The 49,489-nt window shown below is 72.1% G+C and carries 39 protein-coding genes and 7 pseudogenes; 17 read left to right on the top strand and 29 right to left on the bottom strand.

Going from position 1 to position 49,489, the window contains the following annotated elements; translation table 11 throughout:
• Positions 1-32: 32 nt before the first annotated feature.
• On the top strand, positions 33-3,170 hold the full coding sequence (locus ACLIYP_RS00590; RefSeq protein WP_339122738.1) for a Tn3 family transposase: 3,138 nt from the start codon (positions 33-35) through the stop codon (positions 3,168-3,170).
• A 52-nt stretch (positions 3,171-3,222) separates the two neighbouring features.
• Here ACLIYP_RS00590 and ACLIYP_RS00595 read toward each other — a convergent pair whose 3' ends face one another.
• On the bottom strand, positions 3,223-3,945 hold the full coding sequence (locus tag ACLIYP_RS00595; RefSeq protein ID WP_013678689.1) for a cation transporter: 723 nt from the start codon (positions 3,943-3,945) through the stop codon (positions 3,223-3,225).
• A gap of 1 nt (position 3,946) precedes the next feature.
• Entirely contained in the window at positions 3,947-4,282 is a 336-nt protein-coding gene (locus ACLIYP_RS00600; protein WP_041763300.1) for an ArsR/SmtB family transcription factor, read from the bottom strand.
• A gap of 192 nt (positions 4,283-4,474) precedes the next feature.
• Here ACLIYP_RS00600 and ACLIYP_RS00605 point away from each other — a divergent pair, with 192 nt between their 5' ends.
• The 3 genes and pseudogenes from ACLIYP_RS00605 (at position 4,475) to ACLIYP_RS00615 (ending at position 5,805) form a co-directional block, all read left to right on the top strand.
• On the top strand, positions 4,475-5,143 hold the full coding sequence (locus ACLIYP_RS00605; protein WP_013678691.1) for a recombinase family protein: 669 nt from the start codon (positions 4,475-4,477) through the stop codon (positions 5,141-5,143).
• A 368-nt stretch (positions 5,144-5,511) separates the two neighbouring features.
• Positions 5,512-5,580 (top strand): annotated as a pseudogene (locus ACLIYP_RS00610) (heavy metal-responsive transcriptional regulator); the annotation flags it as partial.
• 3 nt (positions 5,581-5,583) lie between these two features.
• Entirely contained in the window at positions 5,584-5,805 is a 222-nt protein-coding gene (locus tag ACLIYP_RS00615; RefSeq protein WP_373408266.1) for a MerR family DNA-binding protein, read from the top strand.
• A gap of 10 nt (positions 5,806-5,815) precedes the next feature.
• On the opposite strand, the gene ACLIYP_RS00620 is transcribed toward ACLIYP_RS00615, so the two are convergent.
• From ACLIYP_RS00620 to ACLIYP_RS00650, 7 genes are all read right to left on the bottom strand, one after another.
• Complete coding sequence (locus ACLIYP_RS00620; protein ID WP_013678692.1) at positions 5,816-7,192, bottom strand: dihydrolipoyl dehydrogenase family protein; 1,377 nt, start codon at positions 7,190-7,192, stop codon at positions 5,816-5,818.
• Positions 7,193-7,239: 47 nt separating this feature from the next.
• On the bottom strand, positions 7,240-7,590 hold the full coding sequence (locus tag ACLIYP_RS00625; protein WP_013678693.1) for a hypothetical protein: 351 nt from the start codon (positions 7,588-7,590) through the stop codon (positions 7,240-7,242).
• 120 nt (positions 7,591-7,710) lie between these two features.
• The gene (locus ACLIYP_RS00630; RefSeq protein WP_359132959.1) at positions 7,711-8,346 is read right to left on the bottom strand and encodes a vitamin K epoxide reductase family protein; all 636 of its coding nucleotides are present in this window, start codon (positions 8,344-8,346) and stop codon (positions 7,711-7,713) included.
• A gap of 80 nt (positions 8,347-8,426) precedes the next feature.
• Positions 8,427-9,386 carry a cytochrome c biogenesis CcdA family protein gene (locus ACLIYP_RS00635; protein ID WP_359132961.1) on the bottom strand — a complete coding sequence of 320 codons (960 nt, stop codon included), beginning with the start codon at positions 9,384-9,386 and terminating at the stop codon, positions 8,427-8,429.
• Complete coding sequence (locus tag ACLIYP_RS00640; protein WP_359132963.1) at positions 9,386-9,952, bottom strand: TlpA family protein disulfide reductase; 567 nt, start codon at positions 9,950-9,952, stop codon at positions 9,386-9,388. The genes ACLIYP_RS00635 and ACLIYP_RS00640 overlap by 1 nt, the downstream gene beginning before the upstream one ends.
• 122 nt (positions 9,953-10,074) lie before the next feature.
• Positions 10,075-10,374: a mercury transporter gene (locus tag ACLIYP_RS00645; protein WP_085575620.1), complete on the bottom strand. Its 300-nt coding sequence runs from the start codon at positions 10,372-10,374 to the stop codon at positions 10,075-10,077.
• Entirely contained in the window at positions 10,371-10,748 is a 378-nt protein-coding gene (locus ACLIYP_RS00650) for an ArsR/SmtB family transcription factor (RefSeq protein ID WP_412711161.1), read from the bottom strand. Before ACLIYP_RS00650 ends, ACLIYP_RS00645 begins: the two co-directional genes overlap by 4 nt.
• Before the next feature lie 126 nt (positions 10,749-10,874).
• On the opposite strand from ACLIYP_RS00650, the gene merA reads away from it, so the two are divergent.
• Together merA and merB are read left to right on the top strand one after the other, a co-directional pair.
• Positions 10,875-12,299 carry a mercury(II) reductase gene (merA, locus tag ACLIYP_RS00655; protein WP_013678699.1) on the top strand — a complete coding sequence of 475 codons (1,425 nt, stop codon included), beginning with the start codon at positions 10,875-10,877 and terminating at the stop codon, positions 12,297-12,299.
• A 35-nt stretch (positions 12,300-12,334) separates the two neighbouring features.
• Complete coding sequence (gene merB / locus ACLIYP_RS00660; RefSeq protein ID WP_085575621.1) at positions 12,335-12,982, top strand: organomercurial lyase MerB; 648 nt, start codon at positions 12,335-12,337, stop codon at positions 12,980-12,982.
• Positions 12,983-13,136: 154 nt separating this feature from the next.
• Here the strand turns inward: merB and ACLIYP_RS00665 are convergent, their stop codons facing one another.
• Positions 13,137-13,373 (bottom strand): hypothetical protein, encoded by a 237-nt coding sequence (locus ACLIYP_RS00665; protein ID WP_049803811.1) that lies wholly within the window; start codon positions 13,371-13,373, stop codon positions 13,137-13,139.
• A 577-nt stretch (positions 13,374-13,950) separates the two neighbouring features.
• Between ACLIYP_RS00665 and ACLIYP_RS00670 the strand changes: the two are divergent.
• Positions 13,951-14,229, top strand: a pseudogene (locus ACLIYP_RS00670) (sigma factor-like helix-turn-helix DNA-binding protein); the annotation flags it as partial.
• A gap of 72 nt (positions 14,230-14,301) precedes the next feature.
• Here the strand turns inward: ACLIYP_RS00670 and ACLIYP_RS00675 are convergent.
• From ACLIYP_RS00675 to ACLIYP_RS00690, 4 genes and pseudogenes are all read right to left on the bottom strand, one after another.
• On the bottom strand, positions 14,302-14,706 hold the full coding sequence (locus tag ACLIYP_RS00675) for a type II toxin-antitoxin system PemK/MazF family toxin (RefSeq protein WP_412711162.1): 405 nt from the start codon (positions 14,704-14,706) through the stop codon (positions 14,302-14,304).
• A 223-nt stretch (positions 14,707-14,929) separates the two neighbouring features.
• A complete protein-coding gene (locus tag ACLIYP_RS00680; RefSeq protein WP_412711163.1) occupies positions 14,930-15,070 on the bottom strand; it encodes a hypothetical protein in 141 nt (46 codons plus the stop codon).
• A 335-nt stretch (positions 15,071-15,405) separates the two neighbouring features.
• Positions 15,406-15,801 (bottom strand): annotated as a pseudogene (locus ACLIYP_RS00685) (helix-turn-helix domain-containing protein); the annotation flags it as partial.
• Between the two features lie 288 nt (positions 15,802-16,089).
• On the bottom strand, positions 16,090-17,523 hold the full coding sequence (locus tag ACLIYP_RS00690) for an endo-1,4-beta-xylanase (RefSeq protein ID WP_412711164.1): 1,434 nt from the start codon (positions 17,521-17,523) through the stop codon (positions 16,090-16,092).
• A 721-nt stretch (positions 17,524-18,244) separates the two neighbouring features.
• Between ACLIYP_RS00690 and ACLIYP_RS00695 the strand changes: the two genes are divergently transcribed.
• The 7 genes and pseudogenes from ACLIYP_RS00695 to ACLIYP_RS00725 all read left to right on the top strand — a co-directional run bounded on the left by ACLIYP_RS00695 (position 18,245) and on the right by ACLIYP_RS00725 (position 26,927).
• Positions 18,245-19,711: a non-reducing end alpha-L-arabinofuranosidase family hydrolase gene (locus ACLIYP_RS00695; protein ID WP_412711165.1), complete on the top strand. Its 1,467-nt coding sequence runs from the start codon at positions 18,245-18,247 to the stop codon at positions 19,709-19,711.
• Positions 19,712-19,999: 288 nt separating this feature from the next.
• A complete protein-coding gene (locus tag ACLIYP_RS00700; RefSeq protein ID WP_412711166.1) occupies positions 20,000-20,335 on the top strand; it encodes a trypco2 family protein in 336 nt (111 codons plus the stop codon).
• Between the two features lie 39 nt (positions 20,336-20,374).
• Positions 20,375-23,731: a tetratricopeptide repeat protein gene (locus ACLIYP_RS00705; RefSeq protein WP_412711167.1), complete on the top strand. Its 3,357-nt coding sequence runs from the start codon at positions 20,375-20,377 to the stop codon at positions 23,729-23,731.
• A gap of 117 nt (positions 23,732-23,848) precedes the next feature.
• Positions 23,849-24,244 carry a MerR family transcriptional regulator gene (locus ACLIYP_RS00710; RefSeq protein ID WP_412711168.1) on the top strand — a complete coding sequence of 132 codons (396 nt, stop codon included), beginning with the start codon at positions 23,849-23,851 and terminating at the stop codon, positions 24,242-24,244.
• A gap of 106 nt (positions 24,245-24,350) precedes the next feature.
• Positions 24,351-25,274, top strand: coding sequence for an NADP-dependent oxidoreductase (locus ACLIYP_RS00715; RefSeq protein ID WP_412711169.1), 924 nt, complete (start codon positions 24,351-24,353; stop codon positions 25,272-25,274).
• A 156-nt stretch (positions 25,275-25,430) separates the two neighbouring features.
• Positions 25,431-25,918: pseudogene (locus tag ACLIYP_RS00720) on the top strand (transposase); the annotation flags it as partial.
• Between the two features lie 172 nt (positions 25,919-26,090).
• Positions 26,091-26,927: an alpha/beta fold hydrolase gene (locus ACLIYP_RS00725; protein WP_412711170.1), complete on the top strand. Its 837-nt coding sequence runs from the start codon at positions 26,091-26,093 to the stop codon at positions 26,925-26,927.
• A 1,003-nt stretch (positions 26,928-27,930) separates the two neighbouring features.
• On the opposite strand, the gene ACLIYP_RS00730 is transcribed toward ACLIYP_RS00725, so the two are convergent.
• The 5 genes and pseudogenes from ACLIYP_RS00730 to ACLIYP_RS00750 all read right to left on the bottom strand — a co-directional run.
• Positions 27,931-28,350, bottom strand: coding sequence for an SDR family NAD(P)-dependent oxidoreductase (locus tag ACLIYP_RS00730; RefSeq protein ID WP_412711171.1), 420 nt, complete (start codon positions 28,348-28,350; stop codon positions 27,931-27,933).
• 136 nt (positions 28,351-28,486) lie between these two features.
• Positions 28,487-29,278: an SDR family NAD(P)-dependent oxidoreductase gene (locus ACLIYP_RS00735; RefSeq protein WP_412711172.1), complete on the bottom strand. Its 792-nt coding sequence runs from the start codon at positions 29,276-29,278 to the stop codon at positions 28,487-28,489.
• Between the two features lie 137 nt (positions 29,279-29,415).
• A complete protein-coding gene (locus ACLIYP_RS00740) occupies positions 29,416-30,006 on the bottom strand; it encodes a TetR family transcriptional regulator (RefSeq protein WP_412711173.1) in 591 nt (196 codons plus the stop codon).
• Positions 30,007-30,497: 491 nt separating this feature from the next.
• Positions 30,498-31,478, bottom strand: a pseudogene (locus ACLIYP_RS00745) (phosphotransferase family protein); the annotation flags it as partial.
• Positions 31,479-31,746: 268 nt separating this feature from the next.
• Positions 31,747-32,422, bottom strand: a pseudogene (locus ACLIYP_RS00750) (transposase family protein); the annotation flags it as partial.
• 124 nt (positions 32,423-32,546) lie between these two features.
• Between ACLIYP_RS00750 and ACLIYP_RS00755 the strand changes: the two are divergent.
• The 3 genes and pseudogenes from ACLIYP_RS00755 to ACLIYP_RS31010 all read left to right on the top strand — a co-directional run.
• Complete coding sequence (locus ACLIYP_RS00755) at positions 32,547-32,936, top strand: hypothetical protein (protein ID WP_412711174.1); 390 nt, start codon at positions 32,547-32,549, stop codon at positions 32,934-32,936.
• Between the two features lie 892 nt (positions 32,937-33,828).
• The gene (locus ACLIYP_RS00760; protein ID WP_412711175.1) at positions 33,829-34,728 is read left to right on the top strand and encodes an N-acetyltransferase; all 900 of its coding nucleotides are present in this window, start codon (positions 33,829-33,831) and stop codon (positions 34,726-34,728) included.
• A gap of 121 nt (positions 34,729-34,849) precedes the next feature.
• Positions 34,850-35,053 (top strand): annotated as a pseudogene (locus ACLIYP_RS31010) (hypothetical protein); the annotation flags it as partial.
• Between the two features lie 564 nt (positions 35,054-35,617).
• On the opposite strand, the gene ACLIYP_RS00765 reads toward ACLIYP_RS31010, so the two are convergent.
• From ACLIYP_RS00765 to ACLIYP_RS00810, 10 genes are all read right to left on the bottom strand, one after another.
• The gene (locus tag ACLIYP_RS00765; protein WP_412711176.1) at positions 35,618-36,610 is read right to left on the bottom strand and encodes an ArsA family ATPase; all 993 of its coding nucleotides are present in this window, start codon (positions 36,608-36,610) and stop codon (positions 35,618-35,620) included.
• Positions 36,601-36,858 carry a cory-CC-star protein gene (locus ACLIYP_RS00770; protein WP_093662821.1) on the bottom strand — a complete coding sequence of 86 codons (258 nt, stop codon included), beginning with the start codon at positions 36,856-36,858 and terminating at the stop codon, positions 36,601-36,603. The genes ACLIYP_RS00765 and ACLIYP_RS00770 overlap by 10 nt, the downstream gene beginning before the upstream one ends.
• Positions 36,855-38,555: a carbon starvation CstA family protein gene (locus ACLIYP_RS00775; protein ID WP_412711177.1), complete on the bottom strand. Its 1,701-nt coding sequence runs from the start codon at positions 38,553-38,555 to the stop codon at positions 36,855-36,857. Before ACLIYP_RS00775 ends, ACLIYP_RS00770 begins: the two co-directional genes overlap by 4 nt.
• An 818-nt stretch (positions 38,556-39,373) precedes the next feature.
• Positions 39,374-40,210: a metallophosphoesterase family protein gene (locus tag ACLIYP_RS00780; RefSeq protein ID WP_412711178.1), complete on the bottom strand. Its 837-nt coding sequence runs from the start codon at positions 40,208-40,210 to the stop codon at positions 39,374-39,376.
• Positions 40,211-40,474: 264 nt separating this feature from the next.
• On the bottom strand, positions 40,475-43,000 hold the full coding sequence (locus tag ACLIYP_RS00785; protein ID WP_412711179.1) for a TOMM precursor leader peptide-binding protein: 2,526 nt from the start codon (positions 42,998-43,000) through the stop codon (positions 40,475-40,477).
• Positions 42,997-44,352 (bottom strand): SagB/ThcOx family dehydrogenase, encoded by a 1,356-nt coding sequence (locus ACLIYP_RS00790; RefSeq protein WP_412711180.1) that lies wholly within the window; start codon positions 44,350-44,352, stop codon positions 42,997-42,999. Before ACLIYP_RS00790 ends, ACLIYP_RS00785 begins: the two co-directional genes overlap by 4 nt.
• Complete coding sequence (locus tag ACLIYP_RS00795; protein WP_412711181.1) at positions 44,349-45,467, bottom strand: thiopeptide maturation pyridine synthase; 1,119 nt, start codon at positions 45,465-45,467, stop codon at positions 44,349-44,351. The genes ACLIYP_RS00790 and ACLIYP_RS00795 overlap by 4 nt, the downstream gene beginning before the upstream one ends.
• Positions 45,464-46,369 carry a lantibiotic dehydratase C-terminal domain-containing protein gene (locus ACLIYP_RS00800; protein WP_412711182.1) on the bottom strand — a complete coding sequence of 302 codons (906 nt, stop codon included), beginning with the start codon at positions 46,367-46,369 and terminating at the stop codon, positions 45,464-45,466. Before ACLIYP_RS00800 ends, ACLIYP_RS00795 begins: the two co-directional genes overlap by 4 nt.
• The gene (locus ACLIYP_RS00805) at positions 46,356-48,986 is read right to left on the bottom strand and encodes a hypothetical protein (RefSeq protein ID WP_412711183.1); all 2,631 of its coding nucleotides are present in this window, start codon (positions 48,984-48,986) and stop codon (positions 46,356-46,358) included. Before ACLIYP_RS00805 ends, ACLIYP_RS00800 begins: the two co-directional genes overlap by 14 nt.
• Positions 48,987-49,061: 75 nt before the next feature.
• Positions 49,062-49,235 carry a thiomuracin/GE37468 family thiazolyl RiPP peptide gene (locus ACLIYP_RS00810; protein WP_412711184.1) on the bottom strand — a complete coding sequence of 58 codons (174 nt, stop codon included), beginning with the start codon at positions 49,233-49,235 and terminating at the stop codon, positions 49,062-49,064.
• Between the last annotated feature and the right edge of the window lie 254 nt (positions 49,236-49,489).

Raw genomic sequence — 49,489 nt, forward strand, 5'->3', positions numbered from 1 at the left:
GGACGGGCGTCGGTGCTGGCTACGGTCCAGCCGTGCCGGTGGAGTTCTTAACTGATGAGCAGGCCGAGGCGTACGGGACGTTCACTGAGGTGCCCACGCGCCCGGAGCTGGAGCGGTTCTTCTTCCTCGACGATGACGACCGTGATCTGATCGCGCTGCGTCGTACGGACGCGCACCGGCTTGGGATGGCGGTGCAGATCTGCACGGTCCGCTACGTCGGCCGGTTCCTGGGCGAGGACCCGCTCGCAGTGCCGTGGGAGGCCGTGGAGTACCTCGCCGGGCAGCTCGGCATCGCGGACGCCTCGTGCGTGAAGCGGTACCGGGAGCGCCGGTCGACGGTCTACGAGCACGCGGCGGAGATCCAGGAGCGGTTCCAGTACCGGGACTTCACCGACCGGCGGTGGGGCCGGGAGTTCCGCGGTTTCCTGTACGGGCGGGCGTGGACGCACGCCGAGGGGCCGGTGGCCCTCTTCAACCACGCGGTGACGTGGCTGCGCAAGAACCGGGTGCTGCTGCCGGGCGCCTCGGTGCTGGCCCGGCAGGTGTCGGAGGCCCGCACGGTGGCCGAGCGGCGCCTGTACGAGGCGGTGACGCGGGCCGCGCACCGGGCCGATCCCGCGCTCTCTCCGACGCTGGCCGGGCTGCTGGTGGTGCCGGAGGGCAAGCGGGTCTCGGAGCTGGAGCGGCTGCGGACGCCGCCGGTGAAGTCGACGGGAACCGCGATGGTGCGGGCCATGGAGCGGGTGGGGGAGATCTCGGCGTTCGCGCTGGGCCGGGTGAACCTGTCGCGGGTGCCGGTGAACCGGCTGTCCACGCTGGCCCGGTACGGGCAGCTGAGCAAGGCGCAGACGATTGAGCGGGCGCCGGAGCCGCGGCGGACCGCACTGCTCACGGCGGTGGTGCGTCAGCTGGAGGCGCAGGCGGTCGATGACGCGCTGGACCTGTTCGCGGTGCTGATGGCGAACCGGCTGATCAGCCCCGCGCGGCGGGCCTCGGAGCGGGAGCGGTTGGCGATGCTGCCGCAGTTGGAGAAGGCGGCCCGCATCCTGGCGAAGGCGTCGAAGATCCTCACCCAGGAGCTGGACCTGGTCGCCGAGCACGACGCGGACCTGGACGTGGCCGCGCTGTGGGCGGCGGTGGAGGAGGCGGTGCCGCGTACGGCGGTGGCCGGGGCGGTCGCGACCGTCGAGGCCCTGGTACCGGAGGACGACGGGTCGGCTGAGGCGGCGATGCGGGAGAAGCTGGCTCTGCGCTACAACACTGTGCGCCCCTTCCTGGCGCTGCTGGGCGAGTCGGACGCGCTGGACGCGGCCCCGGCCGGGCGGCGCCTGCTGAAGGCGGTGCGCCGCCTGCCCGCGCTCTCGCGCCGGCGGGTCAAGGACCGGCCGCTGCTGCCCCGCGAGGTCGACGCCGAGCTGGTGCCCGCGATGTGGAAGCGGGCGGTGTTCTCGAACACCAAGCTGCCGCAGGGCGCGGTCGACCGGGACGCGTACGTGGTGTGCGTGCTGGAGCAGCTGCACCGCGCGCTGAACCGGCGCGACGTGTTCGCCGCCCCGTCGAACCGGTGGGCCGACCCGCGCGCGAGGCTGTTGGACGGTCCGCGGTGGGAGGCAATGCGCGGGGACGTGCTGGCGGGCCTGTCCCTGACCGAGGACGCGGGCGAACACCTGGCCCAGCTCACCCGGGGGCTGGATGCGGCGTGGCGGCAGATGGCCGACCGGCTGGCCGAGGCCGGCGACGACGCGAAGGTGGAGATCGTCGTCCCCGAGGGCGGGGGACGTGCCCGCCTGTCGGTGGACAAGCTCGGCGCGGTGGGCGAACCGGAGTCCCTGACCTGGCTGAAGGCCACCACGGAGGCGATGCTCCCCAGGATCGATCTGCCGGACCTGTTGTTCGAGGTCCACTCCTGGACCGGGTTCCTTGACTCCTTCAGGCACGTCTCCGACCGGCGCACCCGCATGGAGGGCCTGCTTGTCTCCCTGGTCGCCCTGCTGGTCTCGCAGAGCTGCAACATCGGCCTGACCCCGGTCATCGATCCGCAGAGCAAGGCGCTGACCCGCTCGCGCCTGTCCCACGTCGATCAGAACTATCTGCGAGCCGACACCATCGCCGCGGCGAACGCCGCGCTCATCACCGCCCAGTCCGCGATCGAGCTGGCCCAGATGTGGGGCGGCGGGCTGCTCGCCTCCGTCGACGGCCTGCGCTTCGTCGTCCCCGTCAAGAGCATCAACACCGGCCCCTCGCCGAAGTACTACGGCTACAAACGCGGCGTGACCTGGCTCAACGCTGTCAACGACCAGGTTGCGGGGATCGGTGCGATGGTCGTGCGCGGCACCCCGCGCGACAGCCTCTACACCCTGGACACCCTGCTGAACCTGGACGGCGGGGTGAAGCCGGAGATGGTGGCGACCGACAACGCCTCGTACAGCGACATGGCCTTCGGCCTGTACAAGATGCTCGGCTTCCGCTTCGCCCCGCGCTTCCGTGACCTCTCGGACCAGCGGTTCTGGCGGGCCGACCTACCCGACGGCGAGGGGCCGGCCGCCGGGTACGGGCCGCTGGAGGCCGTGGCCTGCAACAAGGTCAACCTCAAGCGGATCGCCACGCACTGGCCGGACATGCTCCGGGTGGCCGGGTCGCTCATCACCAACCAGGTCCGGGCCTACGACCTGCTGCGGATGTTCGGCCGTGAGGGCCACCCCACCCCGCTCGGTGCCGCGTTCGCCGAGTACGGGCGGATCGACAAGACCATGCACCTGCTCGCCTTGGTCGATCCCGTTGACGACACCTACCGGCGGCTGATGAACCGGCAGCTCACCGTGCAGGAGTCCCGCCACCGGCTCGCCCGCGCGATCTGCCACGGCGGCCGGGGCCAGATCCGCCAGGCGTACCGCGAGGGCCAGGAGGACCAACTCGCCGCTCTCGGCCTGGTCCTCAACGCCGTGGTCCTGTGGAACACCCGCTACCTGGACGCCGCCGTCGCACAGCTCCGCGCGGAGGGCCACGACATCAAGGATGAGGACGTCGCCCGGCTCTCCCCGCTCAAGGACCGGCACATCAACTTCCTGGGCCGCTACCTGTTCAACATCAAGGCCAGCGGCCCCGGCCGCGGACTGCGCCCCTTCCGCGACCCCGACGCCGCCGAAGACGGCGAGGACGAGGAAAGCTGAGGGCCCCGGCGTCGGTCGACGCCGGGGCCCTGTGTGAGTGCGGGCAGTCAGGTCAGTTGCAGCAGTCGCAGCCCGGCTGGCAGCCGCACGCGTCCTCCTTGGCGCCGGCGGACGGCACCACCGCAGCGCCGGTGGGTGCGCAGCATCCCTTGCCCTGCCAGGCGTCGCGGCCTTCCTTGAAGGCGATGGCGGCGATGACCAAGGCGGCGATCGGGTCGGCCCAGGACCAGCCGAGGGTGGCGTTCAGGACCAGGCCGAGCAGCAGCACGGCCGACAGGTAGGTACACAGGAGCGTCTGCTTGGAGTCCGCGACCGCGGAGGCGGAGCCGAGTTCCCGCCCGGCGCGGCGCTGGGCGGCGGACAGGAACGGCATGATCGCCAGCGACAGGGCGGCGATGACGATGCCGGGGATCGACCGCTCTGCCTCCCCGGTGCCGGTGAGCGCGCGGACGGCGTCGACGGAGACGTACGCGGCGAGCGCAAAGAAGGAGACAGCGATGATCCGCAGGGTGCGCTGCTCGCGGGCCTCGCGTACGGCGTGGTCGCGGGCGGAGAACTGCCAGGCGACCGCGGCGGCCGAGGAGACCTCGATGACCGAGTCGAGGCCGAAGCCGATCAGCGCGGTGGAGGAGGCGAGGGTGCCCGCTGTGATGGCGACGACCGCCTCGATGACGTTGTAGGTGATCGTGGCCGCGACCAGCAGGCGTATCCGCCGGGCGAGGACGTCGCGGCGGGCCGGGGAGGGCCCGAGGGATATCGATATCTCGGCGGCCATCTCAGCAGCAGCCCTTCTCGTCGGCGTCGACGCACGTCCGGTCGGTCTCGACGGCCACCACGGCGGTGCGCAGGTCGTCGAGTGCGTGGCCGAGGCGTTCGTCGGCCAGTTCGTAGCGGGTGCGGCGGCCGTCGGGGACGGTGACGGCCAGGCCGCAGTCGCGCAGGCACGCGAGGTGGTTGGACAGCCGGGTGCGGGAGACGCCGAGGGCGTCGGCGAGGTCGGCGGGGTAGGCAGGGGCGTCGCGCAGGGCGAGCAGGATGCGGCAGCGGATCGGGTCGGCGAGCGCGCGGCCGAACCGGGCCAGCACCTCGATGTCGGAAGCAACAGTCAGCACACCACGACAGTACATCTCATCCTGAATTCAGGAAACCTTGGATCGTTTCGACGGTGCCGATCTTCAAAAAACCTTCGTTTATTGACGATCATGAAACCAATCCGCACGGACCCCGGATCGCCTTCAAAAACTCCTTCAAAAACCTCGGTGCTTCAACAACCTCCGATCACCGTTTCTTGAGAAGATCCGGGGGTGAGCGCGCCCCTGAAACCCTCCGAACTCCTTCTCGCCGAACCCGCCGTACGCACCGACATCAAGATCGGTTACGCCCGGGTCTCCACCGGCGGGCAGAAACTCGACCGCCAGCTCGACGCGCTCAACGCGGCCGGCTGCCGCCGGATCTTCGCGGACAAAAAGTCCGGCAAGAACGACCTGCGCCCCGAGCTCAAGGCGTGCCACGCCTTCCTCGCGAGCGGGGACACCCTCGTCGTCCCCTCCCTCGACCGCTACGGCCGCTCCCTCAAAGACCTCGTGACGATGGTCGCTGAGCTGCGCGAGCAAGGGGTCGGCTTCACCTCGCTGCACGAGAACCTCGACACCACCACCCCGGGCGGGCGCCTGATCTTCCACGTCTTCGCCGCCCTGGCGGAGTTCATCCGCGAACTCATCGTCGCCGGCACCAACGAGGGCCTGGCCGCCGCCCGCGCCCGCGGCCGCACCGGCGGACGCCCCACCGTCATCACACCCGAGCTCATCCGCGCGGCCCGCGACATGCTGCCCAACCCGGAGAACAGCATCGAGTCCATCGCCAAGCTGCTGGGCGTCTCCGCCGGCACCCTCTACAACCACATCCCCGACCTGCGCGAACTCCGCACCTCCCGCGTCCCGCGTCAACTGGAAGGCAGCACCGGCCCCGCCTGACCGAGCCCGATCACCGGCGGGGAATGTCAGCAATCCAATTCGGCCGCGGCCTTGAGTACCTGCCGCAACTGCTCCGCCCCCGGCACACCTGCAAGGCCGTCCGGAGTGCGGTACACCCGGCAGATCAGTCCCGGGACGCGCCCCTGCTCTGCGAACGGTCGCGCCCGTCGACCAGGATGGTCGGCGAGCCGGTGAAGCCGATCCGCTCGGCCTCTTCCTGAGGGTCAGAGAGATTCGGCCGAAAGGGATAGTAGGGCTTCTTGAGCGTGTCGGTGGCGGGGGGCGAGGTACGCCCTGTGGTGCAGAGGTAGGTGCCGTCCGCCGGGGTGAGTACGTAGACGGTCCGGTTCTATGAGCACGTCGGGCTGCTGCCCGCGCCGCCGCGCACCTCGTCCGGTTACCGGGACTATCCGCGGCAGGCTGTGACTCGGCTGGCGTTCGTGCGGGCCGCGCAGAGTGCCGGGCTGTCGCTCGCCGAGATCAGTGAGGTCCTGGCCGTCGTGGACGGCAGCGCAGCCCGGCGCGGGCAGGCCGCTGTCATGCTGAACGAGCATCTGCGCCGGGCCGAGGAGCGCATCGAGGAGCTGGCCCGGCTGCGGGCGGCACTGCAGCAGCTCGCCGTCTCGGGCGAACTCGAAGCCCTGGGCGGCACCCCGTGTTGACGCGCGCGGGTCAGGTGCCGATCTCTCGGTGGACGCCGCCGGCGGCGGTGTTGACGCCTTCGGCGAGGGTGGGGTGGATGTGGATCGCTCGGGCGATGTCGGTGTAGGTGGCGCCGCAGGTCATGGCGATGACGGCTTCGTGGACGAGGTTCCCGCCGTCGGGGCCGGCGATGTGGCAGCCCAGGATGCGGTCGGTGGCGGCGTCGACGACGAATTTGATCAGGCCGCGGGTGTTGCCGATGGCGCGGGCCTTGACGACTCCGGTGAAGTCCTGGCGGCCGATGAGGACCTCGTATCCGGCGGCGCGGGCGGCGGGTTCGGTCAGGCCGACGGAGCCGACCTCGGGGTCGGTGAACACCGCGTGCGGCACGACGCGTTTGGCGGTGGTGCGGTCCTGGCCGCGGTAGGTGGTGCGGTAGGCGATGTCGGCGTCGTCGCGGGCGGTGTGGGTGAACATCGGCCCGCCGCGGATGTCGCCGAGTGCCCAGACGTCCGCGGCCTGGGTGCGCAGCAGGTCGTCGACGGGCAGGAACCCCTGCTTGTCGGGCTCGAGGCCGAGGTGTTCCAGGCCGAGGGTGTCGGTGTTGGGGGTGCGGCCGGTGGCGATGAGCAGGTGGCTGCCGGTGATCTCGCCGGTCTCGCCGCCCTGGCAGCCGGCCCGGATGTGTCCGGGACGGCCCTCGACGGCAGTGCAGGTGGTGCTGGTCAGGACGGTGATGTTGTCGGCGGTGAAGCCGTCGGTGACGGCGGCGGAGATGTCGGGGTCCTCGGCGGGCAGCAGCCGCTCGGCGCGCTGGATGAGGGTCACGCGGGAGCCGAAGCGGGCGAACATCTGGGCGAACTCGCAGCCGACGTAGCCGCCGCCCACGACGATCAGGTGCTCGGGTAGCTCGGTGAGGTCCAGCACGGTGCGCGAGGTGTAGTACGGGGTGGTCTCCAGGCCGTCGATCGGGGGGATGGCGGTGCGCAGACCGGTGACCAGGAAGATCTTGTCGGCCTCGATGTCGGTGTGGTCCACGCGCAGCCGCCTCGGTGCCACGAAGCGCCCCTCGGCGGGATAGAAGTCGAGTTGCTCGGCGCGGCCGACCGTCTTGTAGGAGCCGGAGCGGATCGTCTCGACGATGGCGTTCTTGCGGGCCACGACGGCGGCGAGATCGACGGTGGGGGCGGTGGTCGTCACGCCGAACTCGGCGGCGCGGCGCACCTGGTGGGCCACCGCGGCGGAGGCGATCATCGTCTTGGTGGGGATGCAGCCGCGGTTGAGGCAGGTGCCGCCGAGTTTCTCCTTCTCCACGAAGGCGACCCGGCCGTGCCGTGCGGCGCGCAGCGCCATGGGGAGTCCGGCCATGCCGCCGCCGATCACCAGAGTGTCGTACCGCTGAACCATCAGAAGGCTCCTTTCGTGCTTTCCGCCTGGCCGAATGGATTCGGGGCTTAGCTTGTGTGGTCTGGGGTGTGCGGGCGTGAGGCGGGGGTCTGTTCGGGTGATGTGCGGCAGCCGCGGCGGGTGGTGCGGCGGTGCAGGAGCCATGCGGCGGTGAAGAGTACGGCCGCGGCGGTGAAGAACGGCCACACGGCGGGACCGTGGGTGACGGCCCCGGCGGTTCCGGCGGCGGCTCCCGCACCGGCAGCGGTCAGGACCGGGGTGCCGCAGCACAGGCCGATCATCGCCAGCCCGGTGCCCAGGGCCGTGCCGAGGGCCCCGAGCGCGGCGAGGGCGGCCGTCAGCAGGTGGCCGAGCATCCGGCGGAGCCGGATGAGGGCATTGGGGGGCGCCGTGCGCATCGACCGGGCTCCAGGGCTGGGCGGACGGGGTGAGGGTGTGGCCGGCTACGGCTCGGGGGAATGCGGCAGCCGGCCACCCTCCCGGCCCGACGGGGGCGGGGCCGGGGTATCGGGGAGGGGTCAGGCCCACAGGGCGCTGCCCCACTTGGTGAGGATCAGGATCGCGATGATGCCGATCCACAGCACGGGCACCGTCCAGTGGAACTCGGCCACGGTGCGGCGCACCTGGTCGGGGGCGGGGATGAGCCCGTGTTGGATGTTGTGCACGGTGGTGTACCAGAAGATGAGGATCGTCACGGCCCATACGAGGGTGCACCACAGGCACAGCGCGCCGATGGCGTACAGCGAGGAGTACTGCAGCCAGGTGATGAAGCCGATGCCGAAGACGGTGCCGGCCTGCAGGCCCCACCAGTGCCAGCGCCGGTAGCGGGCGCCGGCCAGCAGTCCGGCGCCGATGGCGATGAGGGCGGGGAAGGCGACCCAGCCGATGAAGGGGTTGGGGAAGCCGAAGGTGGATGCCTGCCAGCTCTTCATGATGTTGTTGCAGGACAGCACCGGGTTGATGCTGCATGCCGAGACGTAGTTCGGGTTGGCGAGCAGCTTCATCTTGTCGTGGGTGAGCACGGCCGAGGCGAGCAGACCGAGCAAGCCGCCCAGGAGCAGCAGGAGCGCGAGGAACCGGTCGGCGCCGATCGGGGCGTGCGGGCTTCTCCGCTCGGCCGGAAAGGCCGTGTCGCGGGCTGCTGTCGTGGTCATGTGGGGTTCCGTTCCGGCAGTCGCCCGCGGCCGTGGGCTTGGTCTGTTCCCGGCCGCGGCGGGTCTGGGCGTGGGCGCGGTCAGCAGCAGTGGCCGTCGCTGTCGCGGTCGGTTGAGGCCGGTGTGGGGACGGGCCGGGGTGCGCAGCAGTCGTCCCCTGCGGCGGCGGAGGGGGCTGTCCCGGTGGGAGTGGAGTGGCGGGCCGGCTGCCGTGTGCGGTGACGGATGGCGGCGGCCGCCACGGCGAGGACGACCACCAGGGCGGTGACGGCGATGGCGGTGGTATGGGCCTGGATCCAGGCGGTGGCGGTGGCGGAGAAGGTGGCGAGGCCGCCGCCGGGGGCGGCAGTGGCAGCGCCGCCGGTGGCAGCGGGGTACCAGTACCAGGCCAGGTAGGCGCCGGTGAGGACGAGGACGGCGGCGGTGATGCGGGTGCCGTGCCGGGCCAGGGCGGTGATCTTGCGGGTGAGGGCGGCGCCCGCGGCGGCGGTGGTGACCGCGACGAGCAGCAGGACGGCGGCCGATCCGGCGGCGTAGGCGGCGAAGACCGCGAGGAGTCCGGCGAAGCTGGCGGTGGCCTGGGCCTGGGCGATGACGGCGAGCAGCACGCCGAAGGTGCACGACAGGGATGCGGCGGCGTAGCCGACGCCGAAGACCGCCATGCGCCGGGCGGTCGGCGGGCCCGCCGACCGGCGGGTTTTGGTGGCCAGGTGCAGCCGCAGGCTGGGTGTGCGGCCGGTGAGCATGACGGCGCCGAGGAGCAGCAGGAGGATGCCGGTGGCCAGGCCCAGCCAGGGGGCGGCTTGGATCAGGGCGCGGGCTCCGGCGCTGACGATGAGTCCGGCGGCTGCGAGGGTGCCGGCGAAGCCGAGGGTGAGGGCGGCGCCAGAGCGCAGGGCGCGGGTGAGGCGTACCGGCAACGGGGAGGCGTCGTTCTCGCCGAGGGCGGCGGTGATCCAGGCGGGCAGCAGGGCGAAGCCGCAGGGGTTGACCGGGGCGAGCATCCCGGCGGCGAAGGCGAGGGCGAGCAGGCCGTTCATCACGCGCCTGCCTTCTTCAGCGCGTTCTGGATCTGGTCGGCCGAGGGGTCGGTGGCCCGGTAGGTGACCTTGCCCTGCGGGTCGACGACGATCAGTGTGGACAGCGCGGCGACCTGGTAGCGCTGGGAGAGGGCGGCGCCCTTGTCGATGGTGGCGGGCAGAGTCGGGGCCTTGATGTAGTCGAGGAACTGCCTGATCGTCTGCTTCGACTCGCTCGGGTCCATGTCCACCGCGAGGAAGTTGGCCTTCTTCCCGGCCTTGTCGAACGCCTGGGCGGCCTTGTCCAGGTTCTTGGCGCCGCCGGCGCACTCGCCGCAGCCCACCGAGAAGAAGAACAGGGCGGAGGGCTTGTTCGCGGGCACCGCCAGCGTGGTGTCGTCAAGGAGGGTGACGGTGTCCGCCTTGGCAGAGGCATTGCCACTGCTGGCGCTCGTACCGGAGGTGTTCGCCTTGGTGTCGGTACCGCAGGCGGACAGGGTGAGCGCAGCGGTGGCAGCCGCAGCCAGAGCCAGGGTGGTACGGCGGCGCAGGCGGGTGCGGCGGGCGGTGGGGGGCGGTGAGGTCATGGGTGGTGCGGGCCTTCCTCGAAAGGCCGGGACTGGACGGGTGGTCCCGGTCGGCAGGGAGCGGATGGGGGAGCGCGGCGGTGGCCGGCAGAACGGGAGGCGGGGAGCCTGTGCCGACCGGGTCAGTGCTTGCGGAGCAGGTCGCCCTCGTGCGGGTCGGTGCGGGTGGCCGGGGGGCAGCAGGCATCGCCGTTGCCGGTGCGGCGGCGCAGCCACCAGGCGAGAGCGCCGGCCATCAGGACCGCGGCCGGGGCCAGCAGCCAGGGGCTGACCAGCACCCCGCCGAGTCCGGCCAGGGCGCCGCTGGCCAGCAGTACCGGCCCGGCGCAGCAGATGATCGGCAGCAGGGCGACGCCGACCACGGCGAGGGTGCCGAGCAGGCCGCCGCGGCGGTCACCGGGCTGGGTGGGCGGAGGCGTCATCGCTGCTCTCCCTCTCCGGGGATGCGGGTGCAGCAGTCCAGGGCGGCGGCGTTGTCGGCGGCCAGCGACCGGGCCAGCATGACCAGATCAGCGACGCGGGGGTCGCCGACGGAGTAGCGCAGTTTCTTGCCGTCCCGGCGGGCGCTGACGTAACCGCAGTCCACGAGACAGGACAGGTGGACCGACACCCGGGGCTGGGAGATCCCGGCGTGCTCGACGCACTCCGCGCTGGTGCGCTCGCCGCGCTGGATGAACTCCAGCAGCTTCAGCCGGGTGGGGTCCGCGAGCGCGCGGAAGAACCGGGCCGTGGTGTCCAGGTGTGTGCACGGCACCTCGGCCGTGGCCGGGGATCCGGCAAGGACAGGGTTATTCATGGGCAGGGCCTTTCCACCAGCAGCTATTTGCTTACCCGCATAGTAAGGTGGCCATCTGCAATACGGCAAGGCGCATAGGAATGGGTCCGGCGTGCGGCGCTGGACCCCACTGAGGGAGGTAGTGCTGTGCTCCAGGCACACACCGGTTACGACCTGGCGATCATCGGCTCGGGCGCCGGCGCGTTCGCCGCGGCCATCGCGGCCCGCAACAAGGGCAGGAGCGTGGTGATGGTCGAGCGCGGCATCACCGGCGGCACCTGCGTGAACGTCGGCTGCGTGCCGTCCAAGGCGCTGCTGGCCGCCGCCGAGGCCCGTCACGGCGCCCAGGCGGCGAGCCGGTTCCCCGGCATACAGGCCACCGAGCCCGCGCTGGACTTCCCCGCGCTGATCGGCGGCAAGGACACGCTGGTGGGACAGCTGCGGGCGGAGAAGTACACCGACCTGGCCGCCGAGTACGGCTGGCGGATCGTGCACGGCACCGCCACCTTCGCCGACGGCCCCGTCCTGCAGGTCGCGCTGAACGACGGCGGCACCACCACCATCGAGGCCGCCCACTACCTGATCGCCACCGGCTCCGCCCCCACCGCGCCGCCCATCGACGGCCTGGACCAGGTGGACCACCTGACCTCCACCACCGCCATGGAACTCCAGCAACTCCCCGAGCACCTGCTGGTCCTCGGCGGCGGCTACGTCGGCCTGGAGCAGGCCCAGCTCTTCGCCCGCCTCGGCAGCCGGGTCACCCTGGCCGTCCGCTCCCGTCTGGCCTCTTGGGAAGAGCCGGAGATCTCCGCCGGAATCGAGGACATCTTCCGCGAGGAGGGCATCACCGTCCACACCCGCACCCAGCTCCGTGCGGTCCGCCGCGACGGCGACGGAATCCTCGCCACCCTCACCGGCCCCGACGGTGAGCAGCAGGTGCGCGCCAGTCGCCTGCTGATCGCCACCGGACGACGGCCCGTCACCGACGGACTCGGCCTGGAGCGGGTCGGGGTGAAGACCGGCGAGAGCGGCGAGGTCGTGGTGGACGAGTACTTGCGCACCGGCAACCCGCGCATCTGGGCGGCCGGAGACGTCACCGGCCACCCGGACTTCGTGTACGTCGCCGCCGCGCACGGAACCCTGGTCGCCGACAACGCCCTGGACGGCGTCGAGCGCACCCTGGACTACACCGCGCTGCCGAAGGTCACCTTCACCAGCCCCGCCATCGCCTCGGTCGGGATGACCGAGGCCCAGCTGACCGAGGCCGGTATCGCCCACCAGACCCGCACCCTGCCGCTGGAGAACGTCCCCCGAGCCTTGGTCAACCGGGACACCCGCGGGCTGGTCAAGCTCATCGCCGAACGCGGCAGCGGGAAGCTGCTGGCCGCCCACGTCCTGGCCGACAGCGCCGGCGACATCATCACCGCCGCCACCTACGCCATCACCGCCGGGATGACCGTCGACCAGCTCGCCCACACCTGGCACCCCTACCTGACCATGGCCGAAGCGTTGAAGCTCGCCGCCCAGACCTTCACCTCCGACGTCGCCAAGCTCTCCTGCTGCGCCGGCTGACCCACCCCACCCACCACCGGAAAGGACCCGCGCCCATGGACTCCCAGGCCCAGCAGCTCGCCACCCGGCTGACCGCCGCGTTCAACGGCGGCGGAGCCGCCAGCGCCCGCCCCTGGCTGTGGCGCCCGCTCCTCCAACTTCTCGCCCAGGGCCGACCCGTGACCGTCGAGCAGATCGCCCAGGCCACCGGCCGCACCCCCGACCAGGTCCGCGGGGCCCTCGCCGCCAACCCCGACACCGAATACGACGAGAGCGGCCGGATCACCGGCAGCGGCCTCACCCAGAACCCCACCCCGCACCACTTCGAGGTCGACGGGCGCAAGCTCTACACCTGGTGCGCGCTGGACACCCTCATCTTCCCCGCCGTCCTCGGCCGCCCCGCCCGCGTCACCTCCCCCTGCCACGCCACCGGCACCCCCGTCCGCCTCACCGTCGAACCGGACCAGGTCACCAGCGTGGAGCCGACCACCGCCGTCGTCTCGATCGTCACCCCCGACGCCCCGGCCTCCATCCGCACCGCCTTCTGCAACCAGGTCCACTTCTTCGCCACCCCCGACGCGGGCAAGGACCGGCTCGATCAGCACCCTGGCGCCACCGTCCTGCCCGTGTTCGAGGCGTACCGGCTCGGCCGACCCCTCACCGAGGCGCTCCTCACCGGCGACACGCCGCCCGGCTGCTGCTGAATCCCGTCCCCGGACGGGCACCGGCCGTGTGACACAGAGCCCGAGCCGCCCCGGGCGACCTGCGGAGATCCACTCCGGCGGTTGGGGCGACTCGGCAACGTTCTGTGTCACATCGGTCCGCAGGGGCACCGATCACACACTCAAGATCGCGCTGCTATCCATTCCGGCCGTATCTCGGCTGACCCTCCGGTTCTGCGAACGGGTCGCGTCCGTCGACCAGGATGGTCGGCGAGCTGGTGAAGCCGATCCGCTCGGCCTCTTCCTGCCCCGTGACCACGCGGGTGGCGAACCCGATGTCGCGCAGACCAATATCGTCCAGCGCTCGCCGCAGCAGGTCGGCCGCGGGCTCCTCGCTCGGGCAGTCCGGCACGACCAAGACCTCGATGTTCATGCCCTCAGGACCGCGCTCATCGCGGCATTGTGGCTTTTGGCCTCACCTTGGCTGAACCCCAGGTAGGCGAACCCAAGCAAGATCAATCTCACCGGGATTTCCTGTACCTCAACTACTCACACCCGGGATGGCAGCGTTCACTGCGGCGCGGGACCGGAAACCGGAAGGGCTCCTCCTGGCGAGGGATCCGGGCAGGGCACTTCTTCACCTTAGGGCGGGCCCGGCCTGGGCATCCCGGTGCGCGGACGAGCCGGCATCGCACTGATGGCGGAGGAACCGCGCACCTGCCGTCGCCGTCGGCTCCGCCGACGTCATCACCGCCGCTGTCCTGGGCACCCCGGCCCTGCTGTTTGTCGCCCTGTTCGTCTACGGCGCGGGCACCGCCACCAACCTCCGGGCCCGCTACGCCGGAGCCGACCTCGCCTCACCCCGCCCTGGACGAACGCGACCGCATCCGCGCCGCGATGGACCGCATCCTGCACGGACGCCCCGAACGCTCCGACGGCCGCTGACCATCGTCGCCCTCGCCCTCGAAGCCGGCGTCCCACGCAACGCACTCACCCAGCGCCACACCGAGCGGTCGCGGAAGAACCGGGCCGTGCTGTCGTACGAGGACCGGCTGCCCGAGCTGGTGGTGACCGTGGACGACGGAGCGGCGCCCGAGGACAACGCGGTGCTCGCCGAATCGGTCGGGCTCGCCCTGCTGGTGGGCCGCGACACCCTCACCCCCACCGAGCGGCTGGCGTTCGTCCTGCACGACATGTTCGCGGTGCCCTTCGCCGAGATCGGCGAGATCATCGGCCGGTCCACCGACACGACCAAGATGCTCACGAGCCGGGCCCGCCGGAAGGTGCGGGGCGCACCGCTGCAGCGTTGACCATCTGGACGAGATCGTCCACACCGTCGGCGGCGTCCGTCCCTTGCCCGCTTATTCCAGTCCGCCGAGGCGGAGGGCATCCTTCATCTCGCTGAGCTTCGCGGCTGCCGTCTCGGTCCACTCCTGCGGCTGTCCAGCAACACGGAGGGCGTCCTCAATCTCGCTGAGCTTCACGGAGGACAGCACGCCTGCCCGCTCGATCAGGTCGTCCCGGGAGACGGTGGTCAGCCACGTGCACGGGGTGAAGCCTGGACGCGGGAACGCGAACCGCAGCACGCCTTCAAAGGGCAGTCCTTCCGTGGCGCCCACGGCCACTTCCACGCCCAGACCGCTGATGTCGACGCCCGCCGGAGCGACGACCTGCATCGCCCGGAGCCCGGACGCCTCGTCTCCCGGCAGCAGCACGACCGGCCGTCGCTCATCAAACTCGACCCACCAGACTTCGCCGTGTTGCATATGTCCTCCAGGCACGATCTGCGGTGAGGGCGCTGTGAAAACGGGTGCGGCCACCGTTGATCATCGGTGTGTGAAGACTGGAGATCATGCGGTGGCCGCAGGTCACAGCGTAGACCGTGCCCGCTGGCAGGAGTCGTTCGAGGGCCTGACGCAGCGGATCGCGGGCCGCTTCGCGTGGGTTGAACCCCGGTGCCGGGTGCGGGACTTGGCCCTTGGACTGAGGTCAGCTCGTGCTCAACACGGTGAGCTCGACAGAGAAGTCGTCGCTGACCGCGCCGCGCAGGGCGTCCGGGGACAGGACCTGCGAGGCGGGCCAGGTGGCGGCCGCGGCGCGGACACGGTCGATACGGCCGGAGGCGGTCATCGCGGCCGCCGTCACCAGGCGGCGCCGGCGGCGGCCAGCGCGAGGAGGGCCAGGGCGGTCAGGCTGCAGTCGACCGCCCAGCGCAGCCGGGCGGACTTGGCCATCGCGATGATGGACATCACCCGCACCTGGGCGGGGCGGGGGTCGCCGCCCGTGCAGGCGCGGACGGCAGCCTCGTCCAGCCCGGCCCGGCAGGGGAAGGAAGCGTGGTCGGCGCCGTTCAGGCAGGGCCGGACGACCAGGAGCAGCAGCACCGCGGCGATACCGAGCGCGAGAGCGGCCGCGCCGCCGAAGACCTTGGTCGCGGGTGGCAGGCCGGTGTCAGCGGCGGAGGCCGGGCCGGTGACGGCCTGGATGGTCACGCCGTGCCGCCGGGCCTTGCCGGAGTAGTCGCCTTCGCCGTCGCCGACCCGGTCGCACTCGGCGAGGGTGCCGCCCACCAGCACGTAGTCCGGCCCGGCCCGCCGCAGGGCGCGGGCGAGGGAGGGAGCCTTGTCCGCCGGCAGCGCGGTCCCGCTGTGTACGTAGGCGTGGGCGGTGGCTTCGCTGATGCCGAAGCCTGCGGCGATCTTGGCGAGGGTGGGGTGCTCGCGCAGGTGGACCGGGGCGGCCATGGCCCGCTGGTGGGGCGGGAGCTTGCAGCGGCGGTCGCCCTCGCGGGTGACGATGAGCACGGTGACCCACTCCGCGAGCGTGTGCGGCAGGCCGAGTGCGGCAGGGCAGGTCGGCAACAAGACTCCTTGGCTGGTGAGTTGAGACGTCAGACACCTCGACCAACCACCCAGGGGTCTCGCTCGTCACGCGGCCCTGCCCGTCACCCGTTCAGTGGCCACGCCGAAGAACCTCGCTGTCGCCGCCTCGGCGGGTGCCGGATTCACTCCGGCGAGCAAGCCGGTCACGAGGGTCGCCGCCGTCACGGCGGCGACCCTCGTGACCATCAGCGACGACCTCGTGGTGGGGTGGGGGAAGCAGCACCGTAGGCCGTCACCGATTCCCCCTTTCGTCGGTGGCGGGCCTTGTCAGGCGCGGGTCCAGCGCTGGTTGCTGCCGTTCGAGCAGGAGTAGAGCTGGATCAGGGTGCCGTTGGCGGTGCCGGCCCCGACGGCGTCGAGGCAGAGGCCGGACTGGACGCCGACGATGGATCCGTCGGAGTTCAGGCGCCACTTCTGGTTGTCGCCACCCCAGCAGCTGTAGATCTGGACCTTGGCACCGTTACCGGTGCCGGCGGCGTCCAGGCACTTGTCGCCGTAGACCCTGAGCTCGCCGGCATCGGTGTACGTCCACTGCTGGTTGGTGCCGTTGTGGCAGTCCCACAGATGGACCTGGGTGCCGTCGGTGGTGCTGGCGTTGGGCACGTCCAGGCAGCGGCCCGAACCGACGCCCTTGATCGTGTTGCCGTCCCCGGGCGGCGGAGTGGTGGAGCCGCCGTTGAGTGCGTCGAGGACGGCGGTGTACGCGGGCTTCTTGCTGCCGTTGTTGTAGAACAACAGCGGCGTGTGCTCCGAGCGCCACGAGTCGCTGTCGCGCACGCCCCAGACGGTGACACCGAGGCAACGGGAGACGGCCAGGCAGTCGTTGACCACGGCGGCGTAGGTCGAGGGCGAGGCTCCCTGGATGTCGAGTTCGGTGATGGCCACGTCAACGCCGAGGGCGGCGAACTCCTGCAGCGTGGTGCGGAAGTTGCTGTTGTAGGGGCTGCCGCTGTTGAAGTGCGACTGGAAGCCGACGCAGTCGATCGGCACGCCGCGCTGCTTGAAGTCCTTCACCATGCGGTACATGGCCTGGGTCTTGGCCCAGGTCCAGTTCTCGACGTTGTAGTCGTTGTAGCAGAGTTTGGCGGACGGGTCGGCGGCGCGCGCGGTGCGGAAGGCGACCTCGATCCAGTCGTTGCCGGTGCGCTGCAGGTTGGAGTCGCGCCGGGCTCCCGAACTGCCGTCGGCGAAGGCCTCGTTCACGACGTCCCACTGCGCGATCTTGCCCTTGTAGTGGCTCATCACGCCGTTGATGTGGTCGATCATCGCCTGGCGCAGTGCGCTGCCGCTGAGGTTCTGCATCCAGCCGGGCTGCTGGGAGTGCCAGGCCAGGGTGTGGCCGCGCACCTCCTTGCCGTTCTGCACCGCCCAGTTGTAGACGCGGTCGGCGGCGGTGAAGTTGAACTGGCCCCGCTGCGGCTGGGTGGCGTCGATCTTCATCTCGTTCTCGGCCGTCACCGAGTTGAACTCACGGGCCGCGATCGTCGCGTACGTCGAGTCGCTCAGCCTGTTCGCGGCGATGGCGACGCCGAAGTAGCGGCCGCTCTGCGCCGCGGCGGCGCCGAGCGTGCTCTCGGCTGCCTGAGCGGACGGTGGCGCGACCAGTGCGGCGACCACACCGAGGACGCCGGCGACCAGCGTCAGCAGCAGAGCGCGGAGCTTCCGCCGGACAACGGATCTGGGAAGGGCATGAGAGCCCATGGCTGTGCCTCCAAGGTAGAAATAACGGAACCACCGGACACCGCGGTCATGGGAGCCGGGAGGATCTCGACCGGCACGGACGGCGCCCGGCCGGCCGCCGAGTGACGTACGCCGGGCGGCAGCGGTCTTCCGACACAGGCACGGGGGCACTCCAACGCTGCTCAGCCGGGGGCGTCACGCGCCGTCGCGCACCTCTCCGCCTGCACGAGGCGTCAGGATGCGCCGGTGTGAGCCTCACCGGAACGAAGAACGGGGTGGCGCGGGTGTTTCGGTGTGTGGATCTGTCGTGCTGCTGTGCGCGGCTCTGCCGTACAGCGCAGTCCGCACAGGACCACGACGTTCGAAGTATCGAACCATGGTCGACCATCCAGACAAGATACTGAGGAATTGACAGCACCTCGTCAACCCTCGCGGCGCGAAAGATTTTCGCCCCGCACGCGAAACTTTCGAACCCTCGCGAGCCGGGCGGATCCCTGGACCGGCGAGCCGCACCATGAACCTGCGGAAGCCCAGTCGGCGTGACGGCTTGTCGCCTCCGAGGGGAAGGAAGTGTTTACGGACAGCTCGGCGACAGGCCTTGACCGGAAGGCCCCGCCTTCCTAGCTTGTGGCGTCACAGAACCGGGAAACCTCCGAAACTTTCGAACCCGCCCTTGCCTCCGGCACGGCCGTTCCACGGTTCATCGGCGTCATCTCACCCCCGCCCCCAAGGAGGCCCTCTGATGTGGCTTCGCCACCCGTCTCCGGTCCACCCAAGGCGCCTACTCGGCGTCTTTGTTTCCTTACTGCTGGCGGCCGCCTTCCTCGGTGCCCAGCCCGCCGAAGCCGCAACCGTAGACCCCAACGCCTCGTATGTGCTGGTCAACCGCAACAGCGGCAAAGCCCTGGATGTCTACAACCTGGCGACCGACGACGGCGCCCGCATCACCCAATGGACCAGGAACAACCAGAACCAGCAGCAGTGGCAGTTCGTCGATTCCGGCGACGGCTACTACCGCATCAAGTCCCGCCACTCGGGCAAGGTACTGGACGTCTACAACTGGTCCACCGCGAACGGCGGCTCGGTCGTCCAGTGGACCGACCTGAACGGCACCAACCAGCAGTGGCGGCTGGCCGACAGTTCGGACGGCTACGTGAGGCTCGTCTCGCGCCACAGCAACAAGGCCCTCGAAGTGCAAGGTGCCTCCACCGCCGACAACGCGAACATCGTCCAGTACGACGACTGGGGCGGCGCCAACCAGCAGTGGCGGCTCGTCAAGGTCGGCACCGAAACCCCCGGCTCGTGTGATCTTCCGTCGACCTACCGCTGGACATCGACGGGCGCGCTGGCGCAGCCCAAGCAGGGGTGGGTCTCGCTCAAGGACTTCACCGTCGCCCCCTACAACGGCAGACAACTCGTCTACGCGACCACGCACGACACGGGGACGAGGTGGGGTTCGATGAACTTCGGCCTGTTCACCAATTGGTCGGAGATGGCCTCGGCCAGCCAGAACACGATGTCCAATTCCACCGTCGCACCCACGCTCTTCTACTTCGCTCCGAAGAACGTCTGGGTGCTCGCCTACCAGTGGGGCAGGACCGCCTTCTCCTACCGGACGTCGAGCGACCCCACCAACCCGAACGGCTGGTCATCCGAGCAGGTGCTCTTCTCCGGAAGCATCTCCGACTCCGGAACAGGGCCCATCGACCAGACGCTCATCGGCGACGGCACGAACATGTACCTGTTCTTCGCCGGTGACAACGGCAAGATCTACCGGGCGAACATGCCGATCGGGAACTTCCCGGGCAACTTCGGCTCGGCTTCGACAGTAATCATGAGCGACACGACGAACAACCTGTTCGAAGCCCCACAGGTCTACAAGTTGCAGGGCCAGAACCGCTACCTCATGATCGTCGAGGCGATCGGCTCGCAGGGCCGGTACTTCCGCTCCTTCACGGCCACCAGCCTGAACGGCTCCTGGACACCCCAGGCCGCGACCGAAAACAATCCCTTCGCCGGCAAGGCCAACAGTGGCGCCACCTGGACCAACGACATCAGCCACGGCGAACTGATCCGCACCAGCCCCGATCAGACCATGACCGTCGATCCCTGCAATCTGCAGTTGCTCTACCAGGGACGCAGCCCCAACTCCGGCGGCGACTACGGCCTCCTGCCCTACCGCCCGGGTCTGCTGACACTGCAACGCTGACGGCATGACACGATTCCGGCTCCGCTAGGGAGCCGGCGTGGCGGGCTCGGCGGAAGGCCGAGCCCGCCACGCCGTAGTCCGAAAAGCCTAGGTCCCCCGCCCGCACAGTTCGGTTGTGGGCCTGCTGGCCTACTGGCCAGGGTGGGTTCGTCGGTTCGTGTGGCCGGGCCCCGCCACGCCGGCCCCGTTCACAGCGGCTTCACCGAAGACGGTGTGAACGGCACCACGTTCGGTTATCGTCCCCTTCCGTACCGGCGGAACTCGGCTGGTGGACGAGGGGGACTGGGGATGGGAAGCGGGAACGGGCACGGCGAGCAGGGACTGGACCTCGCGGACGCGATCACGCTGCTGCGTGACCAGATCGCCGAGGCTCAGGCCAGGATCGCCGGCCTCGACGGCACCGATGCCGGGCACAAGGGTGTGCTGTTCGGCCTGGGCGACATCACGCTGGAACTCGGCATGGAGCTGACCCGCACCCGGGGAGCCGACGGCGGGCTGCGCTTCAGTGTCGTCACTTTCGGCGCCAGGCGGGAAAGAGCGGACCGGACGACGCACACGGTCACAGTGCAGCTCAAACCGCACCGCCCCGACGGCGGTGACGTTCTCGTCGGCGCCTGGGAATAGCAGGCGGCACGCGAGCGCCGGGGGACGGGGGCGAGCATCGTGATCGAGTGGGACCGGCGCGTGCAGGTGCGCCGCTACCGGCCGGGGATGTTCCGACCCGGGGAGGAGGCGCCGGGGGACGGGACGACGCGCTTCGGATCCGGCTATCTGGTGGCACCACGTCTCGTGCTGACCGCTGCACACGTCCTGGGTGACGCGTCGGGGCCGGCCCCGGGCACCGTGACGGTGTGCCGGCCCGACGCAGGGTCGAGGCAGTTCACCGCACGGGTGCGCTGGTACCGCTGCACCGACACCGTCGACGCCGCCCTGGTCGAGGTCGGCAACGTACCGGACTGGGAGGCCCCCGGATCGCTCGCCGATCTGCGCAGCCAACCGCCCCAGCGGTGGGGCCACCTCATCGGCACCCGGCGGTACCCGGCCACCATGGTCGGCTTCCCCCAGCAGCAGCGCACCGCCGGCGGCACGCGCCTGGACGGGCAGGTGGACGGCGACATCCTGCCGGGCACCGGTTCGCTGGCCCAGCGCTACGAAATCCTCAGCAGGGATCCAACCCTCTCCGGCCCCTTGGCGGGCATGTCCGGCGCTGCCCTGCTGTGCGGACAAGGCGGCGACCTGGTGTGCGGAGTGGTCCGCGTGGACCGGCAGGCGACAGGCGGGAGCTGGCTGGTCGCCACACCGGCCGCCGAACTCCTGAAGTGCGATGACTTCCGCGCGGTGATCACGGAGCATTCCCTGGGCTGGGACCCCCTCCTGGAGCCGGCTGAACCGGCCGAGCTGCTGGAACCGGCAGCCCGCGAAGGGGACCTGCGCTCTCCCGCCATGCTGTTGCGGGCCGACGCCGAGGTCGTCACGTTCCACGGGCGGGAGAGGGAACTGCGCGAACTGAGGGACTGGTGCGAGCACGACCCTCAGACCTTCTCCGTCCGCGTCGTCACCGGGCCCGCCGGTCAGGGCAAGACCCGTCTCGCCCGGCGCCTGACTGACGAGCTCCGCGGGCAGGGCTGGGTCACCGGGCACCTGCGGACGTCGCTGCGCGACAGAGACGTACCCGCCGACAAGCTGTCGTCCTTGGACACCGCGCTTCCTTTGCTGCTGGTCATCGACTACGCGGACTCCCGGCCGAACCTCGTGCGCCGCGTCGTCGAGCACCTGCGCACCACCCGCCACCCGACGAGAGTCCTGCTCCTCGCCCGTGCCGACGGCAGCTGGCGGCAGGACGGTCTCGGCGCGGCGTACGCGGAAGAGATCCTCGCCCGCGCCCCCGTCACCGCGCTCGCCCCGCTGGCCCCCGCCACAGAATCGCAGGAGGCGCGGGCCGCGCTCTACACCGGTGCGGTGACCGACTTCGCCCGCCTGCTGGACCGGCTTCCGGACTTCCCCGGCCGTCCGAAGGCCGGGTGGGGCGTCCTCGCCCGTGCGTTGAGGCCCCCGCGCGACCTGGCGGACGAGGAGTACGCCTGCGCACTCACGCTGCTGACGAGAGCCCTGACGGCGCTGCTGCAACACGGGACCGCGCACGTCACGCGCTCCCCGGACGACTCTGCCGCCGTCCTCCTCCGCCACGAGCAGCGGTACTGGATGCGGTCCGCCCGCGACCACGCGGGGCGGCTCGACGGTGTACCACCGGACAGTTTGAACGAGACTCTGCACACCGCCGTGGCCGTCGCCACATTATGCGGGGCAGCCGACCAGGCCGAGGCCGTGGCCACGCTCCGCGGTGTCCTCGGTCTCCCCGTCCGCACCGTCGAGGGCGTCGCCGCCTGGCTCCGCTCCCTCTACCCACCGGAGCAGGACCGCTACTGGGGTGCCCTCCGGCCCGACCGCGTCGGCGAACACCACGTCTGCCGGGTCCTGTTCGATCCCGCCCTGTCCCTGCCCGTGGCCCCCCTGTTCGCCGACGGCTCCACCGACCAGCAGATCCAGCTGTTCACCGTGCTCGTACGCGCCGCGACAGCACATCACGAAGCCGGCCGGGTGGAACAGGCGCGGCACATCGAGCAGGAACTGCTCCGGTCAATCGACCGGGCGGAACTCGACCACGGGACCCTGGTGTACCTGAGTGTTCTCCTGCCGCACAGGGAGAGCTGCCTGGAGATGCTGGCGTTGCGGGTCGCGCAGGAGCGGGTGACGCTCGGCAAGCGCCGCGTACGGATTGAGGACTCTCCCGCCGCGGTGACGAGTCACGCTCTGTCGCTGGACAGCCTCAGCCGGCAACTGACGCGGGCGCAGCGCCACGAGGAAGCGCTGCAGCACCAGGAGAATGCGGTCGGGATCCTGCGCGACGTGGTGCAAGCCGACAGCGGACACCGCCTCCTGTACGTACACGTCCTCGTCAATCTGAGCGACTGCCTGCGGAGGGTGGGCCGGGACGGGGAGGCGCTCCCGGCCGTGGAGGAGGCGGTGGACCTGCTGTGCCGGCTCGCCCATGAGACCGACGCGGAGCCCCGTGAACAAAGCAGCGTCGCATTCCGGCTGACGAACCTGGAGCCGCAGTTCTGGGAAGCGGGGCGTCCTGACAAGGCGCTCCGGGTGCTCACACAAGCGGTGGACTTGTACGAGCGTGTGGCCGAACCGGGTTCGGGAGACGAGGTGTTGCTGACCGAATCCCTGATCAAACTCGGTGTTCGGCTGGTGCAGGCCGGACACCGGCAGGAGGCCCTCCACGTCACCGAGAAGGGCGTGGAACGCATGCGCCGTCTGGCTCGGACCGACCTGCGGTGGGAGCCCTCGCTGCTCTCCGCCCTGAACAACCAGAGCAATCTGCTCGAAGGGGTCGGCCGTGTCGTGGAGGCGATCGGCGTCCTGGAGCAGGCCGTCGCAATCGGACGGCACCGCATCCGGACAGGTCTGGCCGACGAGTCCCTGGAGCACCTCCTTCGCTCGACGCGGCTGGGCTGGCTTCAGATGGAGACCGGACGCTCTCAGGACGCGGTGGAGAATCTACGCAGTGCCGTTGGCGTGTGGCAGCGTCTGACCGGGGTTCCTCCGCAGGTGTACGCCTACATCGCCAAGTGCCTGCTCCACCTCGGCATGCTGCTGTTCGGGGCGGAACAGTACGAGGAGGCTGTGCAGGTCACCGAGGAGTCGGTGCAGATCCGGCGTCACCTGGCGGCGGCCGACGCGGAGGCCGGCGAGTCCGAGCTCGTCGACGCGCTGGCCGTCCTCGCGTCCCTGCGCTGTATGACGGGCGATCCGCCGGGCGCGCTGGTCGCAGCGGACGAGGCGGTGAGGATCTGCCGCGCTCTCGGTGGCACCACAACCAGCGTGCTCACCTCCCTGCACGGCGTGTTGGAGGCGGAGGCACACATGAGTGACCGTCTCGGGGACGAGCAGCGGGCCCGGCAAATCCGCCGCTGGCTCGCAGCGAACCCGCTCCTCCGCACGGGCAGCGGATGAGGAGGACGGTCTCGATCTCGTCCTCGAAGGACAACCCCGCGGCCGTGGGGGTGTCCGCGGGCGTCCATGACTCGACGGCGGTCCGAACCCGGAGCACGCGGGCGTAGGCTCTCAGGGATGCGGACAGGCGAGTTGTCCAAGCGCACGGGCGTGAGTCCGCGCTCACTGCGGTACTACGAAGAGCAGGGCCTGCTGACAAGCTCACGCTCCGACGCGGGGCAGCGTCACTATTCCGATGCCGCGGTCCAGCGCGTGTCACTCATCCGGCAGCTGTTCGACGCGGGTATGTCCAGCAGGGTGATCGCGACTGTGCTGCCGTGTGTGGACCTCCCGGGTGACCTGGGCGTCGCCGAGGAGACGTTCACGGCGATGATGCGCGAGCGCGACCGGATCGACGCCGACATCGCGCACCTGATCGAGACCCGGAATGCACTCGACGTGCTGATCAGGGCCAACAGCCGGCACCGGACGGAGCTGTCCACGGCCCCGGAACCGGTGGCGCGGTCGGTCTGACGCTGTGATCTGCGTCTCAGCCGGTTGCCCCTCACATCAATGTCAGAGGTGAGGATGGCGACAACGCCCGGAATCACCGGGCCGGTCGTACGAGAGGCCGCGGAAGATGGGGCAGGCGTGGGGTTTCGGCAGGTATGGCGGGCCCGAGGTGCGGGAGTTCTTCGATCGTCCCGACCCTGTCCCCGGTCGCGGCGAGGTGCTGGTCCAGGTCGACGTCGCCGGCGTGAATCCCCTGGACCACCTTCTGCGCTCGGGTCCGGTCGACGGGCTCGACGGCGGGCGTCCGTTTCCCCGTGTGCTGGGCATGGAGGCAGCCGGAACCGTCCTCGCCCGGGGCGAGGACGTCAACGGGCTCGAGGTGGGTGACGCGGTCTTCGGCTTCGCACTCACCGGTGGCGGCACCTACGCCGAGACGACGGTGCTGTCCGCGCCGAACACCGCGCGCATCCCGCAGGGCCTGTCCGCGACCGTGGCGGCAACGCTGCCGGTGGCCGGGACGACCGCGGTGGACGTGCTCGACCAGCTCGGCCTCCCGGCCGGTGCCACGGTCCTGGTCAACGGAGTCGGGGGCGGGGTCGGCCTCGCCGTCGCCCGGCCGGCCATCGGGCGCGAGCTGCGTGTGGTCGGCACCGGGAGTACCACCAAACGCGAGCATGCCGAGGCCATCGGGGTGCGGTTCGTCGACTACACCGCCGAGGACGTCGCCGCCGCGGCACGCGAGCTGGTTCCGGACGGCTTCGACGGGATCGTCGACCTGGCCGGAGGCACCTCGCTGCGGACGGTCGCTCCGCTGGCCCAGGATCCCCGCAACGTCATCGCTGTGGGTGATATGTCCGTGCCCGATCTCGGCGGGCGTTTCGTCGAGCGTCGCGTCGACCGCGAGAACCTGGAGCGGTCGGCCCGGCTGGCCCTCGACGGACTCCTCGCACCCGTGATCACCGCGGTCCATCCGCTCTCCGACGCCCCGGCCGCCCTCGCCACCGTCGAGAACGGTCACGCCTCGGGCAAGGTCGTCATCAAGGTGGCGTGAGAAGTGCCCGGCCGTCTGACGCTGTCGACCGTCCACCGCGGACTGACGAGAACCCGTGGTCGGCGCATCGTCAGCTGAGCACGTTCACCTGTACGGGGTTGAGCACGTTCAGACGTACGCCGACAGTGACTGCCGTGCTTCCGCTCGGACCGAGTGAACGGCCGGACGGTGCGGGATGTGCCGGTCGACGGCCGGCAGGTCGTGGTCCGGGTGAGGACACGACGGCCGGTCTGTCCGGTCCTGGGCTGCAGGCGGCAGGCGGCAGGCGGCAGGCCTTCCCAGAGCAGGTCCCCGGACTTCTGGAGCGCCATCAGTGCCGCACCACACGTCTGACCGGCCGGCTCTCCGAGCTGGTCAGGGAGTTGTGCGGCCGGGCGTCCGCCCGACCCGCCCGATCGCCGGCCGTGCCCGTGCCGTACGCCTCCGCCCCGCGGCTGCTGCGGCGGGTGCCCGTGCCGGCGGTGCGGATCCCGCGGGTGACCGGGGTCGACGACTTCGCCCTGGGGCGCCGGCAGAGCTACGCAACGATCGTCATCAACGCCGGGACCGGTGAGCGGATCGAGGTACCGCCCGGCCGCGAAGCCGCCACTGCGGAAGCCTGGCTGCGCGGACATCCGGGCATCGAGGCCTTGTACCGGGACGGACGGACCGGCCACCTGCGCCGAGGCGGTCCGCACTCTCGCCCCGGCGCCTGGCCCGCTACCTGGTACGCGGTGTACCGGTCGCCGGTTGAGAAGCTGTCCGCGGTGCGCACGGCACCGCTCCGGGGCCGTGCACACCACGGCCGGACACGCGCTCACGAAAGGAAAGGCCGCTTTGGCAGGCTGGCAGTTGCACCGGACCTACGACAGCCCGTCCGGAACCGTCCGCTGGGACCGGTTGGGACCGAAGGACGGGGAGCCGGTGGTCCTGATGCACGGCACACCGTTCTCCTCCTACGTCTGGCAGGAGATCGCCCGCGCCCTGGCGGCCCGGCGCTACCAGGTGTTCGTGTGGGACATGCCCGGCTACGGCGCGTCCGAGAAGTTCAGCGGCCAGGACGTGTCACTCGCGGCGCAGGGAGAGCTGTTCGGCGGACTCCTCCAACACTGGGGACTGTCCCGGCCCTCGGTGGTCGCACACGACTTCGGCGGGTGCGTGTCCCTGCGCGCCCATCTGCTGCACGGGGCCGAGTACCGCAGGCTGGCGCTGGTCGACCCCGTCGCACTCGCCCCCTGGGGTTCGCCCTTCTTCCGGCTGGTCGGGGAGAACACCGAGGTCTTCGAACAGCTCCCGCCGCCGCTGCACCGCGCGCTGGTAAGGGAGTACATCGCCTCGGCAAGTCACAGGGGGCTGCGCCCCGGCACGGCCGATGCTCTCCTGCTGCCCTGGTCCGACGAGACGGGGCAGGCGGCTTTCTACCGCCAGATCGCCCAGGCCGACCAGCGCTTCACCGACGAGATCCAGGGCCTGTATCCGCAGATCACCGTTCCCGTCACCGTGTGCTGGGGCGAGCAGGACACCTGGATCCCCGCCGCGAAGGCCCACGAACTGGCCGCTCTCATCCCCGGCGCACGGCTGCGCCTCATCCCCGACGCGGGCCATCTCGTTCCGCTGGACGCGCCCGCCCAGCTCCTGGCCGAGCTGCTCGGCTTCCTCACCACGACCGGATGAACCACCGGGCCGTGGTGGTGGTGCCCCCCACCACGGCCCTCCTCCGGCACGACGGCGGGACGGCCGCCGAACTCGAACGCGCGGGTCCCGGTGACCGGTGCCGCGCCCCGGCTGCTCCTTGCCCCTTCCTCGTGCGGTTCCCCCTCCCGGCGTACTGCCCGAGGCCCAGCGGCGTGCCGAGGCTGACGCCCGTGCGGTCCGCCCGGCGGCCCTGCGCCGCCGAACGCGGGCTCAGCCAGGCGGCACGGCCGGGCACCACACACCGAACCACCGCTCGGCGCCCCATTCCTGGACTGCTCCGCCTCGGTGAACCCCGGCCTCACCGCGAGCCGCACCGCGCGGGCGCTGGCGCTCCGGGAGGCCGGGAGGCCGACGGCTCGGTGATGTACCGGTAAGGCGGTGGCGATGCCGATTCCGCACCCTGCGGTGAGCTGAGTGTGGTTGTGGCCGCGCCCTCAGCCGGGCCGGCACCGGCAGAGCCTGCCGTCCGGTGGTCAGCCAGCGCCACGGCGCGCCCTGTTGGTGGCGATGTGCGGTCAGCTCACGGGTGAGGAGACGCGGGGCCGAGGTGGACAGATCGACGCCGACTGGGTAGCCGAGCACGCGGAAGCTCCCGGCGAACAGGCGGTCCTGGTCGTGGACCCGTCCACCAGAAACTTCTTCCCGTCCGGACACCGCCCTCCACTCACCACGACCACCCGCCCGGCCAGGCGGCTCGGGGACAGCTCAGTGTGCCGATCTTGGAGGCGCTTGCCGGACAAGGGTGGCCGCGCTGGTCACGGCGGACGGTGAGCGGATACCTGCGCAGTCCCGTCCATGGACCTGCGCCGCCGCCCTTGGGCCGGCAGTCCCGCAGGATCTTCCGGTTCTTCGTTAGGGCGAAGACGTGCTCGGTGCGAGCGCGGACCTGCCGGCGGGAGGCGTGGTGCTGCTCCCTCCGGTGCGGTGGACGATCCTGTCCGGCTCGCCGCGTACCGCAGCCGGTCCGGTGGCCGGCGGGAGCCTACCTCGTGGAGCGCGGCGGCGGGACGGGGTGACGGGTGACGCGTTCGGCGACCGCGGCCGTGGCCGAGTGGGACAGCAGACGGGGCAGCTGGGGCATGATCTTGTTGAGGCGGCCGGTGACCACGGTCGACCACCTGGTCCGCTCGATGTACTTCAGTGCTTCGGTGACCGTCTGCTGCGGGGTCTGGGGCTGCCCGCCGGAAGCCTGCGGCCCGGTGGCGTCGAAGAACTCGGCGGCGGCTCCGCGCCGCGCCAGGTCGGTGGGGCGGACCCGTACCGTGACTTCGTACGTGGCCCGCAGTTCCTCGGCCATGGCGTGCAGTCGCTCGGCGAGCCGGGCGACCAGGACGAGATCGGCGCCTCGGCGCGCCAGTGCTTCGGCGAACGCGGCGCCGATGCCGGCGGAGGCTCCGGTCACCAGGGCGGTACGGCCCTGATGGGTAGCGGTTGTCGTGAAAGGCGTTTCCGGCGGAGCAGCAGCGCCAAGGAGGTGGGCCGTGGCCGGGTGAGCGCGGTGGTGGCAGTCGTGCGCAGGAGCGACGGGGGCACGGTCCTCAGGCACGGGGGCGCATGGTGCGGTGGGCCAGGGCCAGTACGGCGCGGCGTGGAAGGACTCGGGGCAAAGCGGCCGCGGCGATCCGGTTGACCAGACCGGAGACGGCGCTGGGCCGACCGCGGTCCACCGCGCGGAAGGCGGTGGCGATGACCTGGTCCACCGTCTGCTTCGGACCGCGTTCGGCGCCGCTGGCGTGGTCGAAGAAGGCGGTGTCAGTGGCGCCGGGGCACAGGGCGAGCACGCGCACTCCGGAGGACGCCGTCTCGGCGTGCAGAGCCTCGGTGAAGGAGAGCACGAAGGACTTGGTGGCCGCGTAGAGCGCGAAGTAGGGCAGGGGCTGGAACGCGGTGTTGGAGGCGATGTTCACGATCAGTCCGCGGCGGCGGTCGACCATGCCGGGCAGCAGCCGCCCGGTGAGGTCGACCAGGGAGGCGATGTTGACCTGCACCATGTCGGCGTTGCGCGCGGTCTGCGAGTCGGCGAAGAGCCCGTAGGAGGCGAAGCCGGCATTGTTGACCAGGATGTCGGCACGGACGTTCCAGTCGGCGAGGGTGTCGGCGATCGTCTGGCCTGCGGTGGGAACGGCCAGGTCGGCCGGCAGAACGCGGGCTGTGATCCCGTGGCGCCGGCCCAGCTCCTCGGCCAGCTCCTTCAGGGCCGGTTCGGTGCGTGCGACCAGGATCAGGTCGGCGCCGCGTTCGGCCAGTTCGCGGGCGTAGGCGCGGCCTATTCCGGAGGAGGCACCGGTGACGACGGCCACCTGGCCGCAGTAGTCGTAAGGGTTGGCCATGGCAGGTCCTTTCGCAGGGGGAGGGCTGGTGCGGACGGGCGGGCAGAGCAGCACCGCAAACGAAACGGAAAGGGCCGGAACCCGGCGGCCGACGGGCCGGGCCGGCTACGCGGCTGCGCGTCGGTCCGGTGTGGCGGTCAGCGGCTGAGCAGGCTCCATACCGCTTCGCGGGCCTCGGTCCAGGCATCGGCGTCCAGAGCCGCCGAGCCTGCGCGGTGAGCCTTGCTCAGCTGCACGTAGACACCGAAGACCATGGTGGTCAGCAGGCGCGGATCCGTCTGGCGGAACAGCCCCAGACGCTGCCCGGCCCGGATCAGGTCGGCGCCCATCTGGTCGACCCGCTCAGCCAGCCGCCGGCTCTCCTCATCGAGATAGCCGGCGTGCTGCTGGTGCTCCACGAAGACCAGGGCGTCGGGCTGCTCGGCGGCGAAGGCGGTCAGGTTGTCCCACATGGCCTCGAACGCCTCGCGCAACTGCTCGGGGTCGGCTGGCGCCCGCCCCGCCGCGCCGCGGTGCAGGTACTCGGCGAAGAGTTCCTTGGCCTGCCGGTAGACCGCGTTGGCCAGAGCCTCTTTGCTGGGCCAGTGCCGGTACAGGGTGCCGACCGCCACTCCCGCGCGCTCGGAGATCGCCGGCACCGTCGTGCCGGCGACCGTGCGTTCGGAGAAGACCTGCAGCGCCGCGTCCAGGACCGCCGTACGCGTTCTGCTGATGGATGCCGAGCTCATGAATGAATGTTCATTCACTCTCGGGTGTCCTGTCAAGTCCCACCCGACAGGGCAGTGGGCAAGGGCTCTCAGGACCGCGTCACCGTCGCATGCGAGCGGAAGGAACCTGCGGCGAACGCCCACGTGACCGCTGGTTCGGTGGTCGGCGTCCTCCTGCGTGCGGCCCCTCGCGCCGGCGGACCGCGCCTACCGGGGCTCCGGCATCCTGCCTTCCACCGCTCTCCGGCCGTCGCACCGCAGCGGACACTGCACGGCGCGGCACCCGGCCCCGCCGGCCTCGACCAGCCCGGCACAGTGGTGGCCGGCTTCAATCATCGCGGGGAACAGCGATCGTCGACCGGCTCCGGAGCCGGTTGCCGGTCAGCCGGCTCGCGAATGCCGAAGAGAGATGACGGCACTGCCGGACGGGCGAAGGGAACGCGGGACGTCCGGCCGTCGAGGCAGGCGGCGACAGGAGCGGTACGCATGTGGCGGACGCGGTGCTGCCGGACCAGCAGAGCCAGTGCCTCCCTCGCATTGTGCTCGGCGACTTCCCGCATCACCGTGCGGTGCGGGAAGTCGCCGTCGAGGAGGCGAAGGGGACCGGCCACCAGGGAAAGACGCATCGCGAGCATGTAGAGGTCGAGCCGTGCTGGATCAAGCCCTGGGCGTGACACGGCTGGGTACTGGTCGCCGAAACGAAGCTGCAGGAACACGTGCTCCCACTCGACATCGAAGAACATCAGGCCCTCGATGTCGATGAGGACGGGGTGTCCGGACGCGTCGATGAGGACGTGGTCGGGCCCCAGTTCGCCGTGGATCAGTCCGTACCGGGTACGCGGAGCCACTCGTGCGGCCAGTTCCAGCAGACGATCGTGCAAAGAGGCCGCGGCCGATCCGATTCCGGGGTCACGTTCGGCCGCCTCGGCGAGATCCTCGACGGCCCGCTCGAGCACCAGTCGCTCGCATGAAGTGCCACTCGCCTCGTCGCCCCGTTCGAGCACGTCCACCCTGCCGTAGCGCTGACCATGCTGCCGGTGCATCACATCGAGCATCGCGGCCAGCCGGCTCAGGGCATTTGACGCGCGTGCGGGATCCGTCTTCAGGAGCGCTTCCAGCGTGCCGCCGGCAATGTCCTCGACAACCGCCACGTCCGCCGGGCAGTGGCGTCTGCTGTCGTCGGCCACAAGCACCTCCGGGACCCGGACCCCAAGGGCGTCCAGTCTTCGCTGAGCGGCCAGGAAGGGGACCAGCCCGGAGGCGGGAGCGAACGGGTGGGCCGGGTCCACGGCTTCCGCTTCCGGCCAGAAGTTCTCGGCCTCGGCCCAGCTGTAGACGATCGCACTCGCCGCACGTGCCCCGCTCGTGCGAACCCGGTAGACCCCTTTCTTGCTCCCGCCGCGCAACCGGTCCACTCCGACGACCTGGACTCCCGCCCCCAGCGCCTCGTGCACGATCCCTGACAGGGCTTCACCGCCCGTTAACTGGCGCATCCGCCGACCCTACCCCCCGGCCGGTGCGTCGGCCCGAGTCCGCCTTCCGGTGAATCAGCCGGCCACGGCAGGTCCTTCGGCCCGTGCCCGGGTGCCGGCGAGACGGACCGCCACGTCGCCGAAGCCGACTTCCGCCCCGTAACCGGGCTGTCGGATCTACGGGACGAGCCCTCCCAGGGGGGCCTTGTCGGCCCCGACCAGGATCTCCGGCCTCCGGACGGCAACGTGGTGGCGGACCACCCCCTGGATGATCTGTTCCAAGGGGTCGGTGACCGTGGGTGATCAGTGGGTGCAGGACGGTTCGTCCGGTGGCGTCGCTGTGCCAGATCGCGCCGGTCAGCGCGAGGATGCGTTGCATGACGCGGACTGTGACGCCTCCGGGTGTGCGCCCTCGGTGCCGTTCGAGGTCGAGCCGTCCCTTGAGAATCTCGTTGACCGATTCGATGACCTGCCGCAGCGGCTTGAACGGGGCTGCGCCGGGCCGTTCCCGTTCACCTTTACGGGCAGGCCCTCAGGGGTGCGCACCAGGTGCAGGCGCAGGCCCCAGAAGAAGCGGCTGTGGCCGGCGCAGTGGCCGCATCCGGCCCGGCCTGCCAGGTCGGAGCGTTCGGCGGTCTCGCGGGAGCGGCCGCATTCCACCGGGGTGGAGTCCACGACCCGTACGCCGCCGCTCCACACCGAGGCGGTGTGGCGGCCGGGATCCGGTTGACTCTTCGCATCGGACCGGCGGCCTCGCACGGCCGCTTGCTGCGGCCGGGCTACCGGGGCAGGCAGGGGAAGAGGTGGCGCAGGCGGGCACGGGCATGGCGGAGCCGTTCGGCCTCGGAGGTGTGGCCGAGCACGGCCCGCATCGTGGCGAGGGCGACCGGTTCGGCATCGCTCAGGCGGTGCGCAATGCCGACCGGCGGGCGCCACGGCGCCGGGTCGGGATGCTCCTTCAGCATGTCGCCGGTCGTCGCATAGGGTGCTGTCGCGAGGGTGTCCACGTCGTTCGCCGCGAAGCGATCTCGGACGCCCTCTTTCTCGTCCGCGCAGGCATCCCTTGGACCGCGCCACAAGGAGGAACCGGTGTCATCCCCGCACCTGCTCACCCCCGAGGAGAAGCTCGCCGACGCGAAGAAGCTGTTGGGCCTCCCGCGTATCGTCGCGATCTGCGGCTCCACCCGCTTCATGACCGAGATGACCGAGGCCGATCTGCGAGAGACCAAAGCCGGAAGGATCGTCGTCAAACCGGGCTGTGACATGAAGTCGCCGCACGAGTTGTGGTCCGATCCCGTCGAGGCCGAGGCGCTGAAGGCTCGACTCGACGATCTGCACCGGGCGAAGATCCGGCTCGCTGACGAGGTGCTCGTAGTCGGCGACTACATCGGGGACAGCACCCGAGCCGAAATCGCCTACGCCCGGTCGCTGGGCAGGCCCGTGCGGTTCACGCACCCCGAAGTCGACCCTGGCGCCTGACCGCCCGCTACCGCCTGGGCAACCAGGGCCGGCAGCCCGCCGACAGGTCATGCTCGACCAGGTCACGGCCCGGGTCGCGGGCCGGTTGGGGCGAGTTGAGTCCCGGGCCGCAGCCCGCCCCTACCTGCTCGGGCTGCTGTCGAGCGTCGAGGGGAAGAACCGCCGGCAACTGGCCGAGCAGGCGGGCCGTACACGGCCTGGGCCGATGCAGCGTCGAGCTGATCGAAGCCGTGCCGGACGCCGGGATCACCGCCTCCTGGATTACCGGCGACGAAGCCTACGGCCAGGATCCCCGGCTCCGCGCCGCCATCGAGGTGCGCGGCATCGGCTATGTCCTGGCCGTCGACTGCTCGATGCGGACAAGGATCAACCACGGCCGCACTCCCGCCCGCGCCGATACCGTCGCCGGCCGCCTGCCCGCCACGGCCCGGCACCGGCAGAGCGCCGGAATCGGCGCGAGAGGCCCGCGGTACTACGACTGGGCCTGGATCCACATCGGCACCGGCAGCCATCGGCACCTGCTCATCCGAGCAACGGGGCCACCGGCGGACTCGTCTCCTACCTGTGCCGGTCACCCACCGAAGTGCCCCTGCCCGAGCTGGTCCGCGTCGCCGGTGCCCGCCGGAGCGTCGGGGAGTGCTCCAGGCTGCTGCACCGGTCCGGCTGGCGCCGACAACACCGGGCAACAGCCCGACGCGGGCACTGCCGACGGCGAACCGTGGACGGAGCGGAGGAAGCTCACGTACCGTGTGGCTCCACGCCCTGAGATGGATGGAAGGAGGCGAGTGCCGTGCGGCTCACACCTTTCCAGCGCTCCCCTTTCCACTGTCCCGGCGTGGTTCATGAGTTCTGACCGGGAGCGCTCCACGCAGCCTGTATCCCGGAGGAATCCATGACCGACCCGGTCATCCACGCACTCTCCGCGAGCGACGCCCACCTCTTCGATGCTCTCCCCGACCCACTGGGCGCCCGTGAAAGCCATCGGCGTACCCGGTTCCGCCCCGACTGGAAGCGCGTCGCCCTGCGCGACGGCGAGGTCGTCGCACGCGGCGCGTGGTGGGGCGGCCCTGACGACTCGGAGCCCGTCAACATCAACTGGTTCGACGTGGCCGAGGGCGAGGAGGAGGCGGGGGCCGAACTCCTGCGCTCCGCCCCCTGGCAGGTCGAACTCGAGATCAACCTGCCCGGCGGCTGGCGGGACAAGCCCGACCTGCGCCCCGCCGCCGAGGCACGCTTCGCCGCCGCACGAGCCGCCGGGTACGAACTCCTGGTGGAACGCTTCCTGTACCGCTGGACCCCGGAGCGAGGTCTGCCCGAGCGGCCCGGACGCCTGCACTTCAGCGCCGAACCCGACGACAACGTGTTCTTCGGCGCATTGCGCCGCATCCACTCCGTCACCCTGGACGCCCACGCGCTCAAGGCCATCAAGAAGGGCGGCCTCGACCAGGCGGTGCAGGAGGAACTCGACTTCTTCCACTGGTGCCCCTCCCCGCGGGAGTGGTGGCAGATCGCGCACACGCCGGAGGGCGATCTGGCCGGTATCCACATCCCGGCTCACAACCCCTCCGGACCGACCATCGGTTTCATCGGAGTCGTCCCGGAACAGCGTGGTCACAGCTACGCCTACGACCTCCTCGCGGAATGCACCCGTTTCCTCGTCGAACAGGGCGCGGAGTTCGTCAGCGGAGCGACGGACCGGGGCAACTTCCCCATGGCCGCGAGCTTCGCCAAGGCCGGCTTCCCCGTCGTCAGTGAACGCGTCAACTTCCACCTGGCGGGTCAAGCTGCCTAGCGCGGAGTAGCGCGCGGTGAGCGGTCCGGACCGAGGACGGGTCCGGACCGCTTGTCATTGCCCGATGGCTTGCCTTCCGACAGTGTGATCGACAGCGGCAGATGGAGGCGGAGTTGGGTTTCCGGAGATCCGCCACCTACTCGCTGCCGTCTTCAACCCACCGGCCGTGACCGCGACCAGGCTGCTGCACCGGTCCGGCTGGCGCCGACAACACCGGGCAACAGCCCGACGCGGCCACTGCCGACGGCGAACCCGCTCGACAGGTCGCGAAACCGCACCGGAGCACTGGGAGACATCCACCCCGTACTCGTCGGCCAGGCGGTGAAAGACGCGGGTGACGGTGTGCCGCTGCTTGCGCGGAGCATCAGGACCAGCGCGGAGGATGCCATCAGTCACTGGCTCGTGCGGGTCCAGAGCGGTCGCCCGGGGCGGCAGCTTCTTCCGTGGCTCGGACCGGGCCGAACCCAGTGCCTTGCGAACCGTCCACCACATCACGTCGTGCTTGCGCTCGAGCCCCCGCATCGACATGCCACCGCGATGGTCACGCCGGATCGCCGCGTACAGCCCGGCCTTCGACGTCTACGGCATGACCAGCACCTTTCACCAGGAGCATCCCGACGCTGCCCCGGCAAGAGCCCCGGAGCCCCCCAGGCCCGTCGACACCACCCGTCCGTGGAACGGGGCGCCTCCCGAACTCGTCGGCAAACGACGTCACTACAGCTCGGCAAAGCCGCGTCCCCGAACAGATCACACCGATCCGCTCAGGTACCTGTCGGGTCTGTGCGAAGAGTCGGCCACTGCGGCACACACACGGCCGTCGGAAGGAAGACGACCGGTGGCGCAGGTGCCGACTCGGCGCGCGCCACCGGTCGGCGGGGAGTGCGGAATCTCAGGAAGGGGAGGGCCCGAGCCGGTCCGCCAGCGCGGCAAGGGCCTGTGCGCCCACCAGATCCCCCGGCAGCAGCGGCACGTCGAGCAGGGGGATGTCCGGGACCCGCTGCCGCAGCCGGGCGAGGTGCTCGTCCTCCAGCCTGCGGCGGCGGTCGAGCAGTTCACCGGCGTCCGCCGGAGAGCGGCGGTTGGCGACGAGTGCGGCCACGTCGACACCGAGGCCGGTGAGCTTCTCGTACACCTCCACGGTCTCGGCGATCGGGAGCACTTCGGCGGTCAGTACGAGCACGAATCCGGTCCGCGCCGGGTCCGTCACCACCTCGCGCAGCCGGGAGAAGCGGTCGCGCCGGCGCAGCAGGATGCGGCGCAGCTCGGCGTCGCGGTCACTCTCCCCGCCGCCGCCGAGACCGCGCACCGCGGCACCGAACCGCTCGGACCGGTCACGGTTGGCGAGCAGGGTCTCGGTCCAGGAGGTGAGCTGCTCGGGCAGCGCGAGCAGCCGCAGTGTGTGGCCGGACGGCGCGGTGTCGAAGACGACCAGGTCGTAGGCCTCCTCCCCGAGTTCCACCGCCTCGGCGATCCGCTCCAGCACCGCCGACTCGTGGGTGCCGGGCGCCTGCCGGGCCAGCCGGAGGTGCCGGGCGGCCGGTGCGTGCATCCGCTCGGGAAGCAGCCGCCGCATCGTCTCGGCGACCGCGGACAGGTGCTGCTCGACCGTGCGCTCCGGGTCGATCTCCAGCCCGTCGACATGGCCGGCCGTCCCCGCCCCGGGGACGAGGTCCCCGGGGCCGGCGAGGCGCACGGGCTCGTCGCCCACAGGGCGGCCCCAGAGGTGGCCGAGGTTGTGGGCGGGGTCGGTGGAGACCAGCAGCACGCGGGCGCCCGACCGGGCACGGCCGAGGGCGAGCGCCGCGGCGACGGACGTCTTGCCGACCCCGCCCTTGCCGCCGACGAAGACGACCCTGCGCGAGGTGACGAGGTCTAGCAGCACCCGACGTGCTCCAGTGGCGAGCGGTCCATGCCCATACGGCGGTGCCAGGCGTGGAAGTCCTCGTAGAGGGCGGGCATCAGTTCGGCGGTGTAGTACGCCGCCGGGTCCGGTACGCCCAGTGCCTCCGCGAGGACCACCATCCGGAACAGGTCGTCCTCCTCGCGCCGGGCGCGGGCGAGGGTACGCCGGTAGGGACCGGCGTAGAACTCCTCCAGCCCGGCCCGGAACGAGGCCCAGCGGGACGTCACTTGGTCAGCCCGGCCTTCTCCGTCACATCGGCGTCGAGAGCCTCCGGCGGCTCCCGGGACGCCCGCCGCATCGCGACGACCGCCTCGAAGGCGACCCACAGGGCGGCGACGATGATGACGAGGTCGATGATCAGCAGCAGCCAGTCCCGGGCTTCGTAGAAGTCGCCGAGCTGCACGACCGCGGCCCAGAACGCCATGACGAACACGACCGCGAGCGGGATCAGCGCAGGCGCCGGATTGCGCCGCTTGCGGATCAGCATGACGGCGACGATGGACAGCGTCAGGGAGGCCAGCAGCTGGTTGCTGGTTCCGAACAGCGGCCAGATGCGCAGGCCTCCCTCGCCCCCGGCGCCCTGGCTGAAGGTGAGTCCCGCACCGACGGCAAGCGTGATGAGGGTGCCGGCGACATTGCCGATCCTCACCTTCGCGACCTCGCCGGCCTCCTGGACGACGAAGCGCAGCAGACGCACGCCGGTGTCCATGGTGGTGGCGGCGAACAGGATCGCCATGGTGGCCAGGACCGTGGAGCTCAGCGATACGGGCAGGCCCAGGCCGCTGTTGAGGATCGCGCCGCCGCCCTCGACGAACGCCGCGACGCCGCCCTGGCCGAAGGCGCTGTAAACGGCCTCCCAGTCGGCCAGGGTGCGGTAGCCCGCGACGGCGGCGATGATCGCGCCGAGCGCGAGCAGGCCCTCGCCGACCGCGCCGAAGTAGCCGACGAAACGGGCGTCGGTCTCCTTGTCCAGCTGCTTGGAGCTGGTGCCGGAGGAGACCATGCCGTGGAAGCCGGAGATCGCGCCGCACGCGATGGTGACGAAGAGCAGCGGCACGAGACTCGGGGTGCCCGCGGGCACGGCGTCGTTGAAGGCCGGGGCGACGATCGTCGGGGCGCTCAGCAGCACCGAGACGAACAGGATGCCGAGCCCGACGAAGAGCTGGACGCCGTTGATGTAGTCACGGGGCTGGAGCAGCACCCACACCGGCAGCAGGGAGGCTATGCCGGCGTAGACGAAGAGGGCGACGATCCAGAACGTCGCCGGGGACATGCCCAGGATCGGGTCGGGCAGCTCCACCGGGACGGCGTCACCGAGGAGGATCAGGCCGTAGAGCGCCGCGACGCCGACCACGGTGACCAGGCCGAGGCTCATCCTGTAGCGGTAGACCGCCTGGCCGATCAGCAGCGCCACCGCGACCGCGCCCCAGGCGGGGATCACCGCCGAGGGCGTGGAGATCAGCAGGTTCTTGATCACCACCGCGAAGGCCGCGACCACCATCAGGAGCAGCAGGAAGATCACGACGAGGAAGAGGTTGGCGCCGCGGCCGCCGATGTAGCGGCCGGAGAGCGTGCCGATCGAGCGGCCCTTGTTGCGCGCCGAGGCCCACAGGGCGCCCAGGTCGTGCATGCCCGCGAAGAAGACCGTACCGAGGGTGACCCACAGGAACGCGGGCAGCCACCCCCAGATGACGGCGACCGCGGGGCCGACGATGGGTGCCGCGCCCGCGACCGAGGTGAAGTGGTGACCCCACAGCACGAACTTGTTGGTCGGGACATAGTCCACGCCGTCCTGCAGTTCGTGCGCGGGCGTCCGGAAGGACGCGTCGAGCTTGTAGACCCGGTTGCCCAGGAATCTCGAGTACAGGACGTATCCGCCCGCGAACATCGCGAGGCCGATCAGGAGCAGGGGAAGCGCATTCATACGAGAGGCCCTCTGAGGTCTGGGAGGCGGGATGCCGGTCCGCACGAGACGTGCGCCCGGCAGACAGACAGCGGAGACGGTGGAGCGTGGCCCTCCTCGGTCGGGGCAGGTCGGTGGCCAGGACGGGGGAGTCGGCTGCGTGCACCCCTTTCGCGCAGCTTGGCGGCGGTTCCGGGCGCGGTGCGCCGCGCCCGGACGGCGACTGTGCCGCAGCCCTCGGTGAGCAGCTCGCCGAGACGAGGCCCGGCCTCGGCCGCCTCGGGGGCACTGCTTCCGCCGTGCGCGTCGTGGCCGGTGTCGCCGCCGGCTCCGACCTCGATACCGGATCTACCGATCTTGACCGAAAACGCTCCCCTCATAGTCCGTTCATGCTAGGTGACCGATCAGACGATGAGGAGCCCCCGGAGGCCGGTGACGACCGGCAACACCGGGCGGACGCCGCGATGCCGCCGAACGCTCTCACCGAAGCGGGGAAGGCCTCCCCGGACACCTCTCTCCGGCCGGCCCGCACCGACCTCGCCGCCGGCAGCGGAGCCGCCGAGAGGGGCTCCCGCCCGCCGACCGTACGACGCCCCTGCGGCAGGATCGCACCGTGGTTGCTCTCGACCTTCACGCTCTTGATGTCCGGGTTGCGGACGGTCACCGCGTCGAGGCTGGTGCGTATCCGTTCCTGCTCGTCACCGCGGCTTCCCGAGGACGTCCCCGAAGCGACCGCGTACCGCACCGGGACGGCGATGCCGGCCAGCACGGGCCCGGTTCGTGTTCGCGGGAGAGCCGGCCGAGCTCGGTGTCGCTGTTCGCCATCTGCTCGGCCGCGGTCACCGCCGCTCCCCCGGGTCCGGGAGCACGCGGGAGAGCCCGGGGGGCGCGGTCCGCCGGCTGCGCCACTCGCGCGGGTAACCGAGCGACACCTCGCGGTGGGGCACCCCGTCGCACTCGATCGTGCGCGGGATGTGCAGATGCCCGTAGACGACGGCGGCCGCGCGGTACCGCACGTGCCAGTCGGCCGTGGCCTCGGTGCCGCACCACAGCGCGAACTCCGGACAGCGCAGGACGCGGGTGGGCTCGCGCACCAGCGGGAAGTGGTTGACGAGCACGGTGGGCAGTGCGGGGTCGATCCGGTCCAGCCGCGAGCGGGTGCAGGCCAGCCGCGCCCGGCACCACGCCTCGCGGCTGGGGTACGGATCGGGGTGCAGCAGGTACTCGTCGGTGGCGATCACGCCCGCCGCACGGGCGGCCTCGAGCGCCTCCTCCTTGCTGTACGTGCCTTGGGGCCGGAACGTGTAGTCGTACAGCACGAACAGCGGCGCGATCACGGCCGGCCCGCCGGCTCCCCGCCACACCGGGTAGGGGTCCTCGGGCGTGACCACTCCGAGGCCGCGCAGGGTCTGGACCAGGTGGAGGTAGCGTTCCTCGCCGCGCAACCGCACCGGGTCGTTCGGCGGGGTCCACAGTTCGTGGTTGCCGGGGGTCCACACGACCTTGGCGAAGCGCTCGTTGAGCGTTCCGAGCGTCCGGACGACGTCCTCGACGGTCTCCGCGACGTCTCCGGCGACCACCAGCCAGTCCTCGTCCGACTCCGGGCGCAGGCCTTCGACGATGTCGCGGTTCCCGGCATGGCGGACGTGAAGGTCGCTGATGGCGAGCAGGTTCATCTCAACGCCCCCTCGGCACCGTGACGGCCGCGCCGCTCGTCCCCGTGCACACCACTGCCCCGTCCGTCCTTCTCCGCGCCCACTGCCTCTGCGCGTGTCCTGCCCACGCGCGCGTCCCGTGATGCGCTCGCCCCCTGCCGGACCGGTGCGTCCCGCCCGCCTGCGGACCGGCCCGGCGCGGTGGGCGGTCCACGATCACGCGGGAGAGCCGGGCCGGGCATGCGGCCGGGCGGCGGCCGTGTTCTCCCGGCGGAGGGGTGCTCGTCACGGGAAGGGGTGGGGGTCGGGGTTGAGGTCCTGTCGGCGGGGCCGGGCACCGTGCTCCCCGCTCAGGGCGCTCGGCACCGTCAGCAGTCTCGGCAGGCCGTGGACGCGCCGGTTTCCGTGCCCGAAGGTCATGGGCACCGCTCCGGGGACCAGCACCCGCACGCAGCGCAGCCCGGCGGCCGCGTGCTCGGCGGTCGTCTGGTCCACCACCAGGACGTCCATGCCGCAGGAGGCGAAGCGGCCGACCATGTCGCGCACGTGCACGTCGAGGGTCTCTCCCGCCGGCGTCCGGCGGCCGGCGAACGCCGAGGCGAGGTCCACCGGGGCCGAGCCGTTGTCCACCAGGTGGGCGAGGCGGTCGAAAGCGTCCGTGTGCGCGTAGCGCAGCGCGTGGTCGGGCATCCGCCGCACCTGTTCGGGGTCGGCCGCCAGTTCCGCCGCCCGGCCGGGGTTGCGGGCGTGGACACCGCGCAGGTGGTCCAGGAGCGGGCCGGCCTCGCGCGCGGCCGAGTTCAGGGCCGCGACCGGGTCCGGGTGGGCCGCCGCGGAGCACAGCAGGGCCGGCCTGCCGTGCCCGCCGCCCGGGTCCTGTGCCACCACGCACGCGCAGGGCACCGCGTGGTCGACGGACAGGTCGAAGGCGCGCAGCCGGTAGCCGGTCGATGCGGTGATCCGCGCGGCCGTCCGGCGGAAGGAGGCGTCGGGCACGGTCTCCAGGTCGATCTCCACCGCGGGCAGGCGGGTGTAGTGGCGGAGCAGGAACGCGTCCCGCTCGGCCACCTCCAGCAAGCCGAAGAGGACGGCCTCCTCGATGCAGGAGCCGACCGCGCAGCCGCTGGAGGTGTCGTGGACGAATCCGGGGTCGTCGGGGCGCAGGGCGTGTGAGCGGTAGTAGGCCAGCGACTCCGGCACCAGGACCTGCCGGCCGGTGCCCATGTGGTGGGCCCACACCCAGGTGGTCTCGCGTCCGTCGTCCCACGGGGTGAACGGGAAGTCCGGTCGCGCGTAGCGGTGCGGGTCGTGTGTGCCGAAGCCGCGCGGGTCGACCGCCACCGGGCCGAGGTCGTCCCGGCTCGCCCGCACGGTGCTGCGCCGCCCGCCGGGGACCATGCCGCCGAGGCGTTCGAGCGCCTCCAGGACGGCGACGGTCTGCGCGGTCTCGGTGTCGGCCGCCCGGCCGTACCCCGCCTCGGGGCCGGGGCCCGCGCGGACCCCGAAGGGGGCGGTGGCCGTCGCCAGGCCGCCCTCGGTAGCGGTGCGGATCTCCGCGACCACCCCCACGACCGGGTCCACCACGGTCGACAGCAGCGCCCGGCGTACCTGCGGCAGCGTCCGGGCGCGCAGCCCGCCGCGGTCGGGTACCGCACGCAGGGTGACGCGGGCGTGTTCGGGGCTGTCGCCGGGCGGGTTTCCGCAGTCCGGGCACAGCGGGTCGGGTACGAGCGGGTGCCTGCTGACGGCCAGGTCCCGCAGGCCCACGGCGGCGACGGCACGGGTGAGGTCCACACCCCGCTGTCCGCGCGGCAGCGACTGCGCGGCGGCGATGTCGGCGGCGAGCCCGCACAGGAGGCCGTCGAGCCACGGGGCGAACGCCACCGGCCAGGGCAGGCGTTCCTCGAGCGGCCCGGACCGGCCCTGCCCGATCATGCGTTCGCGGAACCCGGCGCAGCGGACGCAGCCGGGCGCGGGCCGCCCGTCGTCGCCGAGTTCCTCCAGCGGGCCGATCACCAGTTGTCCCGGCCGGACGCGCAGGGGGAGCCACCGCGTGCCCAGCCGGCGTGCCAGGGCCCGTCCGTCGCCGATCGCCGACGGCTGCCACCGGTCGGGGGCGAGGAGCACCGGGCCGGTGGTACCGCCCACCGGAGCGGCTGCGGCGATGCGCCGGGCCAGATCGCCGCCGCCCAGCACCGCGAGGGTGCGGGGCGGGGCGGCGGGGCAGTTGTCCGCACCCTTGTGGCCGGCCGGGATGCCCTGCCCGTGCGGCGTCCGGTCGTCCGGCCGGTCGAGGCCGAGGAGACGGGCCTGGGCCGCCCGGACCAGCCGGGCCGCCGCGGCCGAGGGCACGGCCGGGAGGTGGACGCGGGGAAGCGGCGGGGGTCCGGTCGTGGTGCCCGGGGCGGTGCCGTACGGCGGGCCCGTCCTGGCCAGGGCGACACGGACCGCCTCGGCCGGCACCCCGGCGGCCGTGGGGCGCACCGGTGCACCGGCCAGGACCGCGGCGGCGCGGCCGGGGTCGTCGGTGAGGCAGTGGTACCACCGCGCAGGCCCGGGCGGGCGGGCTCCGCCCCGCAGCACACCGGCCGCCGCCAGCACGGTGAGGAGCCTGCGGGCGGCCGCTCGCCGGGCGGGGTCCAGGGGCCCGGTCAGCGCGTCGGCCTCGACGCCCCGTTCCAGCACGGGGGCCAGCCGCTCCAGCCACAGAGCAGCCGCCGGGGGGAGCGCCGTCCTGGTGTCCGCGGTCACCACGGCCGGCCCGTCGCCGTCGCGGGTCAGTACCGCGTCCGGTCTCAGCCGCACCGTCACGGCAGGCTTCCCAGACAGAACTCGCCCACGCTGGACTCCTCGACCGGGTCGCAGCCGGTGGCCCGGGCGAACAGGTCGATGTCGCCCGATCCCAGCGCGCACGGCGCCAGCCCCATCGCCGTGGCGACGCTGTACATCACCTGCTGCACGACGCCGACGTGTTTGAGCACCAGGGCGTATCCCATGGCCTCGTACTTCCACATCAGGCGTCCGAAGCGGGCGGCCAGCACGAGGAGCGCCTGGGGCCGCCCGGCCCCGCCCGTCGCGGCGTCCGCGTCCCGCAGCAGGCGGTCCACCGTGCGCGGCGGCGCCCCCGTGGCGACGAGCGCGTGGTCGTGGGGGTCGTAGTGGTAGAAGTCCCGGGGCACGCCGCGGACCTGTCCCGCCGCGACGTAGACCTCCATCTCGTACAGGCCGCCGCCGCAGGGGTAGGGGCGGCCGACCGGCGGTCCCTCGCCGTCCCGGCGGCGTGCCCGCGCGGTACGGAACAGGAACTCGCCGAGCCGGTCGCGGGTCAGCGGGTCGGCGGTGCCGTGCCGCCGGTGGGACCGCCGGTCCTCCAGCACCCGGGTCAGGCTGGGGTCCGTCCTGGCCGCCCGGTCCAGGTCGGCGGCCGGGAGGGCCAGGACGCGCCCCGGGTAGGGCGGACGCCGTTCCGGCAGCGGGGCGAAGCGGCCCTTGGCCCAGCGCGTGCCGCCGAAGCCCGTCCCGGCGGCGCGCGTACGGCGCCCTGCTCGGCTGCGGACGTGGAAGTCCAGCTCGTGCGGGGCCCACTGAAGGGCCGTGAAGTCCGCCTCCTCCGCCTCGCGGTCCACGAGGAAGCCCTCGGCTGCGAGCTCTCCGGCCACGGCGGCGGCCGCCGCGCCGGAGCGGGCGGCCGGTTCCGGGTCGTGGAGGACTCGCAGGACGTCGCCGTGGTGCACGACGATCCTGGAGTCTGCCAGCGGCGACTCCAGGATGATGTCGTCGCCGTCCCTGCGGACGCGGGCGAAGCGGGACAGCGCGCGGGGCCGGCCGGGTGCCGGGGCGGGGCCGTGCGGCCGGCGCGGGCCGAACGGCACGGTGGTGCACAGGTCGTGGCCGCCGGCGTGGAGTGTGCGGATCACCCAGCCGCGGTCCAGGGCCGTCAGCAGGGCCGCTCGCTCGGCGGGGTTGGTGGCGTCGGCGGCGAGTTCGTCCTCGGTCGTCTCCCGTCCGCCGAGCGCGCGCAGGGCGGTACGGGCCCCCGGGGACAGGGTTCCGAGCACGGCCGTGTCGGGCGGCGCGGCCAGTGCCAGCGTCCCGCGGGCGTCCCCCAGCTCGTACACGCCCGGACGCAGGCGCCGCCGCACCGTCACCGCCGGGGCGTTCACGGCGCCGCCGGGGCGGACCAGGCGATGCGGTCCTCGGCGCGGACGCCGAAGGCGTGCTCGACCGCGTCCGCCGCCAGGTGGCACAGCAGGAACCGCTCGTGGGCGTGGACACCGATCCGGGCGAGCTGGAGATAGGTGATGTTGAGCATCACGCGGTACAGCGCGAACGGCAGGCTGTCGCGGTGGACCTCGCGGAAGTACCTCTGCTGCAGCAGGGCGCGGTGGAACCGGCTGCGGGCCAGCAGGTACTCGGGGGCGTCCCGTACGCCGGGCCCGGCCAGGCTGCGGCCGACGGCGGGGAGGACCAGCGTGCCGTCGGTCAGCAGCCGCTCCGCCCGCTGCCGTACGGCGGTGGCGGCGCGCACCCATTCCGCCGGCAGACCGCCCGCCGCGGCGGTGCCGCCGCGGTCGCCGTCGTCGAGCGTGCGGACCAGCGTACGCACCCGGTGTGCGAGGGCTTCGCGGTCGCGGCGTGACCGCGCCGACCACACCGGCCGCAGCGCGGGGCCCTCCGGGGCCGTGCACAGGTAGGTCTCGGCGTGGGAGCGGAAGGACACGAACCCGTCGCGGACGTCCAGCCCGCTCAGGGCGTGGGCGGTGGTGACCATCAGGTCGAAGGCGGTGCGGGCCCGCTCGGGCGCGGTCTGCGATCTGCCGGCCATCCGCAGGGCGAGTGCGGTGGTGTCCACGTGGAAGTCCTCCAGCAGTCCGGCGCCCGCCTCCCCGAGCGCCGCCCTGCGGCACGCGTAGGGCTCGGGGGTCACCGAGTTGTCGCGCCGCCACGGCAGCAGGCGGCAGGGGTCGTCCTCCAGCCAGGCCAGTCTCCGGTGGGCCCGTACGGTCTCCGCGGTGGGGCGGGCGGTGCCCCGCGACGGAAGGCGGGCCATGCCCCGCTCGGCGGTCTCGCGCACCCTGGGCAGGACCTCGTGGGAGAAGGTGTGCGCGTCGGTGCGGAAGTTCAGCCTGAAGTGCGGCCCCCGCCTCCAGTGCCGGACGAAGTACGCGTGGGGCGCCGCGTCCGCGGTGGCGGCCAGGGCCCGGCGCACCACCGTCGCGGCGAACCGGTTGGCCCTTTCCTCGTCGTGGAAGTGGACGTGGACGCTGTGCCAGGTCATCGGGATCCTCCCGGTGCGTCGGCGGCTCCGGCCGCCGCGGTCAGACGGTTTCGCAGCGCCGCCTCCGCGGCGGGCGTGACGCCGATGCGGTTGCACGCGAGATGGGCGCACAGGTCGAACAGGGGGACGAGAGCGTTCGCGCCCGTGTGCGTCCCGGCCCGGGCCTGGGGCGGCCGGTACCGTCCCTCGGCGATCTCGGGGAGGAGCTCGCCGCGCAGGGTCGTGAAGGCGGCGGCCCAGCTCCCCAGGCAGGCGCCGGTGCGGGGCCGGTCCGCGTGGCCGCGCTCGGCCAGTTCCAGGGCCCGGGAGACCGCCGGCGCGAGCCGGGCCCCCGGTCCCCCGCCGTCCCGGAGCAGGGACACCGGCTGCCCGGCCGCGGCCCGCGCGAGCGCGATGACGGACAGGGCGGCGGTGTGCCTGGTCTGCTCGGAGGCGGCGGCGGTGACCAGGTGCAGTGCCAGGGTGCTGGTGAGGTGGAAGTGCCGTTCGATCGCCTCCCCCGCGCGGCCGCTGCCGTAGCGCCGCTCCCGGTGGTACGGCTCGACCGTGACGCTGTCGGGGGGCCTGAGGTGGCGGAGGTAGCGCCTGCGGCCCTCGGCACGGGCCAGTGCGGCGGCGGCGGTGCGGTAGTCCTCCGGGGACTCGCGGTGCCCGGCACGGTGGCCGGCGAGGTAGCCGCGCAGCCTGTCGAGCGAGTGGCCGAGGGTGCGTGCGGCGTCGTCGGGGTGGCAGGCCAGTCTCAGCCGCAGATGCCGTCCGCCCTCCCAGTAGCGCAGGAAGAACCAGTCGCCCAGCACGCCCCGCTCCCGCAGTTCGGCGACCAGCGGGGCGGCGGCCTCGCTCAGCAGCCGGTCCAGGTCGGCGTGGTAGACGTACAGGCTCAGCCACTCACGGCGCCGCACGGCAGCCCTCCCCGTCCCACCGGTCCTGCGGTGTCGGCACCATGAACTCGGCGACGTGCCCGTCGGCTCCCGGCCGGCCGGCCGGGAGCGGCGGCAGCACCTCGTCGAAGGCCACGGCGCGGTCGTGTCCGGTCATGAGGTTGCGCGCCGCCCTCACCAGCAGGCAGCTCGCGGTGTCCAGCAGCAGCGGCTTGGTGTCGGTGGGGCGCGGTCGTGCGCCGGAGGCCGTCGGCCCCTCCTCCGTCCCCGGCAGGGTGCGGACGAAGCACCGCTGCGGAATGCCCTGGTCGCGCATCCAGTTCGCCAGGCGCAGCATGTGGTCGGCCTCGTGTTCCCCGGGTGAGCGGGAGGGTATGTCCCGGGCCCGGGTGACCCACCGGGCGCGCCGCAGCACGACCGCCCCCACCCGCGTGCGCGGCAGCGCGACGGCACCGTGCGGACGGCCCGGCACGAGGTGGCGGGGCAGCAGGGCGCGCAGGCCCAGGGCGGGATTGCACTGGCCGACCGGCCCGAACGCGCGCAGCAGGAACCGGGCCGTCCAGGAGAGGTGGGACTCGGCGGTCATGCCCAGGTGGACCGGGCGGATCCGCGCGGTGCTCCCGTCCTGCGCCCTGTACACGAGTTCCAGCAGTCCGGCGTCCGGGTCGTGGCGCACCCGCAGGCGGGCCGGGGTGAGCCGCGGGACCGCGGAGGCCGTCGGTTCGCCGGTGAGGTCCAGTTCCAGGGGCGCCCCGGGCAGCCGGTCGTCCATGGAGTAGCCGTGCGCGCCGGCGAGTTCGGCGAACGGCGGACCGTCGTCCACGGCGGGCAGCGCCTGCGCGGCCGGGACGGGGACGCGGGCCGACTCCAGGAGCCTGCCCAGGCGGGTCAGTCCGCGTCCCGGTCCGGCCAGGACCAGGTTGACCACGACGGCGAGTCCGTCGCCGGTCTGCCAGGGCTGCACGTAGGCGACCCCCGGGTCGGGGCGTGGCACCCACCGCGGCCATATGCCCGCGGTCGACAGGAGGTCGTCCGGTTCCAGGTGTCCCCCGCCGTCGGCCGCCGACTTCAGTATCCGGTCGGTCTCCGCGGCACGGAGCTCCCGCAGGCGCCGCACGCGGTCCGGGGCGTCCGCCGCGCCGGCGGGCACCGCCGCGGGGTCGGCGAGCCACTCGTCGGCGGTGAGCCCCTCGTCGGCGGCGAGGCGGAGCGCGGCGGCCAGGGGCACCTCCGTCCCGGGACCGAACCGGGCCAGGTGGCGTTGGGCCAGGGCCAGCCTCAGCGGCAGGTTCTCGTCGAACAGCGCGAGCCAGCGCCGCACGGCGCGCAGGTCGCGCAGCGGCCCGCGCCATGCCCGTCGTGAGCAGGTCGCCGCGGTGCCCGGTACCACGCAGGTCTCGAACAGGGCGTCCCGCGCTGTGGGCCGGGTCAGGCCGGGGACGGTGGCGGCGAGGCGGGAGGTCAGTTCGGCCGCGCGGTCGGTCAGCGCACGGCTTCCGCGTTCACACGTCGGTGCGGGAGCGCAGACCGTCTGGTGCAGGGTGCGGACGAGTTCCGTCCGGCCGAAGGGGTCGGGCCGGAGGGCGAGGTCCTGCCACAGCGCCCGCACCTGGCACTCACCGCGCGAGGGCGCGCCGGTGCGCAGCAGCAGTCCCGCCGCGAACAGGGCGCCGAGCGCCCGTTCGGCCTCCTGCGCGGGACCGTGTACGGCGCCCGCGGCGTCCTCGGCCGGCAGTCCGTCCGGAGCGTCGAGCAGCGCGTCCACCACCGCCTCCTCGGCGGCGGGCAGCCGTAGTTCGGCGATCCGCCCGGCGTCGGCCGGGAGCAGCAGGAGGCGGGCGCCGGCCCGCACCAGCCGGGGGTGTACCCGCACCCGGTCGCCCGGGGTGCGCGGGGCGGCCGCCCGGACGGCGTCGAGCACGAACCGGTTCACCTCCACCACACTGCGCGGGTGTCCGGTCGCCTGCGGGTGGACCGCCACCGCCGGACCGCTCGGAGCCCATGCCGCCAGACCGACCGCGGTGAGGGAGCTGTACGGACTGGTCTTGACCGCGCTGCGCACGACGAACCGGGTGAGCCGTCCGGCGGGCTTTCGGGCGAGGCGGGAGGTCCCGCCGCGGACCCGCTCGGCGAGTGCGGCCAGCTCCCGGTCCGCCTGCCGCAGGCCGTGGTCCACGGCACGGCAGGCGGTGTGGGCCAGCAGCGCGCGGGTGAGGTCCTCCTGCGACTCCTCGACGGCCGTGCGCAGCCGGGCGGTCAGCGCGGCGCGGGCGGCGCGGCCGTCGAGCCAGCCCCGTACCGCGTCACGGACCGGTCCGCCCACCGCGGCGGCGATCTCGGGGGTCCACTCCCCCGGCCCGGGGCGGCGGTCGGCGTGGACGGCGCGGCGCAGTCCCACCAGGCGCGGCCGCGACGGGGAGCCCGCGGGGGGCAGACGGCGGATCTCCTCGCCCAGCGCGTCGACCAGTTCGGCACGGCCGCGCCGGGCGCGGGCCGTCGCCTCGGCGAGCGCCTCCAGTGCCTCGCGGACATCCCGGCAGGTCAGGGAGTCGGCCGCACGGGCCGGCAGCGCGGTGATCCGTACGCCGAGGGCGGGCACCAGCGGTTCCCGGCCCGTCGTCTGCCGTCGGTCGTGCATCACACCTCCTCACGCCGGTGCCGACTGCTGCGGGAGGCCGCCGCCGGTGACGCGGTCACGGGCAGCGGCCGGGTGCTAACTGCTGCAGACGCAACTGCAGCAGGTGGTGCAGCTACCGGGAGAGCCGGCGGCGGAGGCGTCGAGTTCCCCCATGCCGTGCCCCGCGGTCAGCGACTGCACCGTCAGCCCCTCGTCGGTCAGTTCGAACACGTCGAGCGGCAGGTCGTCGAGATCGAGGTCGTCGTGCACCGTGTGTCTCCTTTCCGGGATTCCTCTGCGACATCGCCTCCTCACGGTAGGAAGACGGGAGCGTTTCCCGACAGTCCGGACGAGGCGGACGACCGGCGCCTCTTGCCGGGCACCCCGTCGGTGCACTCCGGCTGCCGGTGGCCGGAAGGGCCGGTCCCGCGGACCGGGCCGCGGCGGCCTCGGTCATGTGCGCGGGCCGGCCCGTTCCGCGGTCCGGCGGGCCGCGGTCCCGCCTTCCGGCGGCGCGCAGCGCG

The sequence above is a fragment of the Streptomyces nanhaiensis genome, assembly GCF_046614825.1.
GTDB lineage: Bacteria > Actinomycetota > Actinomycetes > Streptomycetales > Streptomycetaceae > Streptomyces > Streptomyces radiopugnans.

Coding starts and splice junctions, on each gene's coding strand:
- ACLIYP_RS00595 (WP_013678689.1), bottom strand. CDS start 3,945: ATGGCCGCCGAGATATCGATATCCCTCGGGCCCTCCCCGGCCCGCCGC.
- ACLIYP_RS00620 (WP_013678692.1), bottom strand. CDS start 7,192: ATGGTTCAGCGGTACGACACTCTGGTGATCGGCGGCGGCATGGCCGGA.
- ACLIYP_RS00625 (WP_013678693.1), bottom strand. CDS start 7,590: ATGCGCACGGCGCCCCCCAATGCCCTCATCCGGCTCCGCCGGATGCTC.
- ACLIYP_RS00630 (WP_359132959.1), bottom strand. CDS start 8,346: ATGACCACGACAGCAGCCCGCGACACGGCCTTTCCGGCCGAGCGGAGA.
- ACLIYP_RS00635 (WP_359132961.1), bottom strand. CDS start 9,386: ATGAACGGCCTGCTCGCCCTCGCCTTCGCCGCCGGGATGCTCGCCCCG.
- ACLIYP_RS00640 (WP_359132963.1), bottom strand. CDS start 9,952: ATGACCTCACCGCCCCCCACCGCCCGCCGCACCCGCCTGCGCCGCCGT.
- ACLIYP_RS00645 (WP_085575620.1), bottom strand. CDS start 10,374: ATGACGCCTCCGCCCACCCAGCCCGGTGACCGCCGCGGCGGCCTGCTC.
- ACLIYP_RS00650 (WP_412711161.1), bottom strand. CDS start 10,748: ATGAATAACCCTGTCCTTGCCGGATCCCCGGCCACGGCCGAGGTGCCG.
- merB (WP_085575621.1), top strand. CDS start 12,335: ATGGACTCCCAGGCCCAGCAGCTCGCCACCCGGCTGACCGCCGCGTTC.
- ACLIYP_RS00665 (WP_049803811.1), bottom strand. CDS start 13,373: ATGAACATCGAGGTCTTGGTCGTGCCGGACTGCCCGAGCGAGGAGCCC.
- ACLIYP_RS00675 (WP_412711162.1), bottom strand. CDS start 14,706: ATGCAACACGGCGAAGTCTGGTGGGTCGAGTTTGATGAGCGACGGCCG.
- ACLIYP_RS00680 (WP_412711163.1), bottom strand. CDS start 15,070: ATGACCGCCTCCGGCCGTATCGACCGTGTCCGCGCCGCGGCCGCCACC.
- ACLIYP_RS00690 (WP_412711164.1), bottom strand. CDS start 17,523: ATGGGCTCTCATGCCCTTCCCAGATCCGTTGTCCGGCGGAAGCTCCGC.
- ACLIYP_RS00695 (WP_412711165.1), top strand. CDS start 18,245: ATGTGGCTTCGCCACCCGTCTCCGGTCCACCCAAGGCGCCTACTCGGC.
- ACLIYP_RS00700 (WP_412711166.1), top strand. CDS start 20,000: ATGGGAAGCGGGAACGGGCACGGCGAGCAGGGACTGGACCTCGCGGAC.
- ACLIYP_RS00710 (WP_412711168.1), top strand. CDS start 23,849: ATGCGGACAGGCGAGTTGTCCAAGCGCACGGGCGTGAGTCCGCGCTCA.
- ACLIYP_RS00715 (WP_412711169.1), top strand. CDS start 24,351: ATGGGGCAGGCGTGGGGTTTCGGCAGGTATGGCGGGCCCGAGGTGCGG.
- ACLIYP_RS00735 (WP_412711172.1), bottom strand. CDS start 29,278: ATGGCCAACCCTTACGACTACTGCGGCCAGGTGGCCGTCGTCACCGGT.
- ACLIYP_RS00740 (WP_412711173.1), bottom strand. CDS start 30,006: ATGAGCTCGGCATCCATCAGCAGAACGCGTACGGCGGTCCTGGACGCG.
- ACLIYP_RS00760 (WP_412711175.1), top strand. CDS start 33,829: ATGACCGACCCGGTCATCCACGCACTCTCCGCGAGCGACGCCCACCTC.
- ACLIYP_RS00775 (WP_412711177.1), bottom strand. CDS start 38,555: ATGAATGCGCTTCCCCTGCTCCTGATCGGCCTCGCGATGTTCGCGGGC.
- ACLIYP_RS00780 (WP_412711178.1), bottom strand. CDS start 40,210: ATGAACCTGCTCGCCATCAGCGACCTTCACGTCCGCCATGCCGGGAAC.
- ACLIYP_RS00795 (WP_412711181.1), bottom strand. CDS start 45,467: ATGACCTGGCACAGCGTCCACGTCCACTTCCACGACGAGGAAAGGGCC.
- ACLIYP_RS00805 (WP_412711183.1), bottom strand. CDS start 48,986: ATGCACGACCGACGGCAGACGACGGGCCGGGAACCGCTGGTGCCCGCC.